This window comes from uncultured Pontibacter sp., assembly GCF_947492645.1.
Classification (GTDB): domain Bacteria; phylum Bacteroidota; class Bacteroidia; order Cytophagales; family Hymenobacteraceae; genus Pontibacter.
Genome location: NZ_CANLMZ010000016.1, coordinates 1 through 57,671, shown reverse-complemented (window position 1 = coordinate 57,671; position 57,671 = coordinate 1). Strand labels below are relative to the sequence as shown.

Sequence of the window (57,671 nt, the reverse complement as noted above, 5' to 3'; positions counted from 1 at the left end):
ACGTCCAGGTGGTGTGTTGGTTACTTACTGTGCCAAAGGCTCTTTTAAGCGTAGCCTTAAAGCTGCCGGATTTGAGGTAGAAGCATTGCCGGGGCCTCCGGGCAAACGTGAAATGACGCGTGGTGTAAAGCCCGTAGCCTAACCCATATCTAATTATAAATCAACGCAATACGCCACTAAGCCATATTGTTTCTGTCTAAGAATGAACCAGAACGCAATATTCTGGCTTATTGTAATTATTTAATAAGCTGACTGAAATTCCTATTTACTGTACATCCCATTTTGCCTGTTATTATTGGTTTGTTAAAGTTTTATGATAATTTAGTTGGCAGTCTTGATTTATAAAAATAAAAAGTTACTTTGCGAGTTCTTTAACCCTTGTTCACAATTAATTTATAATGAAGAAGTTATTCAAAAGCTTTATTAAACCGTTCTTATCAAAATACGAGGTAGTGTGCACGAATTACCACGTAATTCCAGGCCTACCGGTAAACAAGAACCAGCAAACGCACACTTTCGAGAGAGGTGCAGCCGCAGAAGCCAGAGAGTTTTACATTAAAGTTGTTTCTTCGGAAATGACCAAGACGATGGCCCCTGTTGAGGTGCAGCTGAGAAAAATTTACCTGAGAGGCAAAACTATGGAGCAAAAACAGTTTGGCCCGGTTGAGCAGCTGAAGAAAATTACCGCTAACAAAAAGTAGACTTATACTTTCTGCATAAATACGCACAGCCCTTCAAGTTTATACTTGAAGGGCTGTGGCTTTTAATCCCCTTCTCCAAAGTTATTTTCTCCACACTCCCTCCGGCATCACCACGGCATCCAGCGGCACATCAAAAGGGTTAGGGTCTGCTATACTCTCCACAGGCGGCTCCAATGATAAACCAACCTTTAGCACACCGGGGCGGCAATCAGCTAAAAAGCGGTCGTAGAAGCCTTTACCGTAACCTACCCGATGGCCTGCCAGGTCAAAAGCCAGTAATGGCACCAGCACTATATCAACCTCTTCCGCATGGATTATGTGCGCATCCTGAGGCTCGGGTATTCCCCAATTATTTTCTACAAGTATGGCCTCGTCGGTAAGGTGATGGTGCGTAAGTATATTTTGGGCAACATCGGTAACTGGTACAGCTACGCGCACCTCTGGGTGATGCTGTCGCAGCCTCAGAATAATTGGCCAGGTATTTACCTCGTTTTTTTTTACAATAGGTAAAAAAATGTGTATAGTATGGCCTGCCTCTAAAGTAAAGTTGCTAAAAAACTGATCTGCTATACGTTGGCTGCGTTGCTGCACCTCTTCGGTAGATAAAGCGCGCCGCTTCTGTAGCATTAGCTTCCGCAGTTCTGCCTTTTGCATTACTCTTCTTCTAGTATGGTAAACTTAAACTCCAAAGGATCAAACGCCTCTACCAGGGCAGGTATAAAGTCAGGGTTATTTGTCTGGAAAGACAGCAAGTTATCATAACGTTCCTGCAGGCTGCCGTTCGGGAATAACTTTTCTTTGAGGTTCTCGAGTTGCTTAAACGTTTGCTCGTGCTTGCTGTCGCGTGCCTTCGATATTTTTTTCTCCAGCATCTGTAGTGCATTAGTGGCTTTCTGTTCTTCGGCACCTACTGCTTTCACCAACGTTGGGTCTATACTTTGTGCTAACTTTTCTACTGCAGCAAAAGCCACCGTTACAGCCTTTCGCTGCTCCTCCAGGTTAATTTCCTCTTCGTGTATCTGGCCGGAAAGGTATTTTTTAAGCTCCGGGTAAGACTGAAAAAGCTCTTCTGCCTTCAAACCTAATTTATGCATGCGGCTGGCGTTGCCTCGGTTTATGTACAGCGCAGAGTTGCGCAACATCAGTACCGGGAAAGCAACGTTATAAGCCTCAAATACTTTTTTTAACTGGAACCAATAGGCTACCTCAGCGCCACCGCCTATATAGGCCAGGTTTGGCAACACCAGTTCTTCGTACAACGGCCTAAGTATAACATTGGGGCTAAACCGTTCCGGGTGCTCCTTTGCCTCCTGCAGTATCTCCTCTAAAGTATAACTGATATCGGTGTTGAGTACTTTATATTTGCCCTCTTCCTGCACAATGCGCTCACGCAGGTTATCCTGCAGGTAAAAAAGATTTATCTCACGGGAGTATACCTGTGCCTTGTAATCGAGTTTTTCTAACTGCGCGTTTGCCTCCTCTACTAGTTTGTTTGATAATTGCGCGGTAAGCTCCTTTTCCACCACAGGAATCAATGCTCTCTTCAGCTTTGCATCATCACCGTCTATACTTACCAAACCATATTCGCCGAACAATGCATGCGTAATGGCACGTGTGGCATCAGCCAGGGTTTTGCTGTTACGATAAGCATCGTCAAACACAGGGTATGTTTCCGGCAGTTCCTCCAGCAGCTTATCTAAGCCCTCAGTTGTAAAGCGGCCAACTGCGCCTTTTTGTGCTGTTTCCCACTTGTACCCCTTCCCGAACAAGTTAAAATGATTGATTTCGGCAAAGTCATGATCTTCTGTGGCCATCCAGTACACCGGCACGAAATTATAAGCCGGATACCTCTCCTGCAGCTGTTTACAGGTGTTAATGGCTGTGATGATCTTATATACAAAGTATAAAGGACCTGTGAAGATGTTCAGCTGGTGCCCGGTAGTAACGGTATAAGTGTTGGGCTGCTGGAGCAGGTCTATGTTTTGCTGTACCTTTAGGTTGATAGCGCCGAGAGAAGTATACTGCTGCTGTAGCGCCTGGTACAAGGTTTGTCGCTGCTCTGGGCTAAATGCTTTCTCTTTTAGCTGGGCTTCAAAAGCCTCCAGATCCGGGAAGTGGTTATAAAATGGTTTAAGCTTTTCGCTTTTACAAAGATAGTCTGCTACTGTTTTCGAGAATGCTCCAGTAGCAGCGTAATCCATCTTAGTTATTTTCATAGTAGATACTTCCATCAATATTACAGGCTTAATGTATAGCCTCTTTAACAGTTTTACCTTAATTGTGTTACAGCTTTTATACTTTGCAAGCTGAGTTGCTAAGTTAAGGCTTTTATATACGGTTTTGCAGGAGCTTCGACAGAAAGCACGTGCAACAGGTTTAGCAACCAACGTGTATAACCAGTACCGTTAATCTGCAACTTACTGATAAGTATAAACTTATCAGCAGCAACACGTAAACAAACTAAATTTAAAACATATAACCATGGGATTACTTAGTGGTATGATGGGGCACGCGTCGGAAGTGTCTATCGAAAAGGTTACAAAAGAGTTTCAGCCCATACTGCTGGAGAGCGAGCATATCGAGAAGGCATACAAGCTGATCCGGGATATGCTTGTATTCACAAACAAGCGGCTTATACTAGTAAACAAACAAGGCCTCACCGGCTCTAAAACAGATTACCAAAGTATACCTTACAGCAGCATCAAGATGTTTTCGAAAGAGAGTGCCGGCATTGCTGATTTAGATGCTGAACTTAAAATCTGGCTTACCGGCGAGTCAGAGCCAACAATCAAGCAGGACTTCAGGAAGGGCGACAATATCAATGAAGCGTATCGGGTGTTGAGCCGGCATGTGTTAAAGTAGCACCTTTTTATACTACAGCTACTGATAAGTACTAAAAGCAAAAAGCGCTGCATTTATACTTGCAGCGCTTTTTGCTTTTATAATATCGTGTTACGTGTACTGTTTATACTACTACCTCTCCGTAAAGGTCAAAGTCAGAGGAATCTGTAATCTTCACATTAGCAAAATCTCCTAATCTTACATAGGTGTTATCGGCTGGCACCAGTACTTCGTTATCTACTTCCGGAGAGTCGTACTGTGTACGGCCAACAAAGTAGCCGCTTTCTTTACGATCGAACAATACTTTATAAGTCTTGCCTATTTTCTCTTCGTTCATCTCTACAGAGATCCCCTGCTGCAGCTCCATAATGGCATCGGCACGCTCCTGCTTCACCTCATCCGGCACGTTGTCCTCTAGCGTATAAGCATGTGTGTTGTCTTCGTGAGAATAAGTAAAAATGCCCAAACGGTCGAATCTTGTTTCCTCAACCCAATCATACAACTCCCTGAAATCCTGGTCTGTTTCACCTGGGTGACCTGCAATAAGCGTAGTTCTTAAAGCAATGTCCGGCACACGCTGACGGATTTGGTCTACCAACTCAATTGTTCTGCGCTTGCTAATGCCACGGCGCATGGTCTTCAGCATGTTATCTGAAATGTGCTGCAGCGGCATGTCCAGGTACTTACAGATGTTCTCGCGCTCGTTCATCACATCAAACACCTCCATCGGGAATTGCGACGGGTACGCATACTGCATCCTGATCCATTCGATACCATCCACATCAGAAAGGTTGCGTAGCAAATCAGCTAGCTTGCGCTCGCCGTAATGTTGCAAACCATAGTAGGTAAGGTCCTGTGCAATAAGTATAAGTTCTTTGGTCCCCATACTTGCCAGGCGTTTTGCTTCCTTTACCAGGTCTTCTATCGGGCGGTCTACGTGCTTGCCACGCATCAACGGTATCGCACAGAAGGAGCACGGGCGGTTGCAGCCTTCCGCAATCTTAAAGTATGCATAATGCGAAGGTGTCGTTAACAAACGCTCGCCAATTAGCTCGTTCTTGTAGTCTGCCTCCAGCGTTTTAAGCAGGCGTGGCAACTCCAGCGTACCAAAGTAAGCGTCTACCTGCGGAATCTCAGCTTCAAGAGAGTCTTTGTAGCGCTGCGAAAGGCAGCCCGTCACGTATAGTTTATCTATCTGGCCAGCTTCTTTGGCATCGGCGTAGCGTAGAATGGTGTCAATAGACTCCTGCTTGGCATTATCAATAAAGCCACAGGTATTTACGATAATGATGTTAGAATCATCTTTGTCAGACTCGTGCGCCACATCAAACTCGTTGGCACGCAGCTGCCCCATCAGCACTTCCGAATCAACCAGGTTTTTAGAGCAACCTAAGGTGATTACGTTTACCTTATCCTTTTTTAGCGATCTTACTTTCACGTATTAATAACTTGCTTGGTAATTAATCAGAAACTCCACGTTCGTTACCTGCCCCTGCTTTACCTCTACTGGGTTGATGTTCATCTCACCATCGAAGAGGTTAGCAAACAATCCCTTTTCCTCTTTTGAGAACAGGCTATACTTGCCGGGTTTTAGTGTAACAGCAAAGTTGCCATTAGCATCTGTAACAACCTGAGTAACTAAATTAGTTTGAATGTCGGTGTGAAAAACACCATCTGTGGTTTTAACCTGGTTTCCTTTTGTAAGTTCGTAAACATACAAAGTGCGCTGCACATGGCTAGGCTGGCTTATAGGCGCATCTGGCGAGGGCATTAAATTACCTGCCTGCCACAATACTTTACCGGCTATACCTTGTTCTATTGGCGCTTGCTGCTCCTGGGCTTGTTCAGAAATAACTACAGGCATTTGCTTCTGTTGTGGATTTGCGCTTTCCAGTTGGTCTTGCGAGCCCTCGGATTGCGCGGGTTTAGTGCCGTTGCATTGTAAAAGCAGTAGTGCCAACGGCAACAGCAGAAGCTTTTTTGTATACTTACACATTATTTGCGGGAAAAGAATGACTCTACAAATTCGTTTTTGTCGAATAACTGTAAGTCCTCAATTTTCTCGCCAACTCCGATATACTTCACCGGAATTTTAAACTCATCGGAAATACCTATAACGACTCCACCTTTTGCTGTACCGTCAAGTTTTGTGATGGCAAGGGCTGTTACGTCTGTGGCTTTTGTAAACTCGCGGGCCTGTAGCAGCGCGTTCTGGCCTGTGCTGCCATCCAGCACCAACAGCACCTCATGTGGTGTGTCTTCAGTTACCTTCTGCATCACGCGCTTGATCTTCGATAACTCGTTCATCAAACCTACCTTATTGTGCAAACGTCCGGCTGTGTCGATAATTACCACATCAGCGTTCAGCTCCACTCCTTTTTTAACGGCATCGTAAGCTACAGAGGCAGGATCGGTGTTCATGCCATGCGATATAACCGGCACCCCTACACGCTCTCCCCAGATAATAAGCTGGTCAACAGCTGCGGCACGGAAAGTATCGGCAGCACCAAGTACTACTTTTTTACCTGCTTTATGGAATTGAGAGGCAAGTTTACCGATTGTGGTAGTTTTACCTACACCGTTTACACCAACTACCATGATTACGTACGGCTTTATACCTGCAGGCAATTCAAAGTTGGCTCCGTCTCCGGCACGGTTCTCCTCCAGCATGGCAGCTATCTCTTCGCGCAGGATTCTGTCCAGCTCGTCGGTGCTTACATACTTGTCGCGGGCTACGCGCTTTTCAATGCGATCAATAATCTTAACCGTAGTCTCTACACCTACATCGGCGTGTACTAAAATTTCCTCCAGCTCATCCAGTACATCCACGTCAACTGTGGATTTACCAACAACAGCCTTACTTAGCTGTCCGAAGAAGCTGGTTTTAGTTTTTTCAAGTCCTTTGTCGAGCGACTCTTTTTTCTTCTCTTTACTGAAAAAGTCAAAAATGCCCATTCCGATGTTTTTGTAAGGATGAAGACTTCCGGTGATACGGTAATATACTAAAAAAGTCCCAGTAATGGGACTTTTTGATTTGATCTATCTTAGAATAGAGTCGGCTTATTACTTCTTAAGGAACTCCTGTACTTTATCTACAGGTACCATCTCCTCTTTAAAGCTGTAAGCACCAGTTTTTGGAGATCTCACAGCTTTGATAACTTTTGCCCAGTCTTTACCTGTGGCGGTCTTTAGGGTTGCAACTACCTTCTTAGCCATGGTTATTTAATTTCTTTATGTACAGTTACTTTCTTCAATACTGGATTATACTTCTTAAGCTCAAGGCGCTCAGTCGTATTCTTTCTGTTTTTGGTAGTGATGTACCTTGAAGTTCCAGGCATGCCAGAAGCTTTGTGCTCTGTGCACTCCATGATAACCTGGATTCTATTACCTTTTGCTTTTTTAGCCATCTCTCTATCGTAATTTTTTATTTAGGACTGCAAATATAGGGGCTTAAATCTCTAATTACAAACAAAGTATAATATTTATTGTAAAATTTAAGCCGGATGCTTCACAAATGTTACATAAACAGGTGACAATGTGCTGCTAGTTCAATGCTGGAAGTTTAAAATCATCCAGAGCGCTTGGCTGAGCCATTGTCTTTTCAATATCTGCCACGGTACGCGGAGCCAGTTTAGACAGGTTTTCCCAGCCTTTATTTGTGATCAGAATGTCATCTTCTATCCGAACGCCAATCCCCCACCATTTCTTATCGCAAGGGCTACCCTCCGGAATGTAAATGCCCGGTTCTACTGTGATAACTGTATTATGCTGAAATGGCCCGTAGGTTCCGGCATCATGCACATCCAAGCCAAGATAATGCGACGTACCGTGCGGGAAGTAGCGTTGAACCTCTGATTTATCTTTTATGATGCCAAGCTTCTGCAAACCGGCAGTAATAACTTCTGCTGCAGCTCTGTGCGGTGCCTGAAAGTCGTTCCCTACCTTACAGGCTGCAAACGCTGCTTCCTGAGCCTTATACACAAGTTCGTAAATCTCTTTCTGCTCTCTTGTAAACTTACCATTGGCTGGTATGGTGCGGGTAACATCGGCGGTATAGCCCTTATACTCTGCTCCTACATCCATTAGCACCAGTTCATTGCTTACCTGTGGTTTTTTGCTTTCGATGTAGTGCAGCACGCAAGCGTTATTTCCTGCGCCAACTATTGATGGATAACCTACATGCTGCGCACCATATTTTTTATGCACAAATTCGTGTAAGCCCTGCAACTCCATCTCCGACATATCCGGCCGCATGGCTTTCATCACCTCTATCTGCCCCTGTGCCGAAATGCTGATTGCTTTACGCAGCAGTTGCAGTTCCTGCTCAGTTTTAGCTTCGCGCAGGCTTGCCAGCGTTTGCGCTAAAGTATAAGCATCAAGCTTACTTTTAGGAATGGCCGCAACAGCTTTTATCCGGCTGCGTGCATCTGCCGCATTAACGTAGTCGTTCAGGTATTTATCCTGGCGCAGCGATGGGATGTAACGCGACATCTGGCCTATGTAGCTCTTTATCTCTTCAGGTTGTGCCGCACCTTGCTCACGTACTAGCTTATACAGCCTGTTGCGCTGTGCATCAAAACTTGCCGGCACTTTTGCTTTAACTTTAAACTGCTCCAGCAAACTGTAAAGATCAGCCTCGTCGTTGGCGCTATTGCGCACATCGTGGGGCAACTCTTTAAACAAAATATGCTGCAGGTTTGCCGTGTCCAGCTTAAAGGATGCAAAGTTTGTATTAGGCTGCGTAGTTATTCCAGTTGCCTCAGCTGCACCTTCTACACCCAAACGCGCCCCGTTCCATAGTTCATACTGCGGATCGTTTGGCTGCACAAATAACACTTCGCTTGCCTGCTTACCAGCTATACTTTGAGGCTCAGAAAAAAGAACCAATACCGCGTTCGGCTCCTTATAACCTGTCAGGTAGTAAAAATCCGGGTCGGGGTGGTAATAAAAATCCACATCGTTTGCCCGGTTGCGAATGGGAGAGGCAAAAAAAACAGCAACGGAGCGAGACGGTAGCTGCTTACGCAGTTGCTCTCTCCGTTGCTGGTGAAATGCTTTATCTAAAGTATCAGATGGCTTATCCGGGGTAGCACGTACCTGGGCTGCAGCAACAGTTACTGTTGCCCAAACCAGCAGCATGCACAGCCGGAAGGCTGCCATTAGTACAGGATATATCCTTGCTCTACTGCTTTCTTCAATACTGCTGTGATACCATTCTTGTTGATGGTTCTCAAAGCAGACGTAGAAACTTTAAGTGTTACCCAAGCATCCTCTTCAGGGATGTAAAAACGCTTCTTCTGAAGGTTTGGATAGAACTTACGCTTCGTCTTATTGTTAGCGTGAGATACGTTGTTACCTACGCGTGGTCTTTTACCTGTTAAATCGCAAACTCGTGCCATCTTGTATTTTCTTCTAAATTATTTCAATAGGGGTGCAAATATCTACAAAAAGATGCAGAAATTCAAAAGCATGGGAAATATTTTTCCTCAAATTGTGTATAGCGCTGTACTAAGGCGCATTTCTGACACAAATTTTATACTTGCTTTTTATCTTCTGCCCGTGTTTTGCCTTTGTTGAAACCATAGGGGCAATGCTTGCAGGCGTTCTTGCAACAGTAACCGCGCTTCTGCAGGTACTTCGCCGTTAACACCATTAATCCGTACTCGTTAAAGTAAAAATCCTCCCCTTCTGTTAGCTTCTGGCTCACGTCTAACTTTGTTATTATAACGCAAAGTAAGCCATTTACCATGCAACAGCCAAACACACAACTGCTAAACTTGCAACCTGCTGTACAGATTCGTTTTGTTGCAGCGTTATACTATAAGGTAATTTATAAAGCCTGCATCCTGTTTTACTTGTTTAAACTATTGCCTATGCCTGCCTACCACACATTCAAAGAAGCCGTTGCTGCTATGCGCGATCGCGGCTTTACGCATACTTTCAGCATTCAAAAGCAACAGGTGTTCTGCTCTGAGTTAGGCACAGCCATTGAGCCTGAAAGGCTGACGTTGCTAGAAAAGCACCATGTAAAAATTGATGGTTCAGACGATGAAGAGCGGGATATATATGGCTTTGTAACTGAAGAAAACACCTACGGCCTGATGACCAGTACTTACGCAGCGTATGACCCGGAAGGCTTCGAAAGCATTTTCAGGCGCTGCAGAAAAGGGCAAACGCAGCATGGTTAAGCCTGCTACCGAGGGTGTATTTTTTAATAGGCGCTATTTCACTATTTTTACAACAATAAATCAACACATCTGTACTTATACTATGCTGTTGCCGCTATTGCGCAATGGCCGTATTGTAAACAGGCAAACCCGTAAACTATGACTACGCAAATGACTAACTTGAGCCAACAGGCTATCGATACAGAGCACAAGTATGGCGCTCATAATTACCATCCCCTCCCTGTTGTTCTTAATCGCGGCGAAGGCGTGCATCTTTGGGATGTGGAAGGCAAGCATTACTATGACTTTCTTTCGGCCTACAGCGCCGTAAACCAAGGCCATTGCCACCCTAAAATTGTAAATGCCCTGGTAGAGCAGGCACAGCAGCTAACACTTACCTCGCGCGCCTTTTACAACGATAAGTTAGGTCTTGCGGAAAAGTATATTTGCGAATTGTTCGGGTATGAAAAGTCGCTGTTTATGAACTCGGGTGCAGAGGCCGTAGAAACAGCCATCAAACTTGCGCGCAAATGGGGTTATCTTAAAAAAGGCATCGCACCCCACAATGCAGAGATCATTGTAGTAGAGCACAACTTCCATGGCCGCACCACGGGCATAATTTCTTTCTCAACTGATCCCGACTCCACGAAAGGCTTTGGCCCATACATGCCAGGGTATAAAGTCATACCTTACAATGATATTGATGCGCTGGAGCAGGCACTTAAAGAAAACCCGAATGTCTGTGGTTTCCTGGTTGAGCCGATACAGGGCGAGGCTGGCGTAATGGTACCCGACGAGGGGTATCTGGCAAAAGCACATGCGCTATGCCACGAGTATAGTGTACTACTAATGGCCGACGAAATACAAACTGGCATTGGCCGCACCGGCAAACTGCTAGCCAGCTACTACGACAATGTAAAGGCAGACATACTTATACTTGGCAAGGCATTATCTGGCGGCGTGCTTCCGGTTTCGTGCGTGCTGGCAAACGATGATATCATGCTGTGCATTCAGCCAGGTGAGCACGGTTCTACTTTCGGTGGTAATCCTTTAGCGGCACAGGTTGCCATTGCAGCTTTAGAAGTTATCAAAGATGAGAACCTGACTGAGAACGCCAACAAGCTAGGTGAGCTATTTAGGGAGCGCATGCGCCGCCTGATGCAAAAACGCCCTGAGCTGGTAACGTTAGTCCGCGGGAGAGGCCTGCTGAACGCCATCGTTATAGAGCCAACCGCTGATGGCCGCACCGCCTGGGATGTATGTGTCACATTGATGGAAAAAGGCTTACTGGCCAAGCCAACCCATGGCGACATTATCCGCTTTGCACCACCTTTGGTAATGACGGAGGAGCAACTGAACGAGTGCTGCGATATTATTGAAGACGTAATAATGAGCTTTTAACAATCATACTTACTGGCACAAAAGGGCGGAGCTATTACAGCTTCGCCCTTTTGTGTTTTACGAGCCCAACCAGGCAGTTTACAATGCATAAGCTTTAGGCTTGGGCAAACATTTATATTCCTATCAAGGAAGTACAGCACCCTGAGCAAGAGAAAACCATACAGCCTGCAGGTAAATAAGCCCTTACGCGATCTACCCAAACTTTCCCTTGCCAATCAATGTTTAGCTTATAATTAAACCGGAAACTAATTTCGATTCACCTACTTAACCAGTACCTTTGCAGCAACTTGATATTGAACAATTTCTGTAACAGGACTTATACTTATGAACAGAAGACCAAGACGTAATCGCCAGACAGAAGCGATTCGAAATATGGTACAGGAAACCACTCTTAGTACCAACGATTTTATATACCCGCTATTTATTATTGAAGGGCAGAACAAACGCATAGAGGTGTCTTCTATGCCGGGTATCAACCGCTTCTCCGCTGACACCGTTTTAGACGAGGTAGCTGCCTGCGTAGAACTGGGCGTGAAAGCATTTGCCCCTTTCCCAAGTATACCAGAGCAGTACAAAGACAAGTATGCTACGGAGAGCCACAACCCGGAAGGCCTTTTCCCAAGAGTTATACGTGAGATAAAGCGCAATTTCCCAGACGTTGCACTTGTTACCGATGTGGCCATGGACCCCTACAGCTCTGACGGACACGATGGCATAGTGGAGAATGGCGAGATCATTAACGATGAAACGCTGGAAGTACTAGGCAAGATGGCACTTACGCAAGCACAAGCCGGCGCCGACATTGTGGCTCCTTCTGATATGATGGATGGCCGCGTAGGTCATATACGCCGTGTGCTTGATGAGAACGGTTTCCAGAAAGTTGCTATCATGGCTTATACAGCAAAGTATGCCAGCGCGTTCTACGGTCCTTTCCGTGATGCCCTGGACTCTGCCCCAAAAGCCGGCGACAAGAAAACTTACCAAATGAACTACGCCAATAGCCGCGAGGCTTTGATTGAGGCAGAGCTAGACACACAAGAAGGTGCCGACTACCTGATGGTAAAGCCTGCCCTATCTTACCTTGACGTGATCAAATTATTGCGGGAGAACTCACACCTGCCTATTGCCGCCTACAATGTTAGCGGCGAATATGCCATGGTAAAAGCCGCCGCTCAAAAGGGCTGGCTAGATGGTGAAAAAACTATGGTAGAAACTTTAACAAGTATAAAACGCGCCGGAGCCGACATTATACTTTCTTACTTCGCCAAGGAGTTTGCCCAATACCTGAGAAAATAAGCACAACATTAATTGCTACCCAAGGCGCCCCGGCATTTACTGGGGCGTTTTGCTTTTGAGCCACTCATGTGCAAGTATAAAAGTATACCTACAGGACCACTTGTAAATAAGGAACTGCTTTGCCATTCTTCGCATTTTGTTATAAATTGAGAGATTATTATATCTACCCAAGTATATTTTTATGAGAAGATTAGGCCTTTGGCTAGTTGCTGTAACCATGGCAACAGCCTCAACGGCACTTGCCCAGCATAGCGCAACGCCGCCTGTTCGCGCCAATGTTAAAGAGCTGGACAAAATAGCTGTGGCAGCGCAAAAAGATTACAAAGCTAGTCGTGGCAAGGCCTTGCAACTTGCTAAAAGGCATGGTTGGGTAGTTGAGAAAACATATGCAGACGGCACGCACATCTCCTTGCAAGGGCTTGATGCCAAAGGCATGCCTATCTACTATATTACCTATAACAATACCAGGGCAGCAGCATCTGTTGGCACTACCGAGCTTTGGGCCGGTGGTTCGCTTGGCCTTGACCTTAGCGGAGCCAGTAACGCAGTAGCTGAAAAAATGGGCGTCTGGGATGGCGGCCGCGTACTTGAAACGCACCAGGAACTAGCCGGCCGTATTATTCAAAAAGACAAACCATCTACTTCAAGCGAGCACTCCACCCACGTAGCAGGTACCATGATGGCTAAAGGCGTAAACTCCCTGGCTAAAGGCATGTCGTTTGGTTTAAAAAAGCTGACGGCATATGATTTTAACAACGATGCTTCTGAAATGGCAACTGCGGCTAAAGACCTGCTTGTGTCAAACCACTCGTACGGCACTATAGCTGGCTGGCGCTACAACTCAGAACGAAAGGGCACCGCAGAAGACCCGTACTGGGAGTGGTGGGGAGACACCGATGTTAGCGCTACAGAAGATTACAAATTTGGATACTACAACGAAACAGCTGCCAGCTGGGACCGCATCGCCTACAATGCGCCCTACTACCTGATCGTAAAATCAGCAGGAAACAACCGTGTAGAAAACGGCCCTGAAATTGGCCAGCCATACTACCAACGCGACAGCTCCGGCAAGTTCACTAAAATAGCCAGCCGCGCAGCAGGCATTAGCAACAACAATGGCTTTGATATCATCGCCACGTATGGTACCGCCAAAAACATACTTGCTGTAGGCGCTGTAAATCCTATCTCGGAAGGTTATAGAGATACTTCTGATGTGGTAATTTCGTCTTTCAGCAGCTTTGGCCCAACTGATGATGGCCGCATCAAACCTGACCTTGTAGGCAATGGCGTATCAGTTTTGTCTACTTCTGATAAAAGCAATACAGCTTACACCTCGCTAAGCGGTACATCTATGGCAGCACCAAACGTATCTGGCAGTTTGCTGCTGCTGCAGGAGCATTATGCTAACCTTAACAACGGCCAGGTTATGCGCGCGGCTACGCTAAAAGGCTTAGCCATACATACCACCGACGAGGCAGGTAAAACACCCGGCCCAGACTATAAATTTGGCTGGGGATTACTAAATGCAAAGCGCGCTGCCTCTGTTATCTCCAACATCAACAAAACAAACATTATACAGGAAAACGCGCTGGCGCAAGGGCAAACCTATACACAACAGGTTACAGCTTCCGGTGTTGGGCCGCTTGTGGTCACCATTTCCTGGACGGACCCTGAGGCTACACCTGTTACTGTAGGTGCAAGTGCATTAAACAACCGCTCGGCTCGCCTTATAAATGACCTGGATGTAAGGGTAAGCAAAGGCAATGACATATACCAGCCGTGGGTATTGGACCCAAACAAACCGGCAAACCCTGCCACAACCGGAGATAACATTCTGGATAACGTGGAGCAGGTAAAAATCATGAATGCCGTACCCGGAGAAACTTATACGATAACTGTAAGCCACAAAAAAACGCTGCTTAAAGGCCCGCAGGCTTATGCGCTTATTATAAGTGGTGTGGGAGGCACAGAAGTATGCGAGAGCAAGCCAGCATCAGACCAGGGAGCTAAAATAACAGCTATTACGCTTGGCAATAAAACCTATACATATGGCACCGGCTGCACAACGCATCAAAACCTGACGGATAATAAATTTACTTTTGAGCCGGGGCAGCAACAGCAGCTTAGCCTTACTTTAGGTACGTGCACTACCGATGCCGCCAAAATTGCGAAAGTATACCTGGATTGGAACAGCAACGGCAGCTTTACTGACGCCGGCGAAGAAGCAGCTAGTTCTACAGTATTAAAAGGTAATGCCACTTTCACGGCTACCATTACGGCACCGGCCACAGTACAGGTTGGCACCCTGGTGCGCATGCGCGTAATAGTACAGGAAACCAGCAACAGCGCCGATGTAACTCCATGTGGTACCTATGCCAAAGGCGAAACCCAGGACTACCTGGTACAGTTTGAGAAACCGAGGAAGGACGTAGGTGTATCGGCTGTACTACCGGCAGGTGCGTCGCTTTGCCCTAACCCTGCACAGCAACTAATTGTTAACCTGAAAAATTTCGGAACTACTGCCCAGAGCAACATACCTGTTACGGTGCGCGTGCTTAAAGACAATGCGGAGGTGCTGCAGGTATCGTATATTTATAAGGCCACATTGCTACCTTATGCGCAGGCAGAAGCTCTGCTAAACGAAACATTTGCAACAGAAGCCGGCGCAACATATGAGCTGATTGCCACCTCTGGTTTGCAGGATGACCTAGTAGAAAACAACAACCGCATGGCACGCACTTTTACGGTTGGCACTCCTGCCGGGGCACCTGTGGATGCCTCGGCTTTCCGGTGCGGCAATGATGCCAATTACGCTCTTTCTGCCACAGGCAACGGTACCATACTATGGTATAACACCGCCACCGGCGGCCAGCCAATTGCTGCAGGCAATAACATTTACATGCCAGCCAACAAAGTAAGTGGCAAATTATTCGCAGCGTTCAATGATTATTATGGTACTGTAGGCCCGGCAACCAAGAAATTTGCGAGTGGCGGCGGCTATAACACCTTTACTCCTGATGTGGTTATCAACACCAAATCCCCTGTACTTTTAGAGAGCGCACGGTTATACATTGGCCATAGCGGTAAAATAACCTTTACTGCCTTTAACGAAGAAGGAGCACCTGTATCTGCTAAAACGCTGTATGTAACAGCCACCCGTACCAATCCTGGCCCTGGCGTGCAGCCCGATGATCCGAATGACGTGGGAGCGGTTTATTACCTTGGCCTGGAACTACCAACTGCCGGAACCTATAAAATCTCTATTGCTTACGAGAATGGGGCCACTATCTACAGGAATAACAGCGGTGTTACAGGGTATCCTTTTAAGGCCGGTGAAGTTTTAACTATTACAGGCAACACAGCCACCACCACTCCTGAGGCTTTCTACTATTACTTCTACGATATGAAAGTGCGCTCGCTTGGTTGTCCGAGCCCAAGAGTGGAGGCAACTGTAAAAGGCGGCACTCCCTTAACCAAACCTGTGATTACACGCGATGGCCAAACGCTGGTATCAAGTGGCGCAGACGGCAACCAATGGTATAAAAACGACAAGCCCGTAGAGGGTGCAACAGGCAAAGTTTTCGCACCAACTGAGAGCGGCAACTATAGCGTACAGATTTTTAAGGACGGTTGTATCTCTGAAGTATCGATGGCATACAATTTCTCTTACAAGCCAGGTGTGCGCGAGCTGGGTACCGGACTGGTAGTATCGCCTAACCCTACAACTGGCCGCTTTAGGTTTGAGTTAGAAACAAGCCAAGCCGAAGACATTACTTTCGAGGTAGTGGATATACTGGGCAACTTTATACTTTCAGGCAACGTGGACAGCTACTATGGCCAGTACGAAGGGTTTGTTGACCTAAGCGACAGGGCATCCGGCTTGTACATTTTCAGGTTGCGGCACGGCGATAAATCATACTCTGAGAAAATACTGGTGCAGCATTAAGCTCAGCAGCCACCAAATAAAAAGTAAGCCCCGACGTATGCCGGGGCTTACTTTTTATACTTGTTCTGGTTGTTTTCGCTAACTTAACCTCATGAAGCAAATCCTCCTCTCTTTTTGCCTGCTGTTTATACTTGCCTGCGCTAAACAGCCATACCAGCTAAGCAAGTCGCAGCAATCGTTTTATTCCAGTATAGCCACGCATTGCGGCAAGTCTTACGCAGGCAAAGTAATTTTTCCTGCCGATGGCAAAGACCCATTTGCCGGCCAGCCACTAACCATGCACGTAAGCACCTGCTCCGACACCACCATCCGTATTCCTTTCCATGTAGGCAAGGACAAATCGAGAACCTGGGTATTGGCTAAGACAGAGGAGGGGTTGCAGCTAAAGCATGACCACCGCCACGAAGACGGCACACCCGACGAGGTAACCATGTATGGCGGCATGGCGCTTGCCTCTGAAAGCAACTTAGAGCAGCGTTTCCCGGCCGATGCGTTTACAGCACAGCTTTTGCCTGCCGCCGCTACCAATGAGTGGACCTTGGCCTTAAGCCCGGACGGTAAAACATTCAGTTACATCTTAAAGCGCGATAACCAGCTCCGCTTCCGCGCCGATTTTGACTTGACCAGGCCACTTTAGAATTCAAAGCACAAGCAAAAGCCGAAGCGAAAACTGCTTCGGCTTTTGCTTTCATCAGGATTTTGAGAAACGTTTCTTGAGCGTGAGGTAATCGATATAGTATAGCACCTTTACCGAAAGGCTATTGTTTTGCGGCGATGAAATCGTGTTGGAGAAGTTATCCAGGTAACGCGGCACCACTTCCTCTTTGCTCTCGTTTATGGCGTTTTTCCAGACAATGCTTATCTCGCTGCCAGGAGCAAACCACCAGGAGTATACCATATCGATGTTAAAGGCATTAAAGTTAATGTTATGGTTTTTTCCTTTGAATGTATCGCTATATCCATTTGGGTAGGAGTCCCTGCTTAAAAGGCCATCGGTGGCAAGACGATAAAAGCGGTTATACTCTGCTTTAGACCAGTAATGGCGCGAACGCAGCGACAACGTCATGCGGTTGTTAAAGCTGTAGCTTGCTGTAAGGGAGCTAGTGGTGGCATTTACATCACGCAGTCCAAAAATCACAATCTGCTCCTCTAAATTGTCACCGTTTTCATCAAAGTTCAACTTGCTCGCAAACCCCATGTCATCCAGGCGCAAATCTCGGCTAAAATTGTAAACAAAAGAAAGCTTATCGTTTACGCGGTAGCGCGGCGCAATAGTATAGCTGTAGTTAAAGCGATTGTTCTCGTCGAACCAGCGGTAACTACCCCGCAGATCAAGTGCAAACTTTTTACGGTAGTCTGAGGATATATAACCGCCGGCACTATAGTTTACCGGGAAAGTATAAAACATGCCATCAACGCGCGGCTCAAAGAAATCATAAGTTACCACGGGCTCCAGATTAAAGTTAAGGCCTGCACTCAGGAAGTTTTTAAACGTGCTGTTCACTTCACCATAGATCACGAAGTTCTGGAAAGCATCAGGCTTGTACCGCCGCGCGTAAACGGCGCCAAGGCTGGTATACATGTTCAGGAACTTCCAGAAAGGCTGGTAAAAGTTGTAATTAAACTGCACATTCTCCTCCATCGAGTTATTTACAAACAAGATTCCCAGGTCATTCGGATCATAGGTATCGGAGATGAGCGTATGCGACGTATAAACCTGGAATCTGCCGCTCGTTTTGCTTAAGCCAACACGGTACATATGCCCCAGGGCGGTGCTGTCGGAAAAGAACTTCTGGCTTACAGCTGCTTTACCATCAATGGCATATGTATTGGTTCTGTCGTTAAACCTGAACAAGGCGCCCGTTAAGTTGGCATCATACGTGCCGCCCTGCCGCATCACGTTGTTGTTTATCAGCGTAACGTAAGAGTTATTTTTCAGCGACTGGTCCAGCACAGTAACGTTATAGTTTGTGAGCGGCTGTATCTGCTTTTTAAACTTGTTGCCCTCGCTATCTTGTAAAGTGGCGTACTGCCTGCCAACTACTGCATTAAACACACCAATTCCTAAACCCGAACTTGTGCGCCCTGATACTTTGGTGCCGTTCAGCATTTTAGTCTCTATTGGGTTATCGATGATCGTGTTGCCCAACGCCTCTTCTTCGTCGCCATCAAGCGGGTTGGTTGGTGCCCCGCCTATTCGCCTGGAGTAAAAAAAACCTCCTTTGTTAAAAAGCTCTGTTCCTTCCATAAAAAAGGGACGGTTTTCATTGAACTGTACCTCGAAAGGCGAAAGGTTTAGCACTTGGTTATCCGACTGCACTTGGCTAAAGTCCGGAATGAGAGTCATGTCCAGGGTAAAAGCATCGCTGATGCCATACTTTAAATCCATTCCTCCGCTAAAGCCATAGTTGCTTTTATACTTTACATCTTCGTTTTCTTCTGCATGCCGTGGGTAGCTTTCCGCAAATGCCGCCACATACGGCGTAAACGACAAACGCAGCGGCGCCTCGATGTTTTTCAGGCCGGTTAGTTTACCCCATTGGTTTGCAAAACCGTCTTTGGCAGGGTCTACGTGGTTCCAGAAAAAGCCCTGCTTCCTGGACTGGCGCTGTCGCATAAAATTGAGTCCCCACAATTGCTCAGGTTTGTTACTGAAACGAATAGCAGAATAAGGTATCTTAAACTCCGCCACCCAATCGGTACCTTGTATGTTGGCACTACTTTCCCACACGGCGTTCCAACTCCAGTCTTCGCCGTTAGTAGAGTACCGGGCGTCTAGTTGCACGCCAGCAGGCGTCACTAAAAAGCCGAAGCCGTTTATCTGGTCGTTGTAAGTATCAAAAAATACCCCGAAAAAGTCGGTATTACCCAAATCATCGCGCTGGCCCATTTGCCGGAATATACTATCCTGCGACACATCGTGCATGATGGCTCCCACGTAAATGGCCTCGTCGTCATAAAGTATGCGTACTTCGGTGGGGTGTACTTCTGCCGGGCCTGGCGTAGGCCTGTTCTGTATAAAATTTGTTGCAATTTGCGCCTGCTGCCAGATCGCTTCATCCAGCACACCATCAATCTTAGGGGCTGTGGTAATGCGCAATGCCTGGAGTTCTTTTGTCGGCTGCTTTTTCTGGTCTTGCCCAAAAGCGCTAGTCAGCAGCCCGAGGGAGAATACACAGGTAAGTAATAGCAGTTTTTGGGTGCCGCAGCGTAGTAGCTTTTTATTCATAGTTTTAGTAGAAAGACTCAGAGTATATAAAAGATAAAAGAAAAGCAGCCAGGGTTGCTTCTGAAGCTCTTCTTTTTTATGATTTTATTCTACAAAAAACCTTGTAAGATAGAGGGAATAATCCTTTGGCACAAGATCAAATGCAGCATGTAACCTTATTATGCTACTGCTAAAAACAAAAAGGCGCTACTTTTTGTAAAGCAGCGCCTTAAATGGCTTTCTTTTGAAGTATGAAATTATAAATCTTCTTCGCGCACCAGCATCAGCACCGCTGCCTGTGGCACGATAAAATATTTCTCGCTGAGGTAGTTAATCTCAATGGCATCGCGCTGCAGATAAATAGCCAGGTCGCCTTCTTTGGCCTGTAGTGGTATATAGCGCACCTGCTCCTCGTCTTCCTGCTCCCAAGCTTCTTCATCAAAGCCATAGTCAACGGGAATAGGATAGCCGGGGCCAACCTTCATGATATAGCCTTCCTGCACCTTCTCTTTTTCCTGCACGCCAGGTGGCAAGTATAAACCGCTCTTAGTTTGCTCTTTCGAAGACTTTGGCTTTATAAGCACCCTGTCTCCTACTATGATTATTTTCTCTAATTTATTCTTCTCAGAAATCCTCATCGGTAATGTATTCATATTATAAAGGATCTGCAGTTACTTTAAATCGCATGTTTGCTTTAATAGTTACATCGTTTGCGACCGCTCTCGCCAGCGTGGCACGTGTAATAATGGTATAGCTCTCGTCTTTTATGTACTCGTCCAGTTCGGCGTTTGTAGATACCAGCTGTATTAGGTTCACGTTCTGCGGAATCTGGTCCAGGTATGCAATTTTAACCTCGCTTTTGCCTTCAGCTGAGATGTAAATCTCTATTTTACTCAGAAAGTTGAAATTCTCCGTTTGCGGGTCTGTTATTTCCAGGTGCAGCCTGTTTAGAGTAACATCTTTTACCAGCTCTGCCTGCGTTTTGTTGTTTTTAAAGTCTTCGCTGGAGTTTGTGGTTACTTTAATCGGAACAATTGGAGCCAAACCTACCGGAAAGTATGATTTTACCTCAATTGTTTCCTCCTCTTCGATGTAAAACGTGAACAGGTCGTCGACTGCATCGCAGGCGACTGCAGCAAAAGCTAAAAGGACTGCAAAGGCAATGCGTAACAAGTTCATAGAGGCAAATTGAAAGTATAAAATACAATTGCGGCAGGAAAAGCAAGTATAAACTGTTTTTCCTGCCGCAAATTTACAAAATCCTGCGCGGTTTAATCACACTTACGGGTTTTAGGCTTTGTTGCCGTGCTCGTTCCAGCTCATTGGGTAATTTTTATCCATATAAGCAACAGCATCTTCTGTCAGGTATAAAGGCTTAAAGGTATCAATCATCACGGCATATTCGTGCGTTTCTTTCTTGCCTATACTTGCCTCTACTGTGCCTGGGTGTGGCCCGTGCGGTATACCGCCTGGGTGTACCGTAAACGAAGCCCTATCCACGCCTTTGCGGCTCATAAAGTCGCCTTCCACGTAGTATAGCACCTCATCAGAGTCTACGTTGGAGTGGTTGTAGGGCGCAGGTATAGAGTCTGGGTGATAGTCGAACAGGCGGGGCACAAACGAGCAGATTACAAAATTGTGCGCCTCAAAAGTCTGGTGTACCGGAGGCGGCTGGTGAATGCGGCCTGTTATCGGTTCAAAATCATAGATAGAAAAAGCATATGGGTAAAAGTATCCGTCCCAGCCTACGGCATCAAACGGACTGAAGTCGTAGTAGAACTGGTGCAGCTCACCTTCTTTTTTTACCTGTACCAGGTGCTCGCCTCGTTGTGTCTCGGTTATCAGTTCTACCGGCGGGCGCATGTCGCGCTCACAAAACGGCGAGTGCTCCAGCAATTGCCCAAAGTGATTGCGATAGCGTCGTGGTGTCTCAATCGGACTAAACGACTCTATTACCAGCAGCCTTACCTGCCCCTCATCAAACCTGAACTTGTGTATAACCGTGCGCGGAATTACCAGGTAATCGCCGGGCTTAAACGGAATACGGCCCATCTGGGTAAGCAGGTCGCCGGTGCCATCATGCACAAACACTACTTCATCAGCCTGGCCATTTTTATAGTAATAGCCCATTTCGCTCTCCGATGGGTTGCAGATGCTGATGGCTACATCGCTGTTAAAGAGCATGGTTTTGCGGGCACTCAGGTAATCGGTGCCGGTACGCTCAACATTTAACGTGCGCAGGTGGTGGGGCTGCAGCTTTATACCTTCGGCCTTTTTAGGGGCAAAGGGTTTAGCCTCGCCAATGCGGCTCATCTGGGTAGGCGGATTAATATGATAGAGCAGCGAAGATACGCCACTAAAGCCCAGCGTACCTACCAGCTGCTCTGCGTAAAGCGTGCCATCGGGTTGCCGGAACTGCGTGTGCCTTTTTTGCGGGATCTCTCCCAGCTTATAATAATATGCCATGCGTTGGATGCTATAGTAATCAGGTTCTGTTAAAGTAGCTTGTAAGGCAATTTATAAAAGTATCCTTATACTTGTTATTTATGCGCCTCCTTTTGCCAGGCGCTGTGCCTGGTTAAAATGCTTTAGCGCTTGCTGAAACTCCTCGTCTTGTTCGTGCAGCACCGGAAAGAAGCCTTTGTTGCCATACAAGCTGCGTGCTATAAATGCTTTGAGGTTGTTGCGGATAAGCTCTTTAGAACGGTTAAACTCATCTGTTTTGTACGCTACGTCAGCTTTTTTCGACATTTGCACAATATCCTGCAGCATTTTGTCGGTTACTTCAAAGTTTTTATTAAACTTATCGAAGCTCATCTTTTCTAAAGCCTTTCGGTTGTCGCGGTAGTAGTTAAGCGCATACTCACGCATGATGTTGTTGTTGTACAGCTGGCTCAGGTACTGCGTAAGCGCCATTGTATCGCGTGGCACAAATACATCAGGCATAATACCGCCGCCGCCATACACAGCCCGGCCTTTTGATGTATTATACTTAAGCGAGTCTACAAACAAGGTACTATCCGGGTGAAAGTACTCGCCGTTTTCGAAGCGGTGCAGCATATCCTGCTGGTACTCTTCTGGCTTGCCGTTGTATGGCTTTTGTATAGAGCGGCCGCTTGGCGTGTAGTAGCGCGAAATAGTAAGGCGCAGCTCAGAGCCATCGTTCAGCGGAATTGGCATTTGCACTAATCCTTTACCAAACGAACGGCGGCCAACAATCAAAGCACGGTCGTTATCCTGCAAGGCACCAGCCACAATCTCGGAGGCAGAGGCGCTGCCTTCGTCGAGCAGTACAATCACGGGGCCGTTCTCGAAATCGCCTTTAGTGTGGGCAAACGTTTTTGAGTCATACTTTTCGCCTTTGCCATCGGTGTAAACAATCATTTTCTCGCCTGCTATAAACTCATCGGCCATACGTATGGCGTGGTCCATGTAGCCGCCTGGGTTGCCGCGCAGGTCAAGTATAAGTTGCTGCATGCCTTTCTGGCGTAGCTCGGTAAGTGCTTTCTTAAATTCTTCGTAGGTGGTGGCCGAGAAGCGGCTTACTTTAATGTATCCCACACGGTTATCCACCATGTAGTTTACATCTACAGAGTAAGTAGGTATTTTACTGCGGTTGATGGTAAAGGTAAGGAGCTTGCCGGAGCCTTTGCGCTGCACCGCCAGTTTCACCTTAGTGCCTTTTGGGCCGCGCAGGCGCTTAAACACCCCCTCGTTTTTTATGCCAATGCCTGCTACAGTTTCTCCGTCTACTTTTATGATCTTATCGCCGGCTTGTATGCCAGCAGCCTCAGATGGGCCGCCACTAAGCGGGGAAATAATGTAAATGGTATCTTTAAAGATATTGAATTCTACACCGATGCCTTCAAAATCGCCTTCTAAGTATGAGCGGGCCATGGCCATTTCTTCTGCCGGGATGTAAGAAGTATGGGGGTCAAGCTTCTCCAGCATTTTGGTAATGCCGTAGTCCGAGAGCTTTTCAATGTCTACTGTGTCTACATAATCGCGGTCTATGTAGCTTAGTATATCCCTGAACTTAAGGTAACTTTTAGCGGTGCCCTGTGGGTTATTGGTGGAGGGCGAGAACGTGGTAGCGCCTATCAGCACACCCACCACTAGTGATAGTGCAATAAATAAAGGTAGCCTTACCTGAAATGTTGAATTCCTAATTTTACCTCTCTCCTCTTCGTTTTCCATCTTTTCCATAGTATATTTTAATAGATGCAGCGCTGCCCGACCTTTTGAGACGGCGGCAAGTGCTACAATTTAATAATTTCTTGTGTGGGGTTAATCATCTATACCAGCAGAAAATTACGAAGGTTGCGAATATACGCTTCCCATGCCCCTACTTACCCTTGTAACAAAATTCGGGCTAAAATAATTTTCAACCCATACATAGGGTGTAGCGGCTAAGTATAGCCAACTGTTAACGTAGCACTTTTACAAGCTAGATCTGTGCGGCTGGCACCGGTAGCAGCTATATATAGACCAAAGCATTAATTTTAAACACGCTCCGAACCAGCCATAAGCAGGCAACCATAAAATGCTTACCTTTGTAGTGCAATTTAAACACATGGGCAGGATACTAGCAATTGATTACGGAACGAAACGCGTGGGACTGGCAGCAACTGATGTGTTGCAGATCATTGCCAACCCTCTAGAAACCGTTCATGCAAAAGATGTGTTAGACTACCTGAAGGCCTATGTGCAGCGCGAACCCGTGGAGGCTTTTGTGCTGGGAATGCCTAAGCGCCTCTCTGGCGAAGACACCCACGCAACCCAGCATGTGGTAGGTTTTCACAGGCTGCTGCAGAAGGCATTTCCGGGTATACCCGTACACCTGATAGATGAGCGCTTTACTTCTAAAATGGCACAACAGGCGATGCTGGCCGGGGGCATGAAGAAGAAAGACCGACAGGACAAAGGCAACGTAGACCGCATAAGCGCGGCCATTATTTTACAATCGTATTTAGAAAGCAGAACCATATGATTTATCCAATCACCGCCTACGGCGATCCCGTTTTAAAAGAAGAAGCACAGGATATTCCACAGGATTACCCTAACCTGCAGGAGTTGATCGCTGATATGTTTGATACCATGTACTATGCTCACGGTGTAGGCTTGGCAGCCCCGCAGATAAGCAAAAGCATCCGCCTGTTCGTGATTGACTCTGAACCGATGATGGATGAGAAAGACGAGGGCAAAGGCGTTAAAAAAGCATTCATCAACCCAGAGATTATCGAAGAAACCGGCGAAGAGTGGGGGTTTGAGGAAGGCTGCCTGAGTATACCTGGCGTACGGGAAGTTGTATACCGCCCAGAGCGTATCGTTATCCGCTATTTTGACGAAGAGTGGAACCAGCATGAAGACACCTATGATGGCATGACTGCACGCGTAATACAGCACGAGTACGACCACATTGAAGGTATACTTTTCACGGACCACCTGAACGGCTTAAAGAAACGCTTGATTAAAAACAAATTGGCAAAGATCTCCAAGGGCGAGGTAGATGCTGATTACAAGATGAAATTTCCGGCAGTAGCTAAAAAGCGCTAATAAGTTTTAAGCCTGCAAAAGCGAAGCGCCCGCTGCAATTATTGCAGCGGGCGCTTCGCTTTTGCAGGCTCCATGCTGCAGGTAAAATTCAGCCTAAAAAAATTCGGCTTTCAAAAGCAGGTTATAATTGTTTAAACACCGTTATACCGTAACTTTCAGGTGTTAAACATGTTGCTTACAGCATTAATCGCTAATTATGTTTACAATTCTAAGTTTTCGTGTGTAGCTTTACAACTATTATTTAATTTTCTGCCTCGCCCTTTTACAAATAAAACCCTTTAAATCTATGAATGCAGTTAAAAAGAACAATGTGAAAATTATTGGCAAGGGTACGAAGCCGATGCTCTTTGCGCACGGTTATGGTTGCGATCAAAACATGTGGCGCTTTATCACCCCTGCCTTTGAAAACGATTATAAGATTGTCCTTTTTGATCACATTGGTTTTGGCAACTCTGACACCTCAAGCTATACAAAGAAGCGCTATGCATCTTTGCAAGACTATGCATCTGATGTGCTGGAAATTTGCAGAGAGCTTGACCTCCAAAACGTTATTTTTGTAGGCCATTCTGTAAGCGCCATGATTGGGGCGTTGGCAGCCATTAAGGAACCTTCGCGTTTTTCTAAGCTGGTGTTGGTTAGCCCATCCCCAAGTTTCATCAACGATGGAGATTATGTGGGCGGCTTTAGCAGAGAAGACATCAACGGCCTGCTTGCTTCCTTAGAAAGCGATTACCTGAGCTGGTCTAATACCATTGCCCCTGTTATAATGGGTAACCCGGAGCAGCCCGAACTTAGCGAAGAATTGGCCCAGAGCTTTTGCAAAAGCAACCACGAAATTGCCGCAGATTTTGCTCATATCACCTTTCTTTCAGACAACAGGAAAGACCTTCCGAACGTGAAAACAGAAACCCTGATTTTGCAGTGCTCTGAAGACGCCATAGCTCCATTAACAGTTGGAGAATATACAAACAAGCATATAGCAGGCAGCAAGCTTGTGGTACTGGAGGCAACAGGCCATTGCCCCAACTTAAGTGCCCCCGCAGAAACTGTGGCAGCTATCAAAAGCTTTTTATAAAAACCACCGTAGAAGCTTATATAACGGGCTGCACTTAAGATAAGTGTGCCCAAACAAAAGCTTTTATCGTGTTGATGAATTCGTGTTGACAAGCAAAGTAGATAGTATAGATCATAAGAGCTTAAAAAAGGCAAATGGAGATGTATTCTTCGAGGTGCGCAGATCATCGGATAACGCCTTTATTATTGCCAATTGGGTAGGAATACAATCGCTTGAAACGATTGTGATGGGAGGGAACCATATTTTAGCAATGCTACGGGAAAGGCCCTGCCAGGGCTTACTGAATAGTAACCGCGAACTGATCGGGCCTTGGGAGGTGGCTGTTAACTGGCTGGCCTATAAGTGGGCTCCTCAAGCTAAAACCATAGGCTTGCGTTACTATGCGCATGTGCTTTCACCGGGCATTTACGGCAAGCGCTCCTTTGATGCGGTGTACCCCAGCCTTAAAAGCAATTTTAACGCCCATGCCTTCGAAAGCGAAGACGCCGCCGAAGTATGGCTGCAGTCGAAGTGTTTTTAAACCTATAGGCCTTTATACCGGCACTACCTGAAATACGATAAATTTACGATTAGGACACTCCGCTGCCTGTTGATGCTGTAGCAGGATTAAAAACAGGTTACCTGATCACTCAAAATTAGAAAGCGGCATGACTCCCAATTACAGGTAGTCTCTCTTGGTTTGACTCTATTCCTTATACTATACTGCCATTTGCTTTAGTGCTACTATGCAGTAATGACTGAATTTTATACTTATGCGGCCGCCTTCGTTTTAAAGCTGGGGCCGACAAAAAGCACATATCCAAACAGAACGGCAAAAAGCAAATAGATGATTGTAGTTGCTAAAGTATAAGCCGGGAAGCCTGAGCTGAAATCAGCTTTTGCCAGGGAAAGGCCTCCAATTGCGAAGTGCGAAAAGTTGCCTAACGCAACAGGCTTGCTGTATATTCCCCCAATCAGGTTTGCCTTGGCCATCCAGTTTAATATGGCAAAGCTAAGGTAAAGGGCTCCTAGCAACTGCAACAACACAGGCTGCATGCTTTCTATAGCCATATAACCCAGTATCTCCTCCGGAAAAAAAGATAAAATTATACCTGCTATGCCCATGAGCACAGCGCTTACTGCCATTAAAATTTTGGTATTCATAAGCTTATGCAATTAAAACAATGAGATGCTGTGGGATAAAAACCTTTGCTGAACTTAGATAACGTATACAATGCTTTGTTTAACAGCCATTAAGTAAATATAGTAAATCTAAAATTATATCCTAAAATCTACAACATCAATAAAAGCTGATCCTGCGTAAGCACCCTATATGGATAAAAGCAGCCGGTTTATACTTTTACTGTTATTGTTGCTGGTGCCATTGCAGGGTAGTAGCTGGGGTTTTTATGCACACCAACGCATTAACAGGTTGGCAGTATTTGCCTTACCCCCAGAAATGGTTGGCTTCTATAAAAAGCACATCAGGTACATCACCGAGAACGCAGTAAACCCCGATAAGCGCCGCTATGCTGTTGCCAACGAAGCGCCCCGGCATTATATTGACCTGGATGTATATGGCGACAGCGCCCTCTACAAAATGCCCCGCTACTGGCAACAGGCCGTCGAAAGGTACACCGAAGATACGTTGCAGGCTTATGGCATCGTACCCTGGCACATCAACTTTATGAAGTACCAGCTAACGCAGGCATTTAAAGAGCGTAATGTAGACAAGATTTTGCGCCTTAGTACAGAATTAGGCCATTATATTGCGGATGCTTGTGTGCCGCTGCATACTACGCAAAACTACAACGGGCAATTTACCGGCCAGCGCGGCATACATGGTTTTTGGGAGTCGCGGCTGCCGGAGCTATTCTCTGATAACTATGACTTTTTTGTGGGACAGGCACAGTACCTGGAGCAACCCCAGCTAAAAGCCTGGGACATTGTAGCAAGCGCACACCTTGCCCTTGATTCTGTTTTATACTTTGAGCGCCAGCTAACCCAGGAATTTGACGAGGAAAAGAAGTATAGCTTTGAGTTGCGCAACAACCTGACAACCCGCGTTTACTCCCGCGCTTTTTCGCAGGCATACAGCAAAAGGCTTAACGGGCAAGTAGAGCGCCAAATGCGCCTGGCAATTAAAATGACGGCCAGTTTTTGGTACACCGCCTGGGTAGATGCAGGCCAACCTAGTTTGGGCACCTTAACAACCGCACTATCTTTAGATGAACTACACCGCCTGGAGATGGAGAAGAAAGCATACGAAACCGGCCCACATAAACCACGTGAGGAACACGAGCATTAACTTCTATTACTTATCTCTTTTTCAGCACAAAAGCAGGTGAGGCATACTTCAGCAGAAGCATGATAAGCGGGTAGAGCAACTATTAAAAGCTTTTATACTATCCTTTAAACTTTTTACCAAGCGCACTCTTAGCTCACGCGCCAGCTTTATACTTTTGGGCAGCCTGTTATACTTTAGCACAGGTATAGGCATAGTTTTGGGGCCAAAACTGCGGTAAAAATGCACAATGTCTGGCTCGCTGTCGTCGGGGCTTTCGAAGTCAAGTATAAACTCCTGCCCCGCATACTTTTGGATGATATGGTCAAGTATAAGAGTGCGGCCATTTAGCTTGCGGCCATGGGCAGCAGCAGCGTTAAATATATATACTATTTTGTTGCGCCAAACTATAAACAAGCATCCGGCATTTTTGCGCCCGCCTGCATCTAAAGTATAATACAGCTGCGCCAGTCCCCGTTCCTGCAAGGCCCTGTATAAGTTTTGGAGCAACATGTAAGCGCTCTCCGATACGCCCCCATAGATGCGTTTTGCTGTCTCGTCTTTAAAGAACTGGATAAGCGGCGCAATGTCCTGGCTGTGCAGCAACTGTAGTCCTGCTTTCTGTGCCCGCTTCAGGTTCATTTTGCGGTCGCGGGTGTAATGTTGCTGCAACTCCTGGTATGGTTTGCCCAGGTCTAAGTATAACGTATAAGTTTGCTCTTGCTGTTGCGGCAGTTGGTTGCCTGTGTTAAAGTTGTAACCCACCACATACTTAAACCGCTGCTGCACCTCCGCCCAAAACTGCCTGTAAGTTGCGCCGGCTATACTTGCTGCTAAAGTATAAATACCCAGCTGTTGGCAGTATAGTGGCTGCTGCACGTAACGCATGCCCAGCTTCCTTTGCCACGGCACAGGCATAACAGTTTCATACTTCCCTGCCTCATCCAACTCTACCACGGCATCCCAACCCGGTGCTACCACATCCAGGTACCAGGCCAAGGCATACACCTGCCCCTGCTCCGATGCTGTAATCAGCGCATCCCATTGCAACTTGTCTATTTGGGTGTGAGGCAGGTAAAGGATATTCATTAAAGGGCTATACTTTAAGCAAATGTGGCTTTGGCAAGATACAAAAGTATAACCATTATACTGTAGCACCGCCGCTTTACTATTCTCTAAAATGAGTAACTTGCTGCATTAAATAAAGCGATATCTTACCCATGAAACTAACTTACTATAGCCTGCTAAGGCTTAAATTAATGCTACTGGCCTGCGCTATACTTGTGCTGCCGCAAGCGCAAGCGCAGGCGCAAACCAAAGCCGACCTTAACAAACTAGATGCCTATTACCAGCAAGCGCTCAAAGACTGGGACGTTCCGGGCATGGCCATCGCCATTGTAAAAGACGACTCTGTGATTTTTGCCAAGGGCTATGGTGTGCTCAACAATAAAACCGGAGGCCAGGTAGATGCCAACACACTCTTCGGCATTGCCTCTAACTCTAAAGCCTATACTGCCGCAGCGCTGGCCACACTTGTAGATGCCGGTAAGATAAACTGGAAAGACAAGGTAAAAAAGCATGTGCCTTACCTGCAGCTGTACGACCCATTTGTGACAGAAAACCTTACCATAGAGGATTTACTTAGCCACAGGGCTGGCCTTAAAACATTTGGAGGCGACTTATTATGGTACAACACCACTTACAGCCGCGAAGAGATTATCCGGCGCATGCGCTACCTGAAGCCTGCTTATGGATTCAGGGATGGCTATGGCTACTCTAACCTGATGTTTATAACTGCAGGCCAAGTGATCGAGAATGTAACAGGCAAAACATGGGAAAGCTATATCAAAGAAACGTTTCTGCAGCCGCTGGGCATGAGCCGCACTTATACTTCTGTAAACGATCTGAAAGGAGTTAGCAATGTAGCCTCTCCGCATGGCTTCGACGAAAACGGGAAGCCTTCTGCTACTACTCAGGTTGCCTGGGATAACTGGAACCCAGCTGCCGGCATTTTTACCAGCGTAAACCAACAGGCCCAATGGATGCGCCTGCAGCTTAACCAGGGCACCTACAAAGGCAAGCGCATTTTCAGCGAGGCCGCCAGCCGCAACATGTGGACAGCCCACAACCCAATGCCTGTATCCAAAAGAGCCGAAGAAATCACCCCGTCTACACATTTCACAGCAGCAGGCTTAGGTTGGTTTGTAAGCGATTACGAAGGCAGAAAATTGGTATACCATGGCGGCGGACACGAAGGCATGAACAGCCGTACTGTGCTGGTACCTGAGGAGAATTTAGGCGTCGTTATACTTACCAACAGCATGAGCGGTATTATGTCGCCGTTGGCCAACTATACGCTAGACCAATTTTTAGGCATACAGAATGGGCGCGACTGGAGCAAATTTAACTTAGATGCCATTGCTGCAGCCAAAGAAGCGCAGGAAAAAACAGGAGATAAAAAGAAGAACGAGAAGAAAAAGAAGAGCAAACCTGCCCGTGAGCTAACTGAATATACCGGAACTTACCGCAGCCAATTATACGGAGATGCCACCGTTACACTTAAAAACGGCAAACTTGAGTTGCAGCTGTTACCGGCACCAGCCTTAGGAGGTACACTAGCTTTCTGGCAGCACGAGATTTTTGATCTGGATTGGAAAAATGACTTTGCCCTGCTGCACCCGACGAAAGTGCGCTTCTTAGTAGGCGAAGACGGAAGTATCGCCGAAATGCGACTAGACTCCAACAACCCCGATTTCCACTTTGATGAACTGGAGTTTGTGAAAGTGCAACCGACAGCTTCTGGTTCGTTGTAAATAAAATGCCTCCAGCAAACCTTTTAAATCTTGCTGGAGGCATTAATCCTATACGGCTATAGCTGCCACCGCACTCATAGCGGCCAACCAGCCTGCTATAATCCAGTAGGCTAGTGTGTCATTATCAGTTGGGTAAACTTTTTTCATGATAAATGTATTTTATAAATTAAACAACCCTTTACCTAAAGCATTTAAGTGCTTTATTTCTAATAATATACGTAGCCTATAAAAAATATGTTTATTTTAATATTCCATATTTTTTATACAAATCATTTAAATAGAATATTACTAGATATAAATACATATTATATATTAATTAAATAGTTTAACATCAAAGAGTTAACCACGTCAATATCTTTGCAAATAAATTTATAATTTACAATGACATGTTGTACAATTCGGGGGTGGCGCTAATTTTTATACCAGTATGTCTATAGTTGTGGAATCAGTTTAATGATATTTTGTGCCTTAGAATATAAACCAGCTTTACATACAGGATGCCGCAGGGAGCAACTGGTTATCAGGAGTAAGAAGGGTTATGCAAGTTGTTAAAAGCACATGAATGAATGAATGAATAGGTTTAGGGCAAGGCAATCGTTCATCACCTTGCTCAAAGTCTGGAGCTGCAGTAGCCTTTATACTTCATCCTGAGGCTGCAAACACACATTTTTTTTGGCAGGCGCTCAGTTTATACTTTACCAGCTTCTTGGTTTTAAAGTATGTAGTAGCAATAAAACAAAAGGGCCATTGCAACACCTGCAATGGCCCTTTTTATACTTCAAGATCAGGAAAAAACACCTGATCCCTTCTTAAATTTTAATCTTACGCCAGCTTTTTGTAACGAATGCGCTTCGGCTCTATATCGCCCATGCGCTTTTTCTTGTTCTCTTCGTACTCGCTGTAGTTACCCTCAAACCAGTACACCTGCGACTCACCTTCAAATGCGAGTATATGCGTACAGATACGATCCAGGAACCAGCGGTCGTGAGAGATAATAACGGCACAACCTGCAAAATTCTCCAAGGCGTCTTCCAGCGCACGGATCGCGTTCACGTCCAGGTCGTTGGTAGGCTCATCGAGCAACAGTAGGTTACCACCTTCTTTCAGCGTCATGGCCAGGTGCACACGGTTACGCTCACCACCCGATAGCTTCTCTACTTTCTTTTCCTGGTCGCCGCCAGAGAAGTTGAACTTGCTAACATAAGCGCGCGACACTACTTGCTTGCCTGCCATCATCATGTGTTCCGTTCCACCTGATATCACCTCAAACACAGACTTGTTGCCGTCTAGTTGGGCATGCTCCTGGTCTACGTAAGAGATCTGTACCGTAGAACCTACTTCAAAGCTACCCGAATTTGGCTTCTCCTGGCCTGTTATTAACTTAAATAATGTCGTTTTACCAGCTCCGTTCGGCCCGATAATACCTACAATGCCACCCTGCGGCAAGGCAAAGTTTAGATCATCAAAAAGAAGTTTATCGCCGTAGGCTTTGCTTACGTGGTGTGCCTCCACTACCTGGCTACCCAAACGTGGGCCATCCGGTATAAACAACTCCAGTTTCTCTTCTTTTTTAGAAGCATCTTCGCTGGCGAGCTTATCATACTGGCTTATACGGGCTTTAGATTTCGCTTGACGGGCTTTTGGAGCCATACGCACCCACTCCAACTCACGCTGTAGTGTTTTTTGGCGCTTGCTTTCTGTTTTTTCTTCTTTTGCTAATCGGTTAGCCTTTTGCTCCAGCCAGCTGCTGTAGTTGCCTTTCCACGGAATACCTTCTCCACGGTCAAGCTCCAGAATCCAACCTGCCACATTGTCGAGGAAGTAACGGTCGTGGGTAACGGCGATTACAGTACCTTTATACTGCTGCAGGTGCTGCTCCAACCAATCAACAGACTCAGCATCCAGGTGGTTGGTAGGCTCATCGAGCAGGAGAACATCCGGCTCCTGCAACAACAGGCGGCAAAGGGCCACGCGGCGCTTCTCACCACCCGATAAGTTGCCTACAATGGCATCTTCCGGCGGCGTGCGCAGGGCATCCATAGCGCGCTGCAGGCGGTTATCCAGTTCCCAGGCATTATGATGATCAAGTTTTTCCTGTACCTCGCCCTGGCGTTCGATCAGCTTGTTCATCTCATCGTCGGTCATCTCCTCGGCAAACTTCATGTTGATCTCGTCGAACTCCTTCAATAAGGCAACTACTTCGCTTACGCCTTCTTCAACAACCTCGCGCACAGTTTTGGTGGGGTCAAGCTGTGGTTCCTGCTCCAGGTAGCCAACACTATAGCCCGGGCTCCACACTACTTCTCCTTGTATCTGCTTATCAACGCCGGCAATAATTTTAAGCAAGCTTGACTTACCAGAACCGTTAAGACCTAAAACGCCAATTTTGGCACCGTAGAAAAACGAGAGATAGATATTTTTAAGTACTTGTTTCTGAGGAGGGTAAATTTTACTAACCCCAGCCATCGAGAAAATAATGGTTTCGTTACTCATAGTTAGCTTTATAATTATTAGCTTATATTTAACTTAAGGCAAATGTATTTGTACGCATATAAGGCCTGTTAACCAAACTTTATGTAAATATTTCGTACTGAATTACAAATATCGCAAAAATTCATGTGTTTGCGCTTCACAAAATTGCTTTGAAATAGTTAAACTTGTAAAAACTGTATGGGTAAAGTGTGCCCAAACTTACTTTAGCACCTGCTTTGCTTTTATTGCGTCTTGTTTCCGACCACTAGCACGGGCACAAAGCAAACGATGAAGGCAAAGCTGCGTATGCAACAGTTAGTTTAAAATTAACACCTTACCCTAATTTTCGATCCATAACCCAATCCAGTAACATGGAAAACGACAACCTATTGGAAGAAGCCACAAAGTATGGCTTTATTCAAGACCAGCAAGTGTGGTTAAAGCCCTTTATGAATTACCCTGCCAGGCAGGTGGGTGAGGTAAAAGAGTCAGAAAACGACTCGCTGGTATACTTCGCTAAGCGTTTCGAGATGTTCCAGGGCAAAGTAAACAGCCTGCTGGAGCGTATCGCAACCTCTGAAAACAAAGGCTCCTTTTTAATGAAGGTGCTCCACATGAAAGACCAGGTAGGAAACTACGATGCCCTCGGTGATTTCGAGAAAATCTACCACACGCTTACCAAAGCCGAGGAAGACATAAACGAGACTATTAAGCAAAATCGGGAAAAGAACCTGGCTACTAAAATAGCCCTGATACAGGAAGCTGAAGCGCACAGCAACAGCATAGAGTGGAAAGAAGCGACTGAGAAACTTAAAGATCTGCGCAGCACCTGGATCAAGACCGGCCCTGTAGAAAAAGAACTTACCGACGAAATAGAGGAACGCTTCAGAAACACGATTGACAATTTCTTTGAGCGCAAGAAAAACTATTTCGAGGATAAAAAGCGCATGCTTAACCGCACGTACGAGCGCTACAGAGACCTTATCCGACAATCCGTTGCACTACAAAACTCCGATGACTGGGAGGCAACCACAGCCAAACTGAAGCAACTACAAAACCAATGGAAAGAGGTTGGCGGCAACTTGCCACGCAAAACCACCACAAACCTTTGGACGGAGTTCCGGAAAGCGCACAATCACTTTTTTGAACGCCTGAAGCAGAAGATCAATAACGAGAAGAACGAATCAAGGGAGAAGTATTACGAAGTTAACTTTGAGCGCAAGCAAGAGTTGGCCTCAGAAGCAGAAAGGCTTTTGCAGCAAAACAGCTTAAACGATGCAGTAAAGCGTGCCAAGGAGCTACAAGCCGAATGGAAAAAGGCGGGCCCGGTACACCCTGATGTATCTGACATGATTTGGGAACGCTTTATAAAAGCCTGCGACAAGGTTTTTGAAATGAGCAGCCTGGAGCATTACATACGCAAGCGCCAAATGGCAAGCAACGACAGCTACACAGAAACTGATGGATTGCAGGCCCGCATTAATGCTCTGAAAGACTTTATTAAATCAGATAAAAACGAGCTGAGTGTGCTGGAAGACAATTTAGGCAAATTAAGCGATGCCCCGGGAAACGACTCGTTCCGTAACATGCTGAAAGGCAAAATACGCAACTTTAACCGTAAGATTAATACAAAGCAGGAGTTGATTGCTATGTTCCAGGGCCAGTTGAGTGCCATAAGCAAATAGTACATTTGGGTTATAATAAAAAGCGCCTGCTACTACCATAGCAGGCGCTTTTTTTATACTTTGCACAAAACAGTACAGCTAATGTTATATCGTTCTAAAATTGCGCAAAAAAAGAATGCACATTTTGAACATTTACTGCTGTAATGCGTTGTGTTGTTAAAAACAGACAAAAAAGCAATTTTTCGGGCAGAAAAATTTTAATATTTGTTTTTATTTATACTTTTGCAATCCATTCAAAAAACGCCAATAAGTTAAAGGAGAAAATACTATGTACTGGACACTTGAATTAGCTTCATATCTGGAAGATGCGCCCTGGCCAGCAACAAAAGACGAATTAATCGACTTTGCGATTCGCTCAGGTGCCCCAATGGAAGTTGTAGAAAACCTGCAAGCCCTGGAAGATGACGGACAGCCTTACGAGAGCATCGAAGAGATCTGGCCTGATTATCCTACAAAGGAGGATTTCATGTTTAACGAAGACGAGTACTAAAAAGAATTACGGGTTAAGAATTACGAGTGGCAGCAAGAGCGGGCTCTTTAGCGATCGTAATTAGTAATTCATAATTTGTAATCAACTAGGCTTGATCATCGAAGTAAAAAATTTGGTTGCGGGTTATGGCCAACGGGTCCTGATTCGCAACCTTTGTTTTTCTGTACCCTCTCCTGCTCTTGTGGCTATTATAGGTCATAACGGCGCCGGGAAAACTACGTTTTTTAAAGCCTTTCAACAAAAGGTGGAGTACCAGGGGCAGGTGCTGGTGCAAGGCCACGACCTAAAGAAGCTATCGAACCCCGCTGAAAAGGGAATTCTTTCTTACCTTCCCCAAAAAAACGTCATTAACTTTCCGATAAAGGTGCACGACCTGGTGGTAATGGGCCTCTTCCGCAAAAAGCGCTTTTTCGAGAACTACAATGCAACTGATTATGCACAGGCCGCACAGGTACTGGAGCAACTGCAGCTAACGCACCTCATAAACCATGACTTTACCACTTTATCCGGGGGAGAGCAGCAACTGGTGTGGCTGGCACAGCTAATGCTACAGGATGCTGACATTGTACTACTGGATGAGCCAACGCAGCAGCTAGATGTATACTATAAAAACAAAGTTTTTGGGCTGCTGCAGGATTGGACGCTAACAAAAGGTAAAACCATACTTTGCATTACCCACGACCTGGCCAACCTAATACCCTTGCAGGGTTACCTGCTGAACCTCTCGAAACCCGCCCCTGCTTTAGAACCTATCTCGGCCAAGGCTGTTCAGGAAAACCAGGTATTTTTAGAGGCTGGTCGCCAGCCGGTAGTGTAGCCTATATATTCTTGAAACGCTGTAGAATATGCAGGTTAGCATAAGTACAGCCTATGCCCCCTGCTGATTCTGGGCTGCAAAAGCCTCTGCAAGTATAAGGTCTTCAGGAGTTGTGATTTTGATGTTGCGGTAGCTGCCTTCCACTAAAGTTATACGTTCGCCTATACTTTCCACAACAGAGGCATCATCGGTAAACCACTCCTTTTCAGGCTGTTCATAAGCCTGACGTAGTATACTTGCCTGGAAAACCTGAGGCGTTTGCACCAATTTATACTTGGCGCGCGGCACAGCGCTACTCCCCTCCTGCGTCAGCTCCCGGATAGAGTCTTTTGGCGATACGGCTACTACAGCGCTGCCAGTTGCCGCTGCCGTTTTATAAGCTTCTTGTATGGTTTCTGTATCTACAAACGGGCGCACACCGTCGTGCACGGCAATCAAGCCCTCTCCTATCACAGCCCCTAAACCATTCTTAACAGAGCCAAAGCGAGTAGTACCACCAGCCACTATCATATGAAAAAGCTTAAAGTTATACTTGCGGCACAGTTCACGCCAAGTACTAAGTTGCTCCTGCGGTAGCACTACAATAAGCCGTATAGCTGCGCTATACTTGTAAAAGCGCTCTATCGTGTGCATCAGAATTGGCTTGCCAGCTACCTCTATAAATTGCTTTGGCACATCGTGCTGCATGCGGGTGCCGCTGCCGCCAGCTACTATAATTGCATATTCCGGGAGTTGTGGAGCCATACCGCAAAGTTAATAAGATTACGCGTTGGGGGCTTATGGTGCGAAAGTATTTACACGCACTTTGCCAGCGCATCAACATCTGCAGAGTGGATAAGTTGCAGGTTACGGGTTATCTTCGCCACATCCCAATTCCACCAGGCTATACTTAACAGCTTAACTATCTGATCATCCGGGAACCGCATTTTTACAACTACTGCAGGGTTGCCGGCCACTATGGCATAATCGGGCACATTTTTGGTTACCACAGCTTTTGCGGCTACTATAGCTCCGTTACCAATCCGGATGCCAGGCATAATCACCGCATCTGTGCCCATCCACACATCGTTTTCCACAACAGTATCCCCTTTTACAGGATACGACACGTCACTTTCTATACTTTCCCAGCCATTACCGAAAATAGCAAACGGATAACCGGAGATTGGATTAGTCTCGTGATTGCCGACATTCATGATAAACTTCACCCCTGAGGCTATAGCACAGAACTTCCCGATCAGCAGCTTATCGCCAATAAAATCGAAATGGTAGAGTACGTTCTTCTCAAAATTGTAGGGGTTTTCAAGATCATCGTAGTAAGTGTAGTCGCCTACTTGTATGTTTGGGTTTTGGATGATGTTTTTCAGGAACACCATTTTCTGGTGGTGCGGCAAAGGGTAAATAGTACTTGGTTCCGGTCCGTTCATAGTTTTGTGGGGTTATAAACTTTTTGCAATATGGGTAGCCTGCCAAGGTCATCAGAATCAAAAATATAAAAAAAGCCCCAACCGTAATGGCTGGGGCTTTTATATTTCTGCAAAGTATAACTTACAGGATAAGCATTACATCGCCGTAGCTAAAGAAGCGGTATTTCTCTTTTACAGCTTCTTCGTATGCTTTCATAACCAAGTCGTAACCACCAAAGGCAGCAGCCATCATCAATAGCGTGCTTTCCGGCATATGGAAGTTTGTAACCAGAGCGTTTGCGATTTTAAAATCGTATGGAGGGAAGATGAAACGATCTGTCCAGCCTTCGTTTGGCTTCAGGCGGCTGTTAGCCGATACCGAAGACTCCAATGCACGCATGGTAGTAGTACCGATGGCACACACGCGCTTCTTGTTATCCAGCGCTTTGTTTACCATCTCGGCAGTCTCGCCAGGAACCATAAAGTTCTCCGAGTCCATCTTGTGTTTGGTAAGGTCTTCCACATCTACAGGCCGGAAAGTGCCCAAGCCAACGTGCAACGTTATAGGGGCCATATCCACGCCTTTAATCTCCAGGCGCTTCATTACCTCTTTAGTGAAGTGCAAACCTGCAGTTGGAGCAGCCACAGCGCCTACGTTTTTCGCGTAAACTGTCTGGTAACGCTCTCTGTCTTCCGGCTCAGCTTCGCGCTTAATGTATTTCGGAAGCGGCGTTTCTCCTAAATCGTTGATTGTCTTGTAAAACTCCTCGTCGGTACCGTCAAATAAAAACTTAATTGTACGGCCACGCGATGTGGTGTTGTCGATAACTTCAGCTACCAGGTCGCTTTCGCCAAAGTATAACTTGTTACCTACACGTATCTTGCGGGCTGGGTCCACCAACACGTCCCACAGGTGAATTTCTTTGTTAAGCTCGCGCAGCAGGAAAACCTCGATCTTAGCACCCGTTTTCTCTTTGTTGCCGTAAAGGCGCGCCGGGAAAACCTTTGTGTCGTTCACCACCATCACATCGCCATCGTCGAAATACTCCAGGATGTCTTTGAAAACGCGGTGCTCTATTTTGCCTGTATCGCGGTGCACCACCATCATGCGCGACTCATCGCGGTTTTCAGAGGGGTGTGTGGCCATTAGGCTTTCAGGAAGCTCAAACTTAAATTCTGATAATTTCATAAATTTAATATTACGGTATTAAACTTTAAGTAAATATTGCTGGAGATAAACATGCAAAATCAACGGGCGGGTTCATTAGGCTGCATCCAGTAAAAAAACAAAAAATCGAGCCGCAAATTTACTCAGTTTGCCCGAATTATTCTTACTTTTAAGAAAATTACTTCTAGCTAACAAAATTATACTATTTAAAACTATGATATACCTACGCTTGGTAGCAGAGAGCTTCCGGTTTGCATGGCAGGCGCTAAGAGCCAACCTGATGCGCACTATTCTGTCTTTGCTGGGGGTTACTATTGGTATATTTGCCATTATCTCGGTTTTCACGCTCGTAGACTCCCTGGAGCGTAACGTGCGCGATAGTATGAGCTTTATCGGCGATAAGGTAATTTATGTACAGAAGTGGCCATGGTCTTTTGATGCCAACCGCCCCTGGTGGAAGTATTTTCAATGGCCTGAACCAACAATGCGCGAGTTCAGGCTGCTGGAGCGTAACCTCACCAATGGTGCAGGCGCGGCTATTTTTGCAGACAAAGGCAACAACACATTTAAGCAAGCCAACAACAGTTTCTCTAACGCCGGCCTTATCGGTGTAACATACGAGTACAACAAAGTAACCGAGATTCCTGTTGAGGAAGGCCGCTACTTTATTCCGCAGGAAGTAACCGCAGCCCGTAACGTGGTAATTATAGGCAACGAAATGGCTACGGCCTTGTTTCCGCACACAGACCCGCTGGGGCAGGAGGTAAAAGTGGCCGGCCAGAAACTGGTGGTAATCGGGGTGATGGAGAAGCAGGGCGAGAACATGTTTGGTGGCCCTAACTTTGACCAGATGGGGGTTGTGCCTTATGGTACTTTTGCTAAAATGTTTGATGTGGGCCCAACTGGCATTGGCTCTGCCATTGTAGTAAAAGGCCGCGAAGACGATGCCGGGCTAATGGAGCTAGAGTATGAAATACGTGGTTTGATGCGCAACATACGCGGCCTGCGCCCTCTGGATGAAGACAATTTTTCTTTAAACAGGCCTGAAATGATTACACAGGCAATTGGTGGATTCTTCCAGGTGGTTGGCCTGGCAGGTTGGGTAATTGGTGGCTTTGCCATACTTGTGGGAGGCTTTGGTATAGCCAACATTATGTTTGTGTCTGTAAAAGAGCGCACCAACATCATCGGTATACAGAAATCATTGGGAGCCAAAAACTATTTTATACTTTTCCAGTTCTTGTTTGAGTCGGTATTTTTGAGCTTAATTGGCGGAGGCATAGGCATTTTGCTCGTGTTCCTGCTCACGCTCATACCCCAGGACATGATGAAGGTGTCGCTGTCGATGGGCAACATTATACTTGGGCTTGGCGTATCGGCGGTGATAGGAATGCTTTCCGGTATTATACCGGCGGTTTTAGCCTCAAATCTGGACCCGGTTATTGCAATCCGGTCTAAATAGATATATTTACACCCTTGGTTGATTTGCAGCGCTTCCTCACCAGATGCAAAACACCCTTAACTTTTATTTTAATTGAGATGATGTGCGCCAGGTAAATTGGCGCCCAGGGGCGAACGCGCCCCTGCGATGTAGATGACGAAAAATTATGACAAAGCTTAGAAAGACAAGCAAAACCAAGCTCCACGAGCAGGAGCTAAACACAGGCAGCGGACAAACGATCCTAAAGCCGGATGTAAACGAGAACAAAGCAAAATCTATTACTGACCTGCGCGAAAGTGGCCAGACTACTGCAGCACCTGCCTCTCCGGAAGACAGAAAAATTCGGCAGGCCTTTGTAGATAAAGACTGGAACGAGATTAAAATAGCAGACTCGTGGCAGATATTTAAAGTAATGTCGGAGTTTGTGGAAGGATTCGAGAAGTTGGCTAAAATTGGCCCATGCGTTTCTATCTTCGGCTCGGCACGAACTAAAAACACCCACAAGTACTATGTAATGGCCGAAGAGATTGCAGCCAAACTGGTTCGCCACGGTTACGGCGTGATTACAGGTGGTGGCCCGGGCATTATGGAGGCCGGTAACAAAGGGGCTCACTCAGAAGGCGGTAAGTCTGTGGGCCTTAACATCCACCTGCCGTTCGAGCAGTTTAACAACATTTACATCGACTCTGATAAACTTATCAACTTCGATTACTTTTTTGTGCGCAAAGTAATGTTTGTGAAGTATGCACAGGGCTTTGTGGTAATGCCAGGCGGTTTCGGTACGCTGGATGAGTTGTTCGAGGCGATCACGCTAATCCAGACAAAGAAGATCGGTGCATTCCCGATCGTGCTGGTAGGCCGTGAATACTGGGGCGGCCTGATGCAATGGGTAGAAGATGTGATGCTGAAAATGGAAAGCAACATCAGCGCCGAGGACCTTGACCTGGTGCATATCGTAGATGATCCGTCAGAGGCCGTGAAGGTAATTGACGATTTCTACAGCAAGTACCTGTTGTCTCCGAACTTCTAAGAGAAAGAGGTTTTATACTTACACGAAAGCCCGCTGCCCTGGTAGCGGGCTTTTGCTTTTATACTATATTTGTTTGCACTGCTAAAAGCATAGTATATGCCAAAACAAGATATCCTGTACTTCGATTTTCTTCGGAACAAGTATGGACCTGAGCTGCTGCTGGATGTGGGGCGAATGGAGTCATTGCAGAACTTCGTACTTTCGGATACGCCGCATGTGCTTTCGTTTTATGACATCATGTTTCTAGAGCGTGGCAACGGCACCTTTAGCTTAGATGGAGTAGCTTATACATTAGAGCCGGGGCGCATTGTATTTACCTCGCCGGGGCAGGTGCGGCAATGGAACGCTGAAGGCGAAGTAGCGGGCTATACTTTGTTTTTTGAGGAAGATTTCATCGTTACTTTCTTCAATGATCCGCTTTTCCTGAGCCGTTTCCAGTTTTTTAACAATGCTGCCAGGCCTTCAGGTATACTTGCGCCAGCGGCAGAGTTTCAGGAGAGCTTACAAACAATACAAGCTATTGAGCAGGAGTTTAAAGGCCTGCAAAATGATAGCCCGCACATGCTGCGTGCTTTGTTGTACCAGCTGCTGGTTCGCCTGCACCGCCTTTACGCACAGCAACACAGCACCAATTCCGATACAGAGGGCAACTATACTATTTATACTTTCCGGAAGCTACTGGAGCAGCATTACAGGCAAAAGCACCAGGTGCAGGAGTACGCCGAACTTCTGCACACCACACCTGCACACCTCAACAGTATGGCACAGCGCTATTTTGGCGCTACTGCCTCAACACTAATTAAAAACCGCCTGTTACTGGAGGCCAAAAGGCAGCTGCTTTATACTTCAAAGACCGTAGCAGAAATAGCCTACAGCCTTAACTTCTCCGATACTGCTAACTTTAACCGCTTCTTTCGCACACAAGCAGGAGTGGCACCTAAAGCTTACCGTAGCAGCCAAGTATAAATTGACCATAAAATCACCTAAAACGACCTGTTGCCCCACTATACTTTAGGCGACCTTTGTACTGTGCAGTTACAAGTATACAACTGCCATTACAGCACTAGTACAAAGTATAACTATGAAAAAGTATTTCTTATTGATGTGGGGTTTGTCCATTTGTTTAGCCGCACTAGCCAGCGAGGGCAAATTCTCTTTTAACTCTGGCAATTGGGCTACAGACGAGGCTAAAACTAAAGTAGAAAGACACCTTGGGCAAGAGAGTTTGCACCTGCAACGCGGCCACCTGCTCTACAACGAGGCCGAGATGCAGGATGGTATACTGGAAGTGGACATTGCCCCTGACCCGGCACGTGGCATGGCTGGCCTTATATTCCGGCACGATGGCAAAAACAACTACGAAGAAATTTACATCAGGCAAGGCAAATCGGGGCAGCCGGATGCCGTGCAGTACACCCCTGTTTTTAATGGCAGCAGCTCGTGGCAACTTTATGCAGAGCACCAGGCAAGGCAGGTTTTCAAACCCGGCGAGTGGATACACCTTAAAGTTGTAGTGCAGGGCGCTATGGCAAAAGTATACCTCGACCACTCTGACACGCCAGCTATGGTAATACCAAACCTGCGCCACGGCAGCAAAGGCGGCAAGTTCGGTCTCTGGACACTTAGTGGCGCATACTTCAGCAACTTTAAGTATACAGCCTTAGATCCTGCCTCCACTCCTGCGCAAGCAATCGCGCCCGATGTACCACCTAATGCCATACTTAAATGGAAAGTATCGCAAACGTTTCTGGTAAAAGATGCCCGACCTGAAGTATGGCCTAGCTTAAACGAGTTAAAGTGGGAAACATTACCAACTGATGCCCAGGGTTTACTTAACATTGCGCAATACCGTAGCAAGCAGGAAGCCGAGCACTTTGAAGCCAATACCGAGGACATGGTGTGGGTAAAGCTGGAACTGAACTCTGATAAGGCACAGGCAAAGCAGCTATACTTTGAGTACAGCAACAAAGCGCATATGTATGTAAATGGCCAGCCCCTATACTTTGGCGATAACAGCTTTAGGGCAAAAAACAACCTGTTTCGGGGCGAGATAGACAAAAGCCTTCGCACCAATGCAGTATTCCTCCCACTTAAAAAAGGATCAAACACAATATTAATCGCTGTAACATCTAAGGCAAATGGTTGGGGAGTAATGGCAAGGTTTGAAGACACACAAGGTATAAGTATAAAGTGAAAACGCACCTCGCTAAAGAATAGCCTTTGCCTATGTGATAAAGGCTATTTTGCTTTCATAAAATCTTCAACAGCTATATAATTACTGTTTGATAAAATCACTAAGCTACAGGAGCTATGCATTGCTGCTGCCGTGTTCTGTGGCTGTAAAGCACTACCCTACCTGCTGCCGCTGCCGTATATGTGCTTATGAACTGGAGAGCCATACTTAGCCGCAAAGACCGCAAGCGGATAAAGAAAGAACTAAAAGTACAGGAAAAGCAAAACCTTGAAGTACGGGACCAACTGGCAATGGAACGCACCATACTGGCCAACGAGCGGACGCTTTTGGCTTACAGCCGAACAGCCATGGCGCTTGTGTTGGCAGGTTTGTCTTTCATGAAATTTTTTGAGGATCCTTTGTACCAGGGACTAGGTGCCTTATTTATTCCTGTTGGACTTATAATCGGCTTTATTGGCTACCGCAGATACTGCAAAAAGCAGGAAAGAATTCTCAACCATACCAAAGTATACGCTCCCACAAGCCCTATACATGCCGAAGTCGCAGCCCAGGAGAAGCCTGGCACAGATCAGAAAGTATGATCATTCCGTAAGCTATTCTGATGCAAGTGCACAAATCTTCTAACCTGTAGTTCAACGTGAATCACCATGTCAGACGCCAATAAAGAGAAAATCAAAAAGCTTAAGAAAAAGCTAAAAATACAGGAGAAGAAGAACACAGAAATCCGGGACCAAATGGCTACGCAACGGACCATATTTGCTAACGAACGCACGCTAATGGCATACCTGCGCACCGCTATGACTGTTACAGCCGGTGGGTTTGCTGCCATCAAATTCTCAAACGATTTTTACCTCGAGGCTATAGGGGTAGCACTTTTACCTACAGGCATTATTCTGGCCATCTACAGCTTTATGAGGTACAGGCAAAAGCAAAGGCTTATAGAGCGCCACCACGAAGACTACACACATACCAGCCACCACCACGCAGAGCTGCACGAAAAAGAAGCTTCTGGCTACGGCAACGTTGATTGATATGCCTTACCACTTTATTAAACAATCCTAAACCAATTACCTTCATTTTCTGTTAAGAGTGGTTAGGGTTTTGCTGCTGTAAAACCCTTGCGTTTTTGTAAATTGCGATTTAAAACAAAATATCCTGAATGGATCTCAACCAAGAGCAACAAACTGCTTTAACAGGCACAGCAACCGACACGCAAAACCCAGGTATAAATGGCGATGCGCAGCAAATCGAAGTATACGGTGCCCGCGAACATAACCTCAAAAACATTTCTATAAAGCTTCCGCGCTACAAGCTGGTTGTATTTACCGGCATTAGTGGCTCGGGCAAATCGTCCCTGGCTTTCGACACCATTTACGCTGAGGGGCAGCGCCGCTACATGGAAACATTCTCGGCATACGCACGCTCGTTTATGGGTGGCCTGGAGCGCCCGCAGGTAGATAAGATTGAGGGGCTTTCGCCGGTTATCTCCATAGAGCAGAAAACCACCAGCCGCAACCCGCGCTCTACTGTAGGCACTATCACCGAGATTTACGACTTTATGCGACTACTCTGGGCACGTACCGCAGAGGCATTTAGCTATGTAACAGGCGATAAAATGGTGCGCCAAAGCGATGACCAGATCGTGAACCATATTCTGGAGAACTTTGATGGCAAGCGCATTGTGGTGCTGGCACCGGTTGTAAAAGGCCGTAAAGGGCACTACCGCGAGCTTTTCCAGCAAATCCGCAAAATGGGCTTTATTCGTGCCCGCGTAGATGGCGAACTGCTGGAGATAACTCCAAAAATGCAGGTGGACAGGTATAAGATCCACGACATCGAGATTGTAATTGATAAAATTGTTGTAAAAGAAGAAGACCGCTTCAGGTTATCAAGCTCGGTACAGAATGCGCTGACACATGGCAAAGGCACCATACTTATACTTGATGCAGATGCCGACAAAACGCACTTCTTCTCCCGCCACCTCATGGACCCGGCTACCGGCATCGCTTACGACGATCCGGCTCCGAATTCCTTCTCGTTCAACTCGCCTTATGGTGCCTGCCCGGTGTGCAATGGTTTGGGAGAGATACAGGAGATAACCGAAGAATCTGTAATACCTGACAAGAGCCTGAGTATTCGCCGTGGTGGTATTGCCCCGCTTGGCGAGTACCGCGACATCTGGATCTTTAAGCAGATCGAAGCTCTGTTTAAGCACTTTAAAGTATCGGTTTCTACTCCAATAAAAGACTTGCCAGAGGATGTGGTAAAAGTACTGCTTTATGGCCTGGACGAAGACCTGGAAGTAAACACGAAAAAGGGCAGCTATATTGTAGAGTTTGAGGGCATCATCAACTTCCTGAAAAACCAGATGGAGTCTGACTCTGACAATATTCGCTCTTGGGTAGAGGACTTTACACAGACTAATACTTGCCCGGAGTGTAACGGCCACAGGCTTAAAAAAGAGTCGCTGCACTTTAAGATAGACAACAAGAACATTGGTGAACTTTCTGTTTTAGACATAACTAAGCTTGCTGCCTGGTTTGAGGGACTGGAAGAACGCCTGAGCGAGCGGCAGAATGTAATTGCCAAAGAACTGCTAAAGGAAATCCGGAAACGCATTGGCTTTTTGCTTGACGTTGGTTTGGATTACCTGAGCCTGCACCGCCCTGTTAAAACCTTATCAGGTGGCGAAAGCCAGCGTATACGCCTTGCCACGCAAATTGGCACGCAACTGGTAGGTGTGCTTTACATTATGGATGAACCAAGTATAGGCCTGCACCAGCGCGATAACGAACGCCTGATTAAAGCCCTCCAGGACCTACGCGACCTCGGCAACTCCATTATTGTGGTAGAGCACGACAAAGACATGATACTGCAGTCGGATTATGTGGTGGATATTGGCCCGGGTGCAGGTATACATGGTGGGCAGGTAGTTACAGCAGGCACGCCACAAGAGATGATGAATGCCGGCACTACTACCGCTGATTTCCTGAGCAACCGCAGAGGCATTGAGGTGCCACGTATAAAGCGCGAAGGCAATGGCAAAGTGCTAAAACTAAAAGGGGCAACAGGGCATAACCTCAAAAACGTTACGCTGGAATTGCCACTAGGTAAGATGATCTGTATAACAGGGGTGTCGGGCAGCGGCAAGTCATCGCTGATACATGATACGCTGTACCCTATACTTAACACACACTTCTTCAGGGCAAAGCGTGAGCCGCTGCCATACAAAAGCATAGAAGGCCTGGAGCACCTGGATAAGGTAATCGAGGTAGACCAGTCGCCGATTGGCCGCACGCCGCGCTCTAACCCTGCCACTTACACGGGTGTGTTTACTGATATCCGCACGCTGTTTGCGCAGCTGCCGGAGGCCAAGATCAGAGGCTATACTCCTGGGCGTTTCTCATTCAACGTAAAGGGTGGCCGCTGCGAAGCCTGCGAAGGTGCAGGTATGCGTACCATTGAGATGAACTTTTTGCCGGATGTGTACGTGCCTTGCGAAGTATGCAAAGGCAAGCGCTACAACCGCGAAACACTAGAGGTACGGTTTAAAGGCAAGAGTGTAACTGATGTGCTGGACATGACAGTAGAGCAAGCTGTGGAGTTCTTCGAAAGCCAGCCGCGCATTCTGCGCAAGATACAAACCCTGAACGATGTGGGCTTAGGGTACATCACGCTGGGCCAGCAAGCAACTACTTTATCGGGTGGTGAGGCGCAGCGCGTAAAACTGGCAACAGAGTTATCTAAGAAAGACACCGGCCAAACGCTTTATATACTTGATGAGCCAACCACAGGACTGCACTTCCAGGACATTCAGCATTTAACGGATGTGCTGCACAAGCTAACCGATAAAGGCAATACGGTACTTATTATTGAGCACAGCCTGGATATGATTAAAGTGGCCGACCATGTGATAGATATTGGCCCGGAAGGTGGCGAAGGTGGCGGAACGATTGTTGCCAGCGGAACACCGGAACAGGTAGCAAAAGTAAAGAAAGGCTATACTTCCCGGTTCCTGGCAGCGGAGCTCAAGACCAGCATTTACCGCGAGAACAACTAAAACTGAAGTATAAAAAGAAAATGGCAGTTACTTATTTGTGGTAACTGCCATTTTCTTTTTTAGTCTATTTTTTCTTGAAGCCGCTGCGCTGCATTAGTGTGCTGCCGCAGCAAGGGCAACTGCCGCGAGGCATATTGTTTTACCTCCATGCTGGTGCCGTTTTCAGCTATATCTTCATATCTTTTCAGCAGGTTCTTGTGCTGGTCAAGCATGGCGCGTATAAATTCGATGTCGAAAGAAATGCCTTCTTTACCTGTTACCTGATCGTACACTTTCTGGTGGGCAGCCCCCATTGTTTGAGGCAGCACAATGTTTACTTGGTTTGCTACTTCCTGCAGTTCGCTGTTCATTTGTTTATAAGCACCCTCCGCGCGCTGCGCAAAACTCTGCACTTCGGGGCTCACACCGCTACTTAAGGCAGCTTGGCTTATTTGCACATGCAGCATGTTGGCACTTGCGGCTTCTGCAGCAAATAAGGCGTCGTTTTCCATGTTCTGGATGCCTGCCGCTTCAAACTGCTGCACACTTTGCTCGGTTGCCTGTTCAATGCTGTCTCCGGGGCCACAAGCAGTTAAAAGCACGAGCACAGGCAGTAAACCAAGTATAACTTTCTTCATCTGTGATTATTTTTTATGTATAAAGCATCTGCAAGTATACCTCGCAGATGCTTTACTAGCTTTAACATTAGATAGCTGCAATATAATCAGACTACTACTGCTTATCAATTACATCTTTTAACTGCTGAGCTCTTTCGTGGTGTTGGCGCAGCTTAGGAAGCGTTGTGCTTGCAAAATTCTTTACCTCAGTATCCTGTATGTTGTTAGATGCATCCTCGAACAAGGTAACAGCTTCTTCATGAGAAGTTACCATCAGGTCCATGTACTCTTTGTCAAAATCTGCACCTGTTTTGTCGCGCAGGCTTTGCATTTGGTCCATGTGGTTCTGGCTCATGCTATCCGGCACCACAACATTTTTTTGCTGTGCCAGCGCCATAAGCTCTTTGTTGGCTGCCGTATGTTCGGTTACCATCATTTCGCCATACTTCTTAACTTCAGCGTTCTGGGCTTTCTGCTGCGCCAGTTTGCCTGCCTCTACCTCCAGCATGCCGCTACTGGCTGCTCGGGTCATAAAATCAGATTGCTCTGTCATCTGGTCTTCCATCTCAGTACCTTCGGCCATCTGCTCGTTGGTTTGCTGTGCCTCTTCTACGGCACCTTGCTCTTGGTTACAGGACACTATCCCGAATAAGAATGCTGCTAAGAACAGCCCTGTTGATGCAACTTTTTTCATAATTTTAGTCTTTTATATTTCATGTAAATAGTACTAGAACAGTTGAGTATACGCCCTTATACTTACTGAGTTATTAATTAGGGGCCTGTTGCCTTATTTACAGCCGATAACATTGCATAGTGCAAAACTTGATAGAACTTATAGTTAAGTAGGAGACTTATACTATGGGCCTTTGCATGTTGCTATGGGGCTTGCTTATTTTTTTGTTAGTTTATGAAACACATGGATTATTTTAAGTGGATAGTATGTATACTAGCCATTGCACTTGCGCCTATGGCCACAGCACAAGCCCAGGATGATGACCTGGCAGACATAGAGAATAATGTAATAAACCCGGCACATGACCGCCTCATCAAGTTCAGGCCCCTTGACTTTGGTGAAATAAGTTTAGCTTATGAAAAGCTTCGTTCCTCTAAGGTAGCCAATGAGTTAGGCTTAAGTTATATTTACAGCGCATACTTTAAAAGTTCAGGCTTTTTACCGGAAGATAAGCGCGTTAATGGTGTAGGCATCAGGATGAGCCAGCGCCATTATACTTCTAAAAAGAGGTTGGCGCCGTTTGGGTTTTATCATGGCCCTGCGTTTGGTTACCGCCTGCTCATCTTCGAAGAGAATGCATTTGGGCAGCAGGACCTGTCGCCAGCAGACCCCAACTATCGTTTTGTGGGCCGCCTCTACCAAAACTCCCTTGACCTGAGCTACCAATTTGGCTGGCAATTTATGCTAGGCAAGCATTTTACCTTAGAGGCAGGAGCCGCTTTAGGAGGCCGTGTAAAGTACGCCCGCTCTGTAGGTGCCGATGAGTTACTAACCGATAACATCATAGGTCATGCAGTAGTTGCCGAGACAAACTCAGCTATATTCCTGATGCCTCTCCCACAGCTTAACTTTTCGGTGGGCTATTCTTTTTGACAAAGTATAAGTGCCTTTAAAAACACAAGAGCCGGTTACACATACTTTGTAACCGGCTCTTGTGTTTTTAAATTATAAGTGGCTCGTTAATTAACTTTATTTAGAACGCTATACGACATTAACTTGCCATTGCGGTAGCTTTCTGATCGCACCATGCCAATTTTAGGTACATAATATTCCACGGTCTGTATTTTCATACCTGGCATCTTCATGCCCATTGCCTGGTTTTCCATTTCAGTACGCTGGCTTATCTTAAAGCTGTCGTAGGTACCGGCAGGCACTTTTATACTTTCCTTGCCTTCTACTGTGCGGTCAATAATTTTCATGGTCATGGTGCTGATGTTCTGGCCGCTGCTCTTATCTTTCACAGTAATGGTCATGGTTCCGTCTTCCAGCTTCTGGCCAGTTTGCAGGTTGCCCGGGTACAGCATTTTGTCGCCCTCCATACTTACATCCATATTCTTATAAGCATCCATCATTCCGGGGTTCATCAAAGAGCGCATGTCCATCGAAATGGTGCCGCCATCGCACCCGATTATAAACTCCCCTTCAGAGCTTAGCTTATCCTTGTTGTCATACACCTGAGTTTGCACGGTAGCCTCTACCCTATTGTTGTTAGTGTTCACGTTAGTAACCACATAGGTGGCTTTGCTCATAAGCTTGTCTTTCTGGTTATAAGTTAAAATCTCGTACTGTGTGTTATTGTTTAGCAGCATGTAGTCGCTGCAATTTTGCGCTTTGGCGGGCACAGCAAGCACTATGGCCACAAGCACAAGCAAAAGGTTTAGTTTTCTTTCCATAGGTTGAGGGTTTAAAAAGTAAATTCCATTACCATACTTAGTATAAATGCTACAGATAAAACCACGCTTTAAAGTAGTTACTGGTGGTTTTTAGAGTATACGCACTTTTACTTTAGGTGTAACATAAAAAAGTATTAGCATAAAAAAAGCCAGCGCAATGGCTGGCTTCTCTTCGAGATCATCTAGGCACTTATGCTCCCTTAAATTGCGGCTTCCGTTTCTCGTTAAAGGCCGTAACGCCTTCTTTATAATCTTCTGAGTTTCCGGCTATTTTCTGGCAATACGCTTCGTAGTCCAGCATCTCATCCAGGGTAGAGCTAAACGACTTGTTCAGCATCTTCTTCATCAGGCCGATAGCTTTGGTAGGACTCGCGGCATAGCGTGCAGCAAGTTCGGCAACAGCTGCGTCCAACTCTTCAGGGGCAACTACTTTGTTTACCATTCCTAGCTGCAGGGCTTCTGCTGCGCTTACTTTAGAGCCCAGCGTGCTCAACTCGAAAGCTTTTAAAGACCCAACCACGCGAGGCAGGAAAAAAGAAGATCCAGAATCCAGTACCAGTCCAACGTTTACAAACACCTCTATCATACTTGCAGCCGTAGAGGCCACTACCATATCGCAGGCCAGGGCAAGCGAGCAACCAGCACCTGCAGCCACACCGTTTAGTTTGCAGATGATAGGCTTAGGCAAGTTGCGCATCGCGCGTATAATCGGGTTGTAGCGCTTCTCTAAAGACTCCGACAGATCTCGTTTGCTGGCGCTGGCAATGGCTTTCAAATCCTGGCCAGAGCAAAAAGCCTTTCCGGCACCCGTCAGCACCACCACACGCACCTGTTCGTCGCGGGCTACCTGCTTTAGCGCATCCTGCAAATCATAGCTCTGCTGGTCGTTAAAGGCATTAAAAACATCCGGTCTGTTTAAGGTGATGGTGGCTATTCCGTCCTGCACCTCATATAGTAAACACTCGTAGGTCATATCTTATAGTTTTTGAGATAGTCAAAGTTAATAAAACAGCTGCGTTTGGCAAGGTATAAGCCGCCTGCCCCATACTACATCTGATGTTAAATAAATATTTTTATATTTTTATGGCATAAACTAATACAACTTATTTCTCCTGATGTTATATTTGCCCTAATTTAATCAGTTTACAGACTGATAACCAAGGCTATAGAAACTATAGCTGAGTATGCTACCAAACCTATAACTATACATTACTATGAAAAAAGTTTTTACCTTTCTGCTTTCTGCAGCAGCGCTTCTGTTGCATCCTGCACTTCAGGCGCAAAAGGCCCCTCTCGGGCTAGACAATCCGGTTTTTAAGGCTGCTTTAGAGCGCGTACAGAAGCGGGCAAGCTCTGAAAACGCTCGTTCTGCAGCAGCCCAGACCATTCGTGTTCCTCAAACGGAAACCTATGCTACATGGGGCGAAAACAACCAATGGGAAGATCAAGGCCGTGCCTCTTTTACTTACAACAACCGCGGCCAGTTAGAAACTGTAACCGAGGTTGAGTTACCTAGCAATACTAACTCTGCGCAATATACCTATGTGTACAACAGCCAGGGCATCAACACCGAGCTTATCGTAAAGGAGTGGGAAAACAATGCATGGGTAAACTCCAGCAGAATGACCATTGAACTGGAGGGCGAGTTATTAAAGAATTACGGGCTTTACAGCTGGAGCGGTACTGCCTGGAATTTGATGCTGGGAATACGTAATACAAACAATGTAACGAATGGGCGTGTTACTGAAACAATTACTGAATCTTTCTCGGCTATTCCTGGCTCGCAGACAAATGGCTGGGAACTATCGGAACGCACCACTTATGGCTATACCGGCACCGACAACAGGCCTACCAGCCTAACGACTTACGACCGGGAGGGTGCAGAGTGGGTTGAAGTTGAAAGAGAAACTGAAATAGCATACGTAGGCAACTCTGGCAACAGAAGCAGCTATTTTCTGGAGGTGTTTGATGCGATGAACAATGTCTGGAACAAGTATAAATACGAGTTTCAGTACAGCCAGAACACCGCCAACCAAACCCAGACAATGGTGGAAACAGCGTATGACGTAGAAGGAACCACCACCACGCCTACCCTGCGTACCACCTCCACTATACTTACCTCCGCCGAGCCTTATATCTCAGACCCAACTGTTGGCTTACTGGAAGAAGTGTATGACGAGGGCACAAACACCTGGGTGCGCAGCACCGAAGAAAGGTCTACCTTAACCCGTGACAACAATGGCGCTATCACCCAGATTATAGTTCAGGATTACAATGCAGGCACAAATGCTTTCGTAAATGCAGAACGCTACACATACACCGACTTTACAACTATTACCATTACCAGCGCAGCCGACGACGTGCTTGCCAAAGCAACTGAAGTATACCCTAACCCGGTGCAAAACAGCTTACGCGTAACTGTAGATGCAACGAAGGTACGCAATGGCACTCTCAACATTTACAGCATCACAGGCCAGAAAGTACACGAGCAGCACAAGCTAAACCCTATTACAACAGTAGACGTGAGCACATTGCCAGCAGGAATTTACATGGTGCGCATAACCGACGATAACAACGCCAACGTAACCAGGAGAATAATTAAACAGTAACGTTGCGATTTATACTTTGGCAGCAGGCGCTTTTTCAAAGCGTCTGCTGCTTTAATAAGCGATGTATGCCGTAACTATGGTTAATAAAAATCCAGCCCCATAACCTGCATATACCTGGGCGGGCGTATGCGCGTTTAGAGCCAGCCTTGCCGATAAAACCGCTCCGCTAAGCGCCACTACCACTACAATAGCCATCGTGATAGAGCCATCGGGCATCAGGCGGTTAAGCACCAGCAGCAATCCCAAAGTTCCTCCCAGGCCTACGCCATGGGCACTTACTTTCCAGAACAGCGACACGAAATAGGTCAGAAACACAGAAGCCGCAATAAGGCCCATCACAAAGAAAAAGATATCATCCAGGGCAGATGTTCTGTACAGCAGGTAAGCTGTTGTAGCGTAGCATATAGCAGTAAAAAGCAAAGGCAATCCCCGCTGCTCCCGCCTGTCCATCTCCAGCGAGTCCAGCTGGCCCATGCGTACCATGGTGTAAGCGCCAATGCCAGGCACCACAAACGTAGACAGCACTACAATGCCCATCACCACCCAGCGGCTCTCTAACGGCAATGTGAGCATAGCCGCCGGCATGTAGTAAAGTATAAATGCAAATAAATAAGTGGGCAGAAGTAGCGGATGAAACACCACAGACAGCGCCTGCGCCAAAGAACGGTTCACTTTATGCTGATGCGTTAATTGATTATGAATGATGAATTATCAGAGTTTATACTTAAACAGATTTTAGCTTGCTGAAATTTTTGGTTTTTAACTCAGCATTCATAATTCCGGATTAAAGCTCTTTACGCAGGCGGGCCACCGGTATGTTTAGCTGCTCCCTGTATTTTGCTACGGTACGGCGGGCAATGTTGTAGCCTTTATCGTTCAGCATTTTCTCTATCTTCTCATCGGAGAGCGGCTTGCGCTTGCTTTCGTTTTCTATAATCTCTTTTAGAATATGCTTTACCTCGCGGCTGCTGGCATCTTCCCCGGAGTCGGTGGCAATACCCTCTGAGAAGAAGTATTTAAGCGGATAAATACCGAACTCGGTTTGTACTGCTTTGCTGTTGGCCACACGGCTTACCGTACTGATGTCCATGCCTATCTCCTCTGCAATGTCTTTCAGGATCATGGGGCGCAATTCGCTTTCGTCACCTTCCAGAAAAAAGTCGTGCTGGTACTTAATAATGGCTTCCATGGTGCGCAGCAGCGTGTTCTGCCGCTGGCGAATGGCATCTATAAACCACTTGGCCGCATCCAGTTTCTGCTTCACAAACGTTACCGTCTCCTTCAGCTTCTTATCCTTTTTGTCTGACTTGTCATAGGCGTCAAACATTTCGGAGTAAGAGCGGCTGATGCGAAGGTCAGGGGCATTACGTGAGTTCAGCGATAGCTCCAGCTCACCGTTGTTGTTGGTAAGTATAAAATCAGGTATGATATACTGTATGCGCGCCATGCCTGCTCCTGCCCCACCCGGCTTCGGGTTAAGCTTGATGATCACGTCGACGGCTTTCTTCAGCTCATCCTCCGATATATTAAACTTGCTCTGTATTTTAGAGTAGTGCTTCTTCGTGAATTCATCAAACATATCACGGATGATGCGCTCGGCTAACAGCGTTATTTCGTCCTGCTCGCGGCGCTCCAATTGCAGCAAAAGGCACTCCGGCAAATCGCGGGCGCCAATGCCAGCAGGGTCAAATGTTTGTATCAGGTGCAGTACCTGTTCTATTTCTTCTTCGCTTGTTTCGATGTTCTGAGAAAAAGCCAGATCGTTGGCAATAGAGCTAAGTTCGCGGCGGATGTAGCCATCGCTGTCTATGCTACCAATCAGCTGCATACCGATGCTGTATTGCTTATCATCAAGGTCCAGGAAGCCCAGCTGGTCCATCAGCGAGTCGGTAAGCGTAGAAGTCATGGCGATGGGCATTTCACGGTCTTCTTCGTCATCGCCGCCACGGTCGCCCTGCATTTTGTAACCGCTTATTTCATCGTCGTGCAGGTAGTCGTCAATGTCAAGGTCATCGTCCTTGCTGTACTCTTCTTCGTACTCGTCGGTGTCGCTGTACTCGTCTGCAGTTTCTTCGCGGCCTTCTTCCAGGGCAGGGTTAATCTCGAGTTCTTCTTTTATGCGCATTTCCAACTCGGCAGTAGGTATCTGCAGCAGCTTGATAAATTGTATCTGCTGCGGCGATAACTTCTGGGATAAAAGTTGTCTTAAATCGAGTCGCTGCATAGTTTTAGAAGAATAGTTTGAGGCGGTTTAGTGCTCCTTCAAATTTAGGATAATTTTACTCTCATTTACAAAAAAGGTTAAAATATCGTTACTTTGAGGGATTTTCTGAAAAACGCTTAAAGCAAAGGCATACGTATCCTTTAGAGATGTAACAGCAGAGGTTAGCCTGTAAGTATAAGGCAGTTATTAATATATAGCTTCCCGCAGTTATTTTACCTATATTTCATTGTAAATTTATACTTTAAAAGATATTTTGTGCCTTTGATACAGGCAAATAACCATTACATATGCAACGCACAAAAGTAAAAGATCTGCTACAGGGTGCCGCAGTAGACCAGGAGGTTCTGCTGAAAGGCTGGGTGCGCACAAAGCGCGGGAATAAGTTTGTGAATTTTATCGCCGTGAACGACGGGTCTACGATAAATAATTTGCAGGTAGTGGCCGAAGCCGAAAAATTTAGCGAAGAGACACTTAAGGATGTTACTACTGGCGCCGCCATTGCCGTAATAGGCACGCTGGTTGCCTCGCAAGGCAAAGGGCAAGCTTTTGAAGTACAGGCTACAAGTATAGAAGTACTGGGCAAAGCCGACCCTGAAACATACCCATTGCAGAAAAAAGCGCATTCGCTGGAGTTTTTGCGTGAGATAGCGCACCTGCGCTTCCGCACCAACACCTTTGGCGCTGTGTTCAGGGTTCGTAACTCGCTTGCATTTGCGGTGCACAGGTTCTTTAACGAGAAGGGCTTTGTATACATGCACACGCCTATCATCACGGCATCAGATGCTGAGGGCGCTGGCGAAATGTTCCGGGTAACAACGCTAGACCCGGTAAACCCTCCTAAAACAGAAGACGGACAGGTAAACTACGCAGAAGACTTTTTTGGGAAAGCAACAAACCTTACTGTATCGGGGCAGCTGGAAGGCGAGTTGGCAGCCATGGCCTTTAGCGACATTTATACTTTCGGACCAACGTTTAGAGCCGAAAACTCGAACACCACGCGCCACCTGGCCGAGTTCTGGATGATAGAGCCGGAAATGGCTTTCTACGACCTGAAAATGAACGCCGACCTGGCCGAGGAGTTTATCAAGTATATCATCCGCTACGCGCTGGAGCATAACCGCGAGGATATTGAGTTCCTGGGGCAGCGTTTAGCAGAAGAAGACAAAAGCAAGCCGCAGCATGAGCGCCAGGAAATGACTTTGCTGGAGAAGCTGGAGTTTGTAGTAAACAATGATTTCGAGCGCGTAACATATACCGAGGCTATCGACATCCTAGTAAACTCAAACCACTACAAGAAGAAGAAATTCCAGTACGACGTTAGCTGGGGCATTGATCTGCAGAGTGAGCACGAGCGTTACCTGGTAGAGAAGCACTTTAAAAAGCCGGTGATCGTAACTAATTACCCGAAAGATATCAAAGCCTTTTACATGCGCCTGAACGACGACGGCAAAACCGTGGCAGCCATGGACATACTTGCTCCGGGCATTGGCGAGATTGTAGGTGGTTCGCAGCGTGAGGAGCGTTTAGATATTTTGGTAGAACGCATGAAAGGTGTGGGCATTCACGAAGAAGACCTGTGGTGGTATCTGGATACCCGCCGCTTTGGAGGTTGCCCGCATGCTGGCTTTGGCCTTGGCTTTGAGCGCATGGTGCAGTTTGTTACCGGCATGGGTAACATCCGGGATGTGATTCCTTTCCCGAGAACACCGCAAAACGCAGAGTTTTAAGATCTATATGTCTCGTCCTGATATAAGTTGACGGGTTTGAGACGAAATTACTTTTTAATTTGAGACCTCCAATACGTTTGTG

54 protein-coding genes (1 of these 54 running past the window's edge) are annotated in these 57,671 nt (G+C 46.4%); 27 read left to right on the top strand and 27 right to left on the bottom strand.

The genetic code is table 11. The features are described 5' to 3' along the window. A protein-coding gene (mnmD, locus tag Q1A23_RS18790) for a tRNA (5-methylaminomethyl-2-thiouridine)(34)-methyltransferase MnmD (protein ID WP_299826301.1) crosses the window boundary here: on the top strand, positions 1-142 show its end. It extends 536 nt beyond the left edge of the window; only the last 142 of its 678 coding nucleotides appear in the window; the start codon falls outside the window, past its left edge; its stop codon occupies positions 140-142. Positions 143-398: 256 nt separating this feature from the next. Then, positions 399-701 carry a hypothetical protein gene (locus Q1A23_RS18785; RefSeq protein WP_299826299.1) on the top strand — a complete coding sequence of 101 codons (303 nt, stop codon included), beginning with the start codon at positions 399-401 and terminating at the stop codon, positions 699-701. Positions 702-782: 81 nt separating this feature from the next. Here Q1A23_RS18785 and Q1A23_RS18780 read toward each other — a convergent pair whose 3' ends face one another. Continuing rightward, entirely contained in the window at positions 783-1,355 is a 573-nt protein-coding gene (locus Q1A23_RS18780; protein ID WP_299826297.1) for a 5-formyltetrahydrofolate cyclo-ligase, read from the bottom strand. Then, positions 1,355-2,917: a bacillithiol biosynthesis cysteine-adding enzyme BshC gene (gene bshC, locus Q1A23_RS18775; RefSeq protein ID WP_299826295.1), complete on the bottom strand. Its 1,563-nt coding sequence runs from the start codon at positions 2,915-2,917 to the stop codon at positions 1,355-1,357. The genes Q1A23_RS18780 and bshC overlap by 1 nt, the downstream gene beginning before the upstream one ends. A 265-nt stretch (positions 2,918-3,182) precedes the next feature. Between bshC and Q1A23_RS18770 the strand changes: the two genes are divergently transcribed. Beyond that, on the top strand, positions 3,183-3,563 hold the full coding sequence (locus Q1A23_RS18770; RefSeq protein WP_299826293.1) for a PH domain-containing protein: 381 nt from the start codon (positions 3,183-3,185) through the stop codon (positions 3,561-3,563). A 103-nt stretch (positions 3,564-3,666) separates the two neighbouring features. Here the strand turns inward: Q1A23_RS18770 and rimO are convergent, their stop codons facing one another. The 8 genes from rimO to Q1A23_RS18730 all read right to left on the bottom strand — a co-directional run bounded on the left by rimO (position 3,667) and on the right by Q1A23_RS18730 (position 9,249). Further along, entirely contained in the window at positions 3,667-4,980 is a 1,314-nt protein-coding gene (gene rimO / locus Q1A23_RS18765) for a 30S ribosomal protein S12 methylthiotransferase RimO (RefSeq protein ID WP_299826291.1), read from the bottom strand. A gap of 3 nt (positions 4,981-4,983) precedes the next feature. Beyond that, on the bottom strand, positions 4,984-5,538 hold the full coding sequence (locus tag Q1A23_RS18760; RefSeq protein WP_299826289.1) for a carboxypeptidase-like regulatory domain-containing protein: 555 nt from the start codon (positions 5,536-5,538) through the stop codon (positions 4,984-4,986). Continuing rightward, on the bottom strand, positions 5,538-6,497 hold the full coding sequence (ftsY, locus tag Q1A23_RS18755) for a signal recognition particle-docking protein FtsY (RefSeq protein WP_299826287.1): 960 nt from the start codon (positions 6,495-6,497) through the stop codon (positions 5,538-5,540). Before ftsY ends, Q1A23_RS18760 begins: the two co-directional genes overlap by 1 nt. A 108-nt stretch (positions 6,498-6,605) precedes the next feature. Next, positions 6,606-6,758, bottom strand: coding sequence for a DUF4295 domain-containing protein (locus Q1A23_RS18750; protein ID WP_299826285.1), 153 nt, complete (start codon positions 6,756-6,758; stop codon positions 6,606-6,608). Positions 6,759-6,760: 2 nt separating this feature from the next. Continuing rightward, a complete protein-coding gene (gene rpmG, locus Q1A23_RS18745; RefSeq protein WP_299826284.1) occupies positions 6,761-6,949 on the bottom strand; it encodes a 50S ribosomal protein L33 in 189 nt (62 codons plus the stop codon). 136 nt (positions 6,950-7,085) lie between these two features. Then, on the bottom strand, positions 7,086-8,702 hold the full coding sequence (locus tag Q1A23_RS18740; RefSeq protein ID WP_299826282.1) for an aminopeptidase P family protein: 1,617 nt from the start codon (positions 8,700-8,702) through the stop codon (positions 7,086-7,088). Continuing rightward, on the bottom strand, positions 8,702-8,941 hold the full coding sequence (gene rpmB, locus Q1A23_RS18735; RefSeq protein ID WP_299826280.1) for a 50S ribosomal protein L28: 240 nt from the start codon (positions 8,939-8,941) through the stop codon (positions 8,702-8,704). Before rpmB ends, Q1A23_RS18740 begins: the two co-directional genes overlap by 1 nt. Positions 8,942-9,075: 134 nt before the next feature. Next, complete coding sequence (locus tag Q1A23_RS18730; protein ID WP_299826278.1) at positions 9,076-9,249, bottom strand: DUF5522 domain-containing protein; 174 nt, start codon at positions 9,247-9,249, stop codon at positions 9,076-9,078. 40 nt (positions 9,250-9,289) lie between these two features. Here Q1A23_RS18730 and Q1A23_RS18725 point away from each other — a divergent pair, with 40 nt between their 5' ends. The 5 genes from Q1A23_RS18725 (at position 9,290) to Q1A23_RS18705 (ending at position 16,989) form a co-directional block, all read left to right on the top strand. Further along, the gene (locus Q1A23_RS18725) at positions 9,290-9,730 is read left to right on the top strand and encodes a hypothetical protein (protein ID WP_299826276.1); all 441 of its coding nucleotides are present in this window, start codon (positions 9,290-9,292) and stop codon (positions 9,728-9,730) included. Positions 9,731-9,868: 138 nt separating this feature from the next. Continuing rightward, positions 9,869-11,110 carry an ornithine--oxo-acid transaminase gene (gene rocD / locus Q1A23_RS18720; protein ID WP_299826274.1) on the top strand — a complete coding sequence of 414 codons (1,242 nt, stop codon included), beginning with the start codon at positions 9,869-9,871 and terminating at the stop codon, positions 11,108-11,110. A 324-nt stretch (positions 11,111-11,434) separates the two neighbouring features. Beyond that, positions 11,435-12,406: a porphobilinogen synthase gene (gene hemB / locus Q1A23_RS18715; protein WP_299826272.1), complete on the top strand. Its 972-nt coding sequence runs from the start codon at positions 11,435-11,437 to the stop codon at positions 12,404-12,406. 181 nt (positions 12,407-12,587) lie between these two features. Next, a complete protein-coding gene (locus Q1A23_RS18710) occupies positions 12,588-16,352 on the top strand; it encodes a S8 family serine peptidase (protein WP_299826270.1) in 3,765 nt (1,254 codons plus the stop codon). A gap of 91 nt (positions 16,353-16,443) precedes the next feature. Then, on the top strand, positions 16,444-16,989 hold the full coding sequence (locus tag Q1A23_RS18705) for a hypothetical protein (protein WP_299826268.1): 546 nt from the start codon (positions 16,444-16,446) through the stop codon (positions 16,987-16,989). A 54-nt stretch (positions 16,990-17,043) separates the two neighbouring features. Here Q1A23_RS18705 and Q1A23_RS18700 read toward each other — a convergent pair whose 3' ends face one another. From Q1A23_RS18700 to Q1A23_RS18680, 5 genes are all read right to left on the bottom strand, one after another. Then, entirely contained in the window at positions 17,044-19,581 is a 2,538-nt protein-coding gene (locus tag Q1A23_RS18700; RefSeq protein WP_299826266.1) for a DUF5916 domain-containing protein, read from the bottom strand. Between the two features lie 236 nt (positions 19,582-19,817). Next, entirely contained in the window at positions 19,818-20,198 is a 381-nt protein-coding gene (locus Q1A23_RS18695) for a co-chaperone GroES family protein (protein WP_299826446.1), read from the bottom strand. 16 nt (positions 20,199-20,214) lie between these two features. Next, on the bottom strand, positions 20,215-20,739 hold the full coding sequence (locus tag Q1A23_RS18690; RefSeq protein WP_299826264.1) for a hypothetical protein: 525 nt from the start codon (positions 20,737-20,739) through the stop codon (positions 20,215-20,217). Positions 20,740-20,850: 111 nt separating this feature from the next. Further along, on the bottom strand, positions 20,851-22,026 hold the full coding sequence (locus Q1A23_RS18685) for a homogentisate 1,2-dioxygenase (RefSeq protein WP_299826262.1): 1,176 nt from the start codon (positions 22,024-22,026) through the stop codon (positions 20,851-20,853). Between the two features lie 78 nt (positions 22,027-22,104). Then, positions 22,105-23,757 (bottom strand): S41 family peptidase, encoded by a 1,653-nt coding sequence (locus Q1A23_RS18680; RefSeq protein ID WP_299826444.1) that lies wholly within the window; start codon positions 23,755-23,757, stop codon positions 22,105-22,107. A 376-nt stretch (positions 23,758-24,133) separates the two neighbouring features. Between Q1A23_RS18680 and ruvX the strand changes: the two genes are divergently transcribed. From ruvX to Q1A23_RS18660, 4 genes are all read left to right on the top strand, one after another. Further along, complete coding sequence (gene ruvX / locus Q1A23_RS18675) at positions 24,134-24,550, top strand: Holliday junction resolvase RuvX (protein WP_299826260.1); 417 nt, start codon at positions 24,134-24,136, stop codon at positions 24,548-24,550. Further along, positions 24,547-25,116 carry a peptide deformylase gene (def, locus tag Q1A23_RS18670; RefSeq protein WP_299826258.1) on the top strand — a complete coding sequence of 190 codons (570 nt, stop codon included), beginning with the start codon at positions 24,547-24,549 and terminating at the stop codon, positions 25,114-25,116. Before ruvX ends, def begins: the two co-directional genes overlap by 4 nt. A 286-nt stretch (positions 25,117-25,402) precedes the next feature. After that, positions 25,403-26,191: an alpha/beta hydrolase gene (locus Q1A23_RS18665; protein WP_299826256.1), complete on the top strand. Its 789-nt coding sequence runs from the start codon at positions 25,403-25,405 to the stop codon at positions 26,189-26,191. 43 nt (positions 26,192-26,234) lie between these two features. After that, on the top strand, positions 26,235-26,711 hold the full coding sequence (locus tag Q1A23_RS18660) for a hypothetical protein (protein WP_299826254.1): 477 nt from the start codon (positions 26,235-26,237) through the stop codon (positions 26,709-26,711). A 230-nt stretch (positions 26,712-26,941) separates the two neighbouring features. Here the strand turns inward: Q1A23_RS18660 and Q1A23_RS18655 are convergent, their stop codons facing one another. Continuing rightward, positions 26,942-27,334 carry a hypothetical protein gene (locus Q1A23_RS18655; RefSeq protein WP_299826252.1) on the bottom strand — a complete coding sequence of 131 codons (393 nt, stop codon included), beginning with the start codon at positions 27,332-27,334 and terminating at the stop codon, positions 26,942-26,944. Positions 27,335-27,503: 169 nt separating this feature from the next. Here Q1A23_RS18655 and Q1A23_RS18650 point away from each other — a divergent pair, with 169 nt between their 5' ends. Next, positions 27,504-28,478: a zinc dependent phospholipase C family protein gene (locus Q1A23_RS18650; protein WP_299826250.1), complete on the top strand. Its 975-nt coding sequence runs from the start codon at positions 27,504-27,506 to the stop codon at positions 28,476-28,478. Between the two features lie 48 nt (positions 28,479-28,526). On the opposite strand, the gene Q1A23_RS18645 is transcribed toward Q1A23_RS18650, so the two are convergent. Continuing rightward, a complete protein-coding gene (locus tag Q1A23_RS18645) occupies positions 28,527-29,543 on the bottom strand; it encodes a GNAT family N-acetyltransferase (protein WP_299826248.1) in 1,017 nt (338 codons plus the stop codon). A 131-nt stretch (positions 29,544-29,674) separates the two neighbouring features. Between Q1A23_RS18645 and Q1A23_RS18640 the strand changes: the two genes are divergently transcribed. After that, on the top strand, positions 29,675-31,267 hold the full coding sequence (locus Q1A23_RS18640) for a serine hydrolase (protein WP_299826246.1): 1,593 nt from the start codon (positions 29,675-29,677) through the stop codon (positions 31,265-31,267). 822 nt (positions 31,268-32,089) lie between these two features. On the opposite strand, the gene ettA is transcribed toward Q1A23_RS18640, so the two are convergent. Next, a complete protein-coding gene (gene ettA, locus Q1A23_RS18635) occupies positions 32,090-33,760 on the bottom strand; it encodes an energy-dependent translational throttle protein EttA (protein WP_299826245.1) in 1,671 nt (556 codons plus the stop codon). 350 nt (positions 33,761-34,110) lie between these two features. Here ettA and Q1A23_RS18630 point away from each other — a divergent pair, with 350 nt between their 5' ends. The 3 genes from Q1A23_RS18630 (at position 34,111) to Q1A23_RS18620 (ending at position 36,731) form a co-directional block, all read left to right on the top strand. Then, entirely contained in the window at positions 34,111-35,424 is a 1,314-nt protein-coding gene (locus tag Q1A23_RS18630; protein ID WP_299826243.1) for a DUF349 domain-containing protein, read from the top strand. A 268-nt stretch (positions 35,425-35,692) separates the two neighbouring features. Then, positions 35,693-35,914, top strand: coding sequence for a DUF2795 domain-containing protein (locus Q1A23_RS18625; protein ID WP_299826241.1), 222 nt, complete (start codon positions 35,693-35,695; stop codon positions 35,912-35,914). Positions 35,915-36,005: 91 nt separating this feature from the next. Further along, positions 36,006-36,731, top strand: a complete 726-nt coding sequence (locus Q1A23_RS18620) for an ABC transporter ATP-binding protein (protein ID WP_299826239.1) — start codon at positions 36,006-36,008, stop codon at positions 36,729-36,731. A gap of 51 nt (positions 36,732-36,782) precedes the next feature. On the opposite strand, the gene Q1A23_RS18615 is transcribed toward Q1A23_RS18620, so the two are convergent. From Q1A23_RS18615 to queA, 3 genes are all read right to left on the bottom strand, one after another. Continuing rightward, a complete protein-coding gene (locus Q1A23_RS18615; RefSeq protein ID WP_299826237.1) occupies positions 36,783-37,475 on the bottom strand; it encodes a 2-C-methyl-D-erythritol 4-phosphate cytidylyltransferase in 693 nt (230 codons plus the stop codon). Between the two features lie 50 nt (positions 37,476-37,525). Further along, positions 37,526-38,155, bottom strand: coding sequence for a CatB-related O-acetyltransferase (locus Q1A23_RS18610; RefSeq protein ID WP_299826235.1), 630 nt, complete (start codon positions 38,153-38,155; stop codon positions 37,526-37,528). Positions 38,156-38,276: 121 nt separating this feature from the next. Continuing rightward, on the bottom strand, positions 38,277-39,323 hold the full coding sequence (gene queA / locus Q1A23_RS18605; RefSeq protein WP_299826233.1) for a tRNA preQ1(34) S-adenosylmethionine ribosyltransferase-isomerase QueA: 1,047 nt from the start codon (positions 39,321-39,323) through the stop codon (positions 38,277-38,279). Between the two features lie 193 nt (positions 39,324-39,516). Here queA and Q1A23_RS18600 point away from each other — a divergent pair, with 193 nt between their 5' ends. From Q1A23_RS18600 to uvrA, 7 genes are all read left to right on the top strand, one after another. Next, entirely contained in the window at positions 39,517-40,764 is a 1,248-nt protein-coding gene (locus Q1A23_RS18600; RefSeq protein ID WP_299826230.1) for an ABC transporter permease, read from the top strand. Between the two features lie 145 nt (positions 40,765-40,909). After that, positions 40,910-41,773 (top strand): TIGR00730 family Rossman fold protein, encoded by an 864-nt coding sequence (locus Q1A23_RS18595; protein WP_299826229.1) that lies wholly within the window; start codon positions 40,910-40,912, stop codon positions 41,771-41,773. Between the two features lie 96 nt (positions 41,774-41,869). Then, the gene (locus Q1A23_RS18590; RefSeq protein ID WP_299826228.1) at positions 41,870-42,739 is read left to right on the top strand and encodes an AraC family transcriptional regulator; all 870 of its coding nucleotides are present in this window, start codon (positions 41,870-41,872) and stop codon (positions 42,737-42,739) included. Positions 42,740-42,854: 115 nt separating this feature from the next. Continuing rightward, positions 42,855-43,967, top strand: coding sequence for a family 16 glycoside hydrolase (locus Q1A23_RS18585; RefSeq protein ID WP_299826226.1), 1,113 nt, complete (start codon positions 42,855-42,857; stop codon positions 43,965-43,967). Between the two features lie 188 nt (positions 43,968-44,155). Beyond that, complete coding sequence (locus tag Q1A23_RS18580) at positions 44,156-44,548, top strand: DUF202 domain-containing protein (protein ID WP_299826224.1); 393 nt, start codon at positions 44,156-44,158, stop codon at positions 44,546-44,548. A 66-nt stretch (positions 44,549-44,614) separates the two neighbouring features. Beyond that, complete coding sequence (locus Q1A23_RS18575) at positions 44,615-44,998, top strand: DUF202 domain-containing protein (RefSeq protein WP_299826222.1); 384 nt, start codon at positions 44,615-44,617, stop codon at positions 44,996-44,998. Between the two features lie 128 nt (positions 44,999-45,126). Further along, entirely contained in the window at positions 45,127-48,027 is a 2,901-nt protein-coding gene (uvrA, locus tag Q1A23_RS18570; RefSeq protein ID WP_299826220.1) for an excinuclease ABC subunit UvrA, read from the top strand. A 59-nt stretch (positions 48,028-48,086) separates the two neighbouring features. On the opposite strand, the gene Q1A23_RS18565 is transcribed toward uvrA, so the two are convergent. Continuing rightward, positions 48,087-48,644, bottom strand: coding sequence for a DUF4142 domain-containing protein (locus tag Q1A23_RS18565; protein ID WP_299826218.1), 558 nt, complete (start codon positions 48,642-48,644; stop codon positions 48,087-48,089). A 94-nt stretch (positions 48,645-48,738) separates the two neighbouring features. Beyond that, positions 48,739-49,317 carry a DUF4142 domain-containing protein gene (locus tag Q1A23_RS18560; RefSeq protein WP_299826216.1) on the bottom strand — a complete coding sequence of 193 codons (579 nt, stop codon included), beginning with the start codon at positions 49,315-49,317 and terminating at the stop codon, positions 48,739-48,741. Between the two features lie 213 nt (positions 49,318-49,530). Here Q1A23_RS18560 and Q1A23_RS18555 point away from each other — a divergent pair, with 213 nt between their 5' ends. Continuing rightward, a complete protein-coding gene (locus Q1A23_RS18555) occupies positions 49,531-50,229 on the top strand; it encodes an ABC transporter ATP-binding protein (protein ID WP_299826214.1) in 699 nt (232 codons plus the stop codon). 86 nt (positions 50,230-50,315) lie between these two features. On the opposite strand, the gene Q1A23_RS18550 is transcribed toward Q1A23_RS18555, so the two are convergent. Both Q1A23_RS18550 and Q1A23_RS18545 read right to left on the bottom strand, forming a co-directional pair. Then, positions 50,316-51,029 carry a hypothetical protein gene (locus Q1A23_RS18550; RefSeq protein ID WP_299826212.1) on the bottom strand — a complete coding sequence of 238 codons (714 nt, stop codon included), beginning with the start codon at positions 51,027-51,029 and terminating at the stop codon, positions 50,316-50,318. 190 nt (positions 51,030-51,219) lie between these two features. Beyond that, the gene (locus Q1A23_RS18545; protein WP_299826210.1) at positions 51,220-52,002 is read right to left on the bottom strand and encodes an enoyl-CoA hydratase-related protein; all 783 of its coding nucleotides are present in this window, start codon (positions 52,000-52,002) and stop codon (positions 51,220-51,222) included. A gap of 241 nt (positions 52,003-52,243) precedes the next feature. Between Q1A23_RS18545 and Q1A23_RS18540 the strand changes: the two genes are divergently transcribed. Next, entirely contained in the window at positions 52,244-53,638 is a 1,395-nt protein-coding gene (locus Q1A23_RS18540) for a T9SS type A sorting domain-containing protein (RefSeq protein WP_299826208.1), read from the top strand. 51 nt (positions 53,639-53,689) lie between these two features. On the opposite strand, the gene Q1A23_RS18535 is transcribed toward Q1A23_RS18540, so the two are convergent. Then, a complete protein-coding gene (locus Q1A23_RS18535; protein WP_299826206.1) occupies positions 53,690-54,310 on the bottom strand; it encodes a hypothetical protein in 621 nt (206 codons plus the stop codon). Positions 54,311-54,422: 112 nt separating this feature from the next. Further along, a complete protein-coding gene (gene rpoN / locus Q1A23_RS18530; RefSeq protein ID WP_299826204.1) occupies positions 54,423-55,862 on the bottom strand; it encodes an RNA polymerase factor sigma-54 in 1,440 nt (479 codons plus the stop codon). Positions 55,863-56,149: 287 nt separating this feature from the next. On the opposite strand from rpoN, the gene asnS reads away from it, so the two are divergent. Then, positions 56,150-57,589 (top strand): asparagine--tRNA ligase, encoded by a 1,440-nt coding sequence (gene asnS, locus Q1A23_RS18525; protein ID WP_299826202.1) that lies wholly within the window; start codon positions 56,150-56,152, stop codon positions 57,587-57,589. The last annotated feature ends 82 nt before the right edge of the window (positions 57,590-57,671 follow it).

What these genes read in the sequence shown, in the direction of transcription:
- Q1A23_RS18780 (WP_299826297.1), bottom strand. Translation starts at nt 1,355, where the DNA reads ATGCAAAAGGCAGAACTGCGGAAGCTAATGCTACAGAAGCGGCGCGCT.
- rpmB (WP_299826280.1), bottom strand. Translation starts at nt 8,941, where the DNA reads ATGGCACGAGTTTGCGATTTAACAGGTAAAAGACCACGCGTAGGTAAC.
- Q1A23_RS18700 (WP_299826266.1), bottom strand. Translation starts at nt 19,581, where the DNA reads ATGAATAAAAAGCTACTACGCTGCGGCACCCAAAAACTGCTATTACTT.
- hemB (WP_299826272.1), top strand. Translation starts at nt 11,435, where the DNA reads ATGAACAGAAGACCAAGACGTAATCGCCAGACAGAAGCGATTCGAAAT.
- Q1A23_RS18750 (WP_299826285.1), bottom strand. Translation starts at nt 6,758, where the DNA reads ATGGCTAAGAAGGTAGTTGCAACCCTAAAGACCGCCACAGGTAAAGAC.
- Q1A23_RS18590 (WP_299826228.1), top strand. Translation starts at nt 41,870, where the DNA reads ATGCCAAAACAAGATATCCTGTACTTCGATTTTCTTCGGAACAAGTAT.
- queA (WP_299826233.1), bottom strand. Translation starts at nt 39,323, where the DNA reads ATGAAATTATCAGAATTTAAGTTTGAGCTTCCTGAAAGCCTAATGGCC.
- Q1A23_RS18555 (WP_299826214.1), top strand. Translation starts at nt 49,531, where the DNA reads ATGAAACACATGGATTATTTTAAGTGGATAGTATGTATACTAGCCATT.
- Q1A23_RS18740 (WP_299826282.1), bottom strand. Translation starts at nt 8,702, where the DNA reads ATGGCAGCCTTCCGGCTGTGCATGCTGCTGGTTTGGGCAACAGTAACT.
- bshC (WP_299826295.1), bottom strand. Translation starts at nt 2,917, where the DNA reads ATGAAAATAACTAAGATGGATTACGCTGCTACTGGAGCATTCTCGAAA.
- Q1A23_RS18575 (WP_299826222.1), top strand. Translation starts at nt 44,615, where the DNA reads ATGTCAGACGCCAATAAAGAGAAAATCAAAAAGCTTAAGAAAAAGCTA.
- rpmG (WP_299826284.1), bottom strand. Translation starts at nt 6,949, where the DNA reads ATGGCTAAAAAAGCAAAAGGTAATAGAATCCAGGTTATCATGGAGTGC.
- ruvX (WP_299826260.1), top strand. Translation starts at nt 24,134, where the DNA reads ATGGGCAGGATACTAGCAATTGATTACGGAACGAAACGCGTGGGACTG.
- Q1A23_RS18595 (WP_299826229.1), top strand. Translation starts at nt 40,910, where the DNA reads ATGACAAAGCTTAGAAAGACAAGCAAAACCAAGCTCCACGAGCAGGAG.
- Q1A23_RS18690 (WP_299826264.1), bottom strand. Translation starts at nt 20,739, where the DNA reads ATGAACTTGTTACGCATTGCCTTTGCAGTCCTTTTAGCTTTTGCTGCA.
- ettA (WP_299826245.1), bottom strand. Translation starts at nt 33,760, where the DNA reads ATGAGTAACGAAACCATTATTTTCTCGATGGCTGGGGTTAGTAAAATT.
- Q1A23_RS18650 (WP_299826250.1), top strand. Translation starts at nt 27,504, where the DNA reads ATGGATAAAAGCAGCCGGTTTATACTTTTACTGTTATTGTTGCTGGTG.
- Q1A23_RS18695 (WP_299826446.1), bottom strand. Translation starts at nt 20,198, where the DNA reads ATGAGGATTTCTGAGAAGAATAAATTAGAGAAAATAATCATAGTAGGA.
- Q1A23_RS18585 (WP_299826226.1), top strand. Translation starts at nt 42,855, where the DNA reads ATGAAAAAGTATTTCTTATTGATGTGGGGTTTGTCCATTTGTTTAGCC.
- Q1A23_RS18610 (WP_299826235.1), bottom strand. Translation starts at nt 38,155, where the DNA reads ATGAACGGACCGGAACCAAGTACTATTTACCCTTTGCCGCACCACCAG.
- Q1A23_RS18645 (WP_299826248.1), bottom strand. Translation starts at nt 29,543, where the DNA reads ATGAATATCCTTTACCTGCCTCACACCCAAATAGACAAGTTGCAATGG.
- Q1A23_RS18615 (WP_299826237.1), bottom strand. Translation starts at nt 37,475, where the DNA reads ATGGCTCCACAACTCCCGGAATATGCAATTATAGTAGCTGGCGGCAGC.
- Q1A23_RS18685 (WP_299826262.1), bottom strand. Translation starts at nt 22,026, where the DNA reads ATGGCATATTATTATAAGCTGGGAGAGATCCCGCAAAAAAGGCACACG.
- Q1A23_RS18770 (WP_299826293.1), top strand. Translation starts at nt 3,183, where the DNA reads ATGGGATTACTTAGTGGTATGATGGGGCACGCGTCGGAAGTGTCTATC.
- asnS (WP_299826202.1), top strand. Translation starts at nt 56,150, where the DNA reads ATGCAACGCACAAAAGTAAAAGATCTGCTACAGGGTGCCGCAGTAGAC.
- uvrA (WP_299826220.1), top strand. Translation starts at nt 45,127, where the DNA reads ATGGATCTCAACCAAGAGCAACAAACTGCTTTAACAGGCACAGCAACC.
- Q1A23_RS18560 (WP_299826216.1), bottom strand. Translation starts at nt 49,317, where the DNA reads ATGAAAAAAGTTGCATCAACAGGGCTGTTCTTAGCAGCATTCTTATTC.
- Q1A23_RS18665 (WP_299826256.1), top strand. Translation starts at nt 25,403, where the DNA reads ATGAATGCAGTTAAAAAGAACAATGTGAAAATTATTGGCAAGGGTACG.
- Q1A23_RS18550 (WP_299826212.1), bottom strand. Translation starts at nt 51,029, where the DNA reads ATGGAAAGAAAACTAAACCTTTTGCTTGTGCTTGTGGCCATAGTGCTT.
- Q1A23_RS18725 (WP_299826276.1), top strand. Translation starts at nt 9,290, where the DNA reads ATGCAACAGCCAAACACACAACTGCTAAACTTGCAACCTGCTGTACAG.
- Q1A23_RS18545 (WP_299826210.1), bottom strand. Translation starts at nt 52,002, where the DNA reads ATGACCTACGAGTGTTTACTATATGAGGTGCAGGACGGAATAGCCACC.
- Q1A23_RS18565 (WP_299826218.1), bottom strand. Translation starts at nt 48,644, where the DNA reads ATGAAGAAAGTTATACTTGGTTTACTGCCTGTGCTCGTGCTTTTAACT.
- Q1A23_RS18680 (WP_299826444.1), bottom strand. Translation starts at nt 23,757, where the DNA reads ATGGAAAACGAAGAGGAGAGAGGTAAAATTAGGAATTCAACATTTCAG.
- rpoN (WP_299826204.1), bottom strand. Translation starts at nt 55,862, where the DNA reads ATGCAGCGACTCGATTTAAGACAACTTTTATCCCAGAAGTTATCGCCG.
- Q1A23_RS18655 (WP_299826252.1), bottom strand. Translation starts at nt 27,334, where the DNA reads ATGAATACCAAAATTTTAATGGCAGTAAGCGCTGTGCTCATGGGCATA.
- ftsY (WP_299826287.1), bottom strand. Translation starts at nt 6,497, where the DNA reads ATGGGCATTTTTGACTTTTTCAGTAAAGAGAAGAAAAAAGAGTCGCTC.
- def (WP_299826258.1), top strand. Translation starts at nt 24,547, where the DNA reads ATGATTTATCCAATCACCGCCTACGGCGATCCCGTTTTAAAAGAAGAA.
- Q1A23_RS18580 (WP_299826224.1), top strand. Translation starts at nt 44,156, where the DNA reads ATGAACTGGAGAGCCATACTTAGCCGCAAAGACCGCAAGCGGATAAAG.
- rocD (WP_299826274.1), top strand. Translation starts at nt 9,869, where the DNA reads ATGACTACGCAAATGACTAACTTGAGCCAACAGGCTATCGATACAGAG.
- Q1A23_RS18630 (WP_299826243.1), top strand. Translation starts at nt 34,111, where the DNA reads ATGGAAAACGACAACCTATTGGAAGAAGCCACAAAGTATGGCTTTATT.
- Q1A23_RS18710 (WP_299826270.1), top strand. Translation starts at nt 12,588, where the DNA reads ATGAGAAGATTAGGCCTTTGGCTAGTTGCTGTAACCATGGCAACAGCC.
- Q1A23_RS18625 (WP_299826241.1), top strand. Translation starts at nt 35,693, where the DNA reads ATGTACTGGACACTTGAATTAGCTTCATATCTGGAAGATGCGCCCTGG.
- Q1A23_RS18760 (WP_299826289.1), bottom strand. Translation starts at nt 5,538, where the DNA reads ATGTGTAAGTATACAAAAAAGCTTCTGCTGTTGCCGTTGGCACTACTG.
- Q1A23_RS18785 (WP_299826299.1), top strand. Translation starts at nt 399, where the DNA reads ATGAAGAAGTTATTCAAAAGCTTTATTAAACCGTTCTTATCAAAATAC.
- Q1A23_RS18600 (WP_299826230.1), top strand. Translation starts at nt 39,517, where the DNA reads ATGATATACCTACGCTTGGTAGCAGAGAGCTTCCGGTTTGCATGGCAG.
- Q1A23_RS18540 (WP_299826208.1), top strand. Translation starts at nt 52,244, where the DNA reads ATGAAAAAAGTTTTTACCTTTCTGCTTTCTGCAGCAGCGCTTCTGTTG.
- Q1A23_RS18640 (WP_299826246.1), top strand. Translation starts at nt 29,675, where the DNA reads ATGAAACTAACTTACTATAGCCTGCTAAGGCTTAAATTAATGCTACTG.
- Q1A23_RS18705 (WP_299826268.1), top strand. Translation starts at nt 16,444, where the DNA reads ATGAAGCAAATCCTCCTCTCTTTTTGCCTGCTGTTTATACTTGCCTGC.